The organism is Acinetobacter pittii ATCC 19004 = CIP 70.29, from assembly GCF_000369045.1.
Taxonomy (GTDB): domain Bacteria; phylum Pseudomonadota; class Gammaproteobacteria; order Pseudomonadales; family Moraxellaceae; genus Acinetobacter; species Acinetobacter pittii.
The window spans coordinates 414,760-463,701 of the sequence record NZ_KB849789.1; the positions used below are offsets into that span (position 1 = coordinate 414,760).

The following is a 48,942-nucleotide window of genomic DNA, read 5'->3' on the forward strand; positions in this document are numbered from 1 at the left end:
GTGTAATGGCTCTAATTGCTAACGTTTCTGTGGCGCTTATGCTTTATGCATTTCGTGATGGTGATGCCAACATGCGCTCTGTTTGGTTGTGCAGTAGAAATGACTCAATTGCTAATATTGCTGTAATTTTAGCGGCGGTTGGGGTATTTGGAACAGGCAGTGTATTTCCCGATTTATTTGTTGCCTTTGTCATTGCATACTTGGGTGTATCTTCTGGCTATGCTGTTATAAAACAGTCACAACAAGAAAGAAAACAGGCAAGAGTTATAGTTGCCAGTGAAGCGTAATACTAAAGAGTAATAAAAAAGGATCTTTTTATGATCCTTTTTTAATTTTAAGCCGTTAAAACAAGAGGGTTATAGCGATACTCCACATAACGCAACCAATAATGAAATCTAAAATTTTCCAAGCTTTAGGATTGGTAAATAGTGGCTTTAATAATCTTGCACCATAGCCCAGACTAAAAAAGAAAACCCAAGAGGCAAGAATGCTGCCCAAAGCAAAACTCACTTTATCTTCAAGCTGAGTTGCAACTGAACCAATCAGAACAATAGTGTCTAAATAGACATGAGGATTAAGCCAAGTAAAGGCAAGACAGGTCACTAATGCTTGAGTTAATGTTTGTTTTTGACTGCTATCAAGGTCCATACTTTGGGTAGTCTTAAATGCAGCATAAAATGCTTTGGCACCATAAACGAATAAAAACGTTGCCCCTAAATATTTAGCCACGGTAATTAAGATAGGTGATGCCGTCATGATTTCTGCAAAACCTAATACACCACATGCAATTAAAATTGAGTCGGACAGTGCGCAGATTAAACACAACCAGAATACATATTGCTGTTTAAGCCCTTGTTTGAGGACAAAAGCATTTTGAGCTCCAATTGCTACGATAAGCCCGCTACCAATACCGAAACCTTTAAAAAATATACTAAGAGAGAACATAACAATAAGGTGAAAAAATCAGATATGGGAATTATCTGACTTTTTATTAAAAAATAAGTAAAATTAAGAATATTTAGGTTTGGTTAAAAAAAATTTAGGTTTGATATGTTAGATAGCAAACAATGTGAAGCCTTTCTTGCAGTCGCAGAATTGGGAAGTTTTGATGCGGCAGGGGAGCATTTATATATTACACCCTCGGCAGTGTCCTTACGCGTACAGGCTTTAGAAAAATATTTAGGACAAATTCTAATTATAAGGGGGCGCCCGTGTGTGCTCACTCAAGCAGGGCAAACTTTATTACAACATTTACGGCATACGAGGTTAATGGAGCAAAATTTATTACAAGGTTTGATGGGAAAATCATCAGAATCTGAATTTTATAAAATTGCTCTAGCTTCAAATGCAGATTCATTAGCTACTTGGCTTTTACCAAATATTCAGCAAACACTTTTTAAAGAAAAAATAGTATTAGAACTAAAAATTGATGATCAATCTCACACGCACACTTTATTGGAGACAGGACAAGTCAATGCCTGTATTTCGGCAGAAGAGCAGGTCATGTCAGGTTGTTTAGCTCAACCACTAGGAAAAATGCGTTATAAAATGTTGGCCTCTGCTGAATTTGTAAATAAATGGTTTAGTGCCGGAGTGAATAGAGACGCATTAAGAAAAGCACCAGCAGTTATTTTTAATCATAAAGACTTAATGCATTCAGAGGTTTTACTAAAAGGATACGGTTTACCGATGCAAAGTTATCCTTATAGTTTTATTCCAGCAACAGATGCTTTCGTCAAAGCAATTCAATTAGGTTTAGGCTATGGTATGGTGCCCGAGTTGCAGGTTCAGCCACTACTCGAAAATGGAACACTTGTTGATATTATGCCTGAAGCCGAACTTGATGTTCCTTTATATTGGCACCACTGGAAAAGACAGTCACAGCAACTTGATGTATTAACTGAGACGATTGTTCAGTCAGCAAAAAAGATATTGAGATAAATTTAAGTCCGTGAGCGGGCATAAAAATTTGAAACATGCTGAATATAAAACTCTATATCTTGTGTTGAGTAACCTAAAAGTTGTCCGATTCTACGGTCAAGTTCTAAGCGATCTTCGAGTTGAGTCTCCTTTAGTGATTTTTCAATACATAACACAAGTTCATTTAAATCTGCTAAAGGAGCATTTTTATAGATCAGCATAATTGAAAATGGTAAAGGTAAAGAGGTTTCAATATCTTTACTCAGCATAGATAAAGTACCCTGCTCGAGATGCTCTAAAAACTCGGTAGGTAATAGATCATAAAACAAAGCGATGGGTTTCTCGCCTGAAAGTAGTAATTCTAGTTCACACTCTTCATGCGGTCCAAGTTTTCCAAGCTGTACATTCATGTAAATACTCTTATTTTTATCTTTAATATTATTATGCAAAATTCATGCACAGTGATGATGAAGGCTATTTATTGTTCATCACTGTGCTTAATCAAAAGATTAAGATTGTGTTAACTCAAGCGCACGTTGATAAGCGACTTTTTTCTTAACTCCTGTTAAATCAGCAGCCAGTTGAGATGCCGCTTTAACAGATAAATCTTGAAGTAAGCGCTTTAAAAGCTCATCTAATTTCTCTTGTTCCAGATCTGTCTTTTCTGGTGCACCGCCAACTACTAGAACAATTTCGCCTTTTTCTTGATTGTGATCATTTTCAATAAAACTGACCAAATCTTTTAAAGTCATTTTTTTGATGGTTTCAAAGGTTTTGGTAATTTCACGTGCGAAACCTACAGGACGATTTTCACCAAATACCTCAGCCATATTTTTTACACACTCTAAAATACGATGTGGTGCTTCATAAAAAATTAAGGTCTGAGTTTCATTTTTGAGTTTTTCTAATTGAGAAATACGTTGAGAAGCTTTTGATGGCAAAAATCCTTCAAAACTAAAACGATCACTCGGTAGGCCTACTGCACTTAAAGCGGCAATTGCAGCACATGCGCCAGGCACAGGAACAACCTTAATGCCATGTTCTTGAGCAGCTCGAACTAACTTAAAACCAGGGTCACTAATAAGTGGTGTACCAGCATCACTAATTAAAGCAATGTTATCGCCTGCAAGTAATTTTTGAACTAACTGCTCAATTTTATTACTTTCATTGTGGTCATGACATGCAGTAAGTTGAGTCGATATATTATAGTGCTTAAATAATTGTGCTGATTGACGTGTATCTTCGGCAGCTACAATAGAAACTGATTTTAAAATATCAATTGCACGGAAAGTCATATCATCTAAGTGCCCGATTGGGGTGGCTACAACGAATAACTGAGCACTCATTTGGTTTTACTCCGTACAGATAAACAATTTTAATGGGGTAGTTTACCCGAAATTATGATTTGGGCGTGAACAATGTCTGCCAACCTTTGCTTTTCCAAAATGATCTGATTTTCATTTGTTCAATTTAGATCAGAAAGTACGGGTATATTTAGCGAAATAATTTAAGCATCAAAATATGTGGTGCTACTTTTAATTTGGGGAAGATAAGAATGCTATTAGCGCAGCAGTTGGGGAAATGGGCAGAGCAAACAGCTTTAAACCTGTTGCAAAAGCAAAACTATGTATGGGTAACCAGTAATTACCATTCACGCCGTGGTGAAGTGGATTTGATTGTTAAAAGAGGGCAAGAGCTGGTTTTTGTTGAGGTAAAGGCACGTACTATAGGAAATTATGGACAGGCTTGCGAAATGGTGACAAGAACAAAGCAGAAGAAAATTATTAAAACCGCGATGCGTTTTTTACAGCGCTACCCATCTTATCAGGATTTTTATTGTCGTTTTGATGTGATTTGTTTTGATTTTCCACAGAAAATTGCAAAAACAGTACAGCAAGACTTTTCAAATTTCCATTATGATCTGCAATGGATCGAAAATGCATTTACTTTGGATTAAGAGTTCATTACTCTTTTGAGCAAATTAAAACCGATGTTTTATGATCAAGCCAAGAAGAGATTGATAGGAGTCTGGTGGAGTGTTGAAACGTATTGCTGTAACAGCGCTTTGTGTCGCAAGTTTGTCAGGTTGCGCAAGTTTTATTTCTGGTGGAACAGGTACAGCTCCAGTCGGAACAGATAGTGGTGTACGTAGCTTAGGTCAGGTATTCATTGATTCTTCAATTAAACGTACAGCGAATATTAACCTCTATAAGCTTGATCAGCGTTTTAAACAATCACGTATTAATATCGAAAGTTTCCATAGTACTGTTTTATTAACAGGACAAGTGCCAGACCCATACTTGAAACAATTGGCAGAAGACAACCTTAAAGCCATGAGTGATGTAAAAGCTGTACATAATTACATTACCGTGGGTAATAAGGTCAGCTATAACACGATCATGCAAGATGCTGGTGTAACTGCAAATACACGTGCTCTATTAATGAAAGCGCCAGTTGTATCGGACAGTAAAGTACTTGTCCATACTGAAGATGGTGTTTTATATGTGATGGGCCGTTTAAATACAGCTGAAATTAATGATTTAAATAATGTGCTTCAAAATGTTGGTAACGTGACCAAAATTGTGACACTCATTGATAACGTTGATTTAGCACCTGCGCCAGCGGCGAGTACTGCTAGTGCAACAACTACACCAATTATTAATAACGTCATTGCTCAACCAACAGTTCAAACTCCTGTTGCAATTGATCCTGACCAAACAGATCCAGCTTCGAATGCACAGTAATATATGAATCTGATTGAACAACTACAAAGTAAAATTGAACAGGCGCGAACTCTTTATAAAGAGTTCCGCCTTTATGATTTGGGGAGTTTTGCTTTAAACCGTTTTACTCCAAAAGATGGTTTTGAACAGGTCGCAAATGTACGTTATGGTCTAAAGCCGCGTCACCGTTTGGATATTTACCGATCTGTTAAAAAACTAGCACATCAGCCTCTTATTGTTTTTGTACATGGTGGTGCTTGGCAACATGGTAATAAGCGAGATTATCTTTTTATTGGTGAGACGTTTGCTAAAGAAGGCTATGACGTTGCAGTTATCAACTATCAATTAGCTCCTAAAAATATTTTTCCGAGTTTTGTTGATGACCTGACTCAGGCATTGAATTATTTACATCAAAACCAAGACAAACTAAAAATTTCTACAGAAAATGTTGTGCTTATGGGGCATTCAGCAGGGGCATTTAATGTAATGTCTGCTGTTTATCACCCAACGCCAAATCCTATTCAATGTTTAGGCAATATTAAGGCGATTTTCGGTTTAGCTGGACCTTATCATTTTGATTATAAGGGTGACCCACTAGCTGAAGATGCTTTTGATCAAAGCATTTCTTATCAAGAAGTGATGCCATACTATTTCGTCAATCAAAATAGTATTAAACATTACTTGCTCATGGCTGAAAATGATCAGCTTGTCGGCAAAGAAAATACGTTGGATTTGGATCGGGCTTTAAGACAGAGTGGAAATCACAGCCATATCGCTGTGATTCCTAAAACTGGACATATTACAATTTTGGCCAGTCTTTCTAGCTTTATTAGCCACTATTTCAGAACGAAAAGAACGATCTTACATTTTCTCGAAGAAGTGTTTTAAACGAGAGTCTCGTTTAAAACACGGCAGATTACCCAGCTTGGGTAATCTGCATAATCATTGAATGAGCAATACTTCCTTTAAACGGAATCTCAGGTAATTGATCAATTTTGAAGAATTGGGCATCTGCAATTTCTTCTTCTTGAAGCTTAATTTCACCCGACTCATATTCTGCCCGAAATGCCACCATAAGGTTACTTGGGAATGGCCAAGGCTGACTTGACATATACTGAATATTTTTAAGTTTTAAACCTACTTCTTCAAAGGCTTCACGTTGTACTGCTTCTTCAAGTGTTTCGCCCACCTCAACAAAACCTGCAATCAAACCATACATATTGGTTTTGTTGTGAACTGATTTAGCCAGCAAGATTTCATCATCACCACGAGTAATGACGGTAATAATGCAAGGGTTTACACGAGGATATTGATGGTAGCGACAAGAAGGGCATACCATTGCATATTCGGTTGGATGAACTTCTGTCGGATGTCCACAGTGGCTACAAAACTTATGGTTACGTCGCCATTCAAGTAATTGAACAGCACGGCTCGCTTGCAAAAACTGTTCTTTCGACCAGCTGGTAATAAGCTGGCGAATTGGGACAAGTTGTAAGCCTTCGGGGATAGGTTCCTCAGCAAGCAAGTCACGTGCAATGACTTGCTCATCATGAGTGAAAAGTAAATCACTTGCTAACTTTTCGACTTTGGGTAGTTGGAGATTCTGGTCAACCAGTAATTGTTGATGATGGAAAATATAAGCAAGTGATAATTCAGACATTAAGCTGCCTTTTTTTGAAGTTGTTGACTACTCGACAATGCTACATTAAACATGGATTGTAGAACAGGTTGTTTATTTTTTAAATTGTCAACTAACATGTCAATGCCTGCTAATACGTTAAAAATACAGTGAATTTGGTCTGTATTAAAAGGCTGGCTTTGTTCAAGTTGCTCTTGAACAAATTGGGCAGTTTGGAGTAAAGCATGTTGTTGAGTCGTGCTTCCTAAAAATTCAGCTGCACCCGCTAACTCTTTTAATGAACCTGCAATCGCTTCAATATTTTGTGTCTGATCATTGGCATACAAAGTAAGACTTTGGCAGATAAAATCAATTAAATTTTTTGTCTCAGTAAGCAAAGCTTGGTGAGCTTCATCAAGACGATCTAAAGAAATAGCCGTATTATTTACGCTAAGTTGTAGACGATTTGACGTGTAATTGCGTACCAAAATACCAATTGAGTTCATGGCAGATAAAATACTGTTCATTAGCTGCTGAGCATAGTTTTCGTCACTTAAAATGTTAAGTTGACTTAAACTGCTGGCTTGTTGAGAAAGAGCAGATGCGGCTTCAACAAGGTTTAGAAGTTTAAAGGTATATGCCAGTTGTAAAAGGCTCGCTTGTAGTTGTTGTGCTTTTTCAGGCGACATATTTTGATAGTTGTATTCAATATCATTCCGCACCTTATTCATTTCATCCAAGATTAATTGGCTGACTGTGTGCATCGTGTCAAAGTCCGGACCAAAAAGATGGCGACTTAAAACGAGTAATTGAGTATCAGTTGGTGTCTCATCACCAATATGAAGCTGGTTACGAATAAGGTAAGCAATCTCATCTTCTTGAGCGATGACAATACTTAAAATATCTGCGAATGCCGCTAAATTAGGTTCAAAACTTTCGGGTGCTGCCAAAAATAGAGCAATATGACTTTCAATATTAATCAGTACACGTAGGCGTGAATCATTTAAAAGTAAGTCATCAATATGGTTAAAAGCGTAATTGACGAGCTGCCAATATTTTTGGCTTGGCTGAGTGTTCGCCATGCTGACCAAATAGGTTGCAATAAGTTTAAAGGCTTGAAAATTCTGAGCTGAGGCTGTCTTTTTTAAAAATTGGTGTAGAGATAGTTTGTATAGTTGATGGATGAACTGAGTTTTTTCACTAATTAATATTTCAGGCAAGGGTAGTTCAAGCGAAGTATTTGCAAGTAAAGGAACAATAGCTTGTCCCGATGTAGTTAGAGGCTTATTTAAAGCCAATTCTAAATTATTTAAGGTTGTAAGAAGAAATTGTGGAACTTGTATTTCACGCAAACAGATAAATTCAATATAACGCTTTACCATGGTCGTGCCTTCACTTAGGGCAACCACATCATCCGTATTAATTTGGGTTGGATTCGCAATAATTTTTTGCATCAACTCAGTCGAATATTGAGTGATTTTTGCAAGATAAGGAACATCAATTAAGCGTAGAACTTGAGTGCATTGTTTAAATTGTTCTAATGCATCATCAATACCAAAAGGGAGAGCCTGTTCTTCAATTAAGGTACTTACTGCACCTTCAACCAGTTTTATTGAACGATCAATTTCATGTTTAATGATGAGTAAAGCTGTTGGATCGAAATGAATCGACGTATGCTCAGACATAAACGTTCCCCTTTGCAAAAAAATCAATTGTTATATTCGTAGTGCTCAATAATTTGAGCTAAAAATCTATGCGACTAATATAACTTAACTTACAAAGGGGAAAAGCTAAAAACACTAAAGAATCAAAAATTTATTTTGCAAAAAGGCAAGGTTCTCCGTGTTTTTCCTCATATTCTTTGACCCAAGTCTCATGTGTATTTAACTCTTCATCTGAAGGGTAAATTACAGGGAGGTCAATTTGAACTCTGCTTCTATTGGTTGTTTGCTGGCTATTTTCACTCTGAGATAAGGCATCTATATCAAAAGAAACCTGACCACCAGTCATTGCCAAGTAGACATCAGCAAGAATTTCAGCATCGAGTAATGCGCCGTGGAAAGTACGGTCACGTGCTGGAATTTCATAACGTCTTACAAGCGCATCAAGGGAGTTTTTTTGTCCCGGATGTTTGTTTTTCGCTAAAGCTAAAGTATCTGTTACCTCACATACTTCAGAAAGTGCAGGAAGTCCTACGCGTTTAAACTCCATATCAAGGAAGTTCATATCGAAGGTCGCGTTATGGGCAATAATCTCTGCACCTTTGAGATAGTCAAATAAGGTGTCAGCAATGTCCGCATAGAGCGGTTTATCTTTTAAGAAATCATCACTGATACCGTGGATGTTTTCTGAGTCTCCCACTGGTTTTTGTGGGTTGATATAAATATGAATCGAGCTACCCGTAAGCTTACGGTTAATCATCTCAATCGCGCCCACCTCAATAATGCGGTCGCCATCTTGGAAATAAAAACCAGTAGTTTCCGTATCGAGAATCAGTTGTCGAGGACCTTGTAATTTTAACTTGGCTTCGGTCACAACGATTTGAGGATGAATGTTATTGGTTGGCTGCTTACTTTCTTGTTCGGTAGTTTCAACTTCAATAATTTCTTCTTCCACAATAATCATCTCAACTTCTTCAGATGCTTCAAGATGAATATTTTCTTCTTCAGTTGCGTCAGCCAGATCAAATCCGAAAGGGTCATCTAGCAGCCAGTCCTGTTCAGGCTTTTTTATATCTTGCGATACAGTGGCAGACTGTGGTTGCTTGAGTTCTTTAGCAGTTTTGTCTGCACCTAAATTCGCCAACTGGTCTGCCATTTCATTGCCAGGGTGTCCTGCATGGCCTTTAATCCAGTTCCACTCAATATTTCTACCTGCACAGACAGCATCTAATTTCTGCCAAAGGTCAGGATTTTTTACATCTTTCCAGTTTTTCTTTTTCCAACCATGAATCCACTCAGTAATACCTTGCTTCACATAATTTGAATCTGTCCAGATAATCAAATGTGCATCGGTTGGGCAAAATGAAACACCTTCAATGGCAGCAGTGAGTTCCATACGGTTATTGGTCGTATCAGGCTCACCGCCAAATAATTTATGTTCACCCTGCTCGGTAATGACATATGCGCCCCAACCACCTAAACCCGGATTGCCACGACATGCACCATCAACATACAGTGTGATTGTTTGAGACATAAATCGAAACCTAAACTAAAAGAAAAAGAACTGAATATGGTGTATTGTATACGCAAAAAGTTCGGTTCCATCGTATCAAAGCAAGGTTTTTTTAATTTCTTGTAACATTTCCATGCAAATGACATTAAATTATTGCCTTGTCTATCTTGCACGCTTTACTACAATGGCATCGAAGACCTAGGGTTTGTGGGCAGACCCCAAAAAAATATTACGCGAGTTGTTTGGAAGTTTTTATGTATAAACCAACCACATTTGTGTGGCAGCCATCTGCAGCATCATTGTTTAAAATTACCGTACTTAGCTCTGCGTTAGCTGCGTTGGGTATTACAACAGGCTGTTCATCGACTCCGCAATCTGCAAAAACCTCAAAATCGAAACAGGTCAGTGGTGCAGGTTATTTAGATGCAAGTAGTCTTGATTCATTGGAAGACTTACTTTCAGCAACTGATATGCGTGCTGTAGAGGGTGACCGTCTGCTTATTTTAAAGCATGGTGATGTCTGGAAACGTATGTCTGTTGGTTTCAAAATGGATTTGAACCATTGGGATTCACGTATTGAAGCTCAGCGTAGTTGGTTTATTTCTCGTCAGCCTTATCTTGATCGTTTAAGTGCCCGTGCAAGTCGTTATTTGTACCATACAGTTAAAGAAGCTGAACGCCGTGGTTTGCCGACAGAACTTGCACTCTTACCTGTAATTGAAAGTTCATATGACCCAGCTGCAACAAGTAGCGCAGCCGCAGCAGGTTTATGGCAGTTTATTCCGAGTACTGGCCGTATTTATGGCTTAAAGCAAACAGGCATGTATGATGGCCGTCGAGATGTTGTTGAGTCGACTCGTGCTGCCTATGAGTTTTTAGGAAGCTTATATAATCAATTCGGTTCTTGGGAGCTTGCTTTAGCAGCCTATAATGCTGGACCGGGACGTATTCAACAAGCAATTAACCGAAATCAGGCAGCAGGTTTACCAACTGATTATTGGTCTTTAAAATTACCTCAAGAAACCATGAACTATGTTCCTCGTTTCTTGGCTGTTGCCCAAATTATTAAAAATCCAAAGGCTTACGGTATTTCTTTACCACCAATTGCAAATAGACCCCATTTCCGTGAAGTGACTTTATCTGCACCTTTATCTTTAAATGAAATTGCTTCTGTAGCTGGATTAAGTCGTTCGGAACTCTATGCATTAAACCCGGGATATCGTGGTGAAATGGTAGACCCTGCAAGTCCAATGCGTATCTTGATTCCAGCAGATTTAAGTCCTTCAATTGATAATAAATTAAAAGGTATGAAGTCTGGCGGTGGTTCAGGTTGGTGGGCAAATGTGACTTCACCATCTAAGCCAGATGTAAGTGCTTCAACATCTGTGACAATTAAAACCACGCCTGCAAATCAGGTGCAACCAGTTAAACCGTCAACACCTACTAAAACAACCAGTAGCTCTACCACGTTAAAAACTTCAACTCCTCGTGGGTCTGATGCTTTAGCCGCGTTTGCAGCTTCGGCTGATGTACCAAGTGCTCCACGTATTCCTGTTGCTGTGACACCTGCGGCAAATATTAAGCAAGTGAAGACAGAACCACCAATCTCGGCTGCAGAACGTGAAAAGATTTTAGCGGCAGTTCGAGCTGAAGGTGAGAAAGAAACAGTTCAACAAGCTTTAGAGCCACAACCAACGCAGGCTGAAAAAGATCAAGTAGTTGCCGAGTTGAAGGCTATTGCACCACAAGGAACAGAAATTGTTGATCCTTATGATGGCAAAATTAAGTTAACTGCGATTCAAACAAGCCAATCAGTTGCAGAGCAACAAGGTAAAGAAGTAAGTAAAGGTTTTGCATATCCAAAAACTTTAGCTGAAGACGTGACTGTAGCTAACTCTGAAGATGGGCAGCGCAATAAAGACAAGCCTTACATTAAAACTGATACAGATGTAGTGGTTGTACAGCCAAAAGGCAAACGTAGTACCTATACAGTTTTACCGGGTGATACTTTAGCCGTTATTGCGATGAAAAACGGCGTAAACTGGCGCGATGTTGCTAAGTGGAACCAGATTGATCCAGAAAAGACGTTATATGTTGGTTCAACGCTTTACCTTTATGATGCTAAGCCACAAGAAACTCAAACGACTTCAAAAAGCACAGCTAAACCAGATGTATATGTCGTTCAGGCTAACGATAGTTTAAGCGGCGTGGCTAACCAGTTTAATTTGTCAGTAAGACAATTGGCTGAATATAACGATTTATCAGTGACTGATGGCTTATTTGTTGGGCAAAAACTACAGTTAAAAGAACCAAAAAATAGTCGCTCAAGTGCTAAAGCAGAACCGAAAGCTGTTCAGGCAAGTGCAAAACGTATAGCAACTAAAAGCTATACTGTGAAGCGCGGTGAATACCTTAAATTGATTGCAGATCGTTATGCGCTCTCTAATCAGGAACTTGCTGAATTAACACCGGGATTAACTGCGGGCAGTAACTTAATGGTAGGCCAAAAAATTAATGTGCCTACACAAGATATTTCTGTAGATGAAGTTGCTGAAACTAAGGCTTCTAGTAAATCTGAGAAAGCATCAGCAAGTGTTTCTTATAAAACAGAAGGCTATAAAGTACAACGTGGTGATACTTTATCGAGTATTGCAACTAAATCAAAAATTAGCCTAGCTGAGTTAGCCGAGTTAAATAACTTAAAAGCAAATAGCCATGTGCAGCTTGGTCAAACTTTAAAAGTACCGGCAGGCTTAAGTGTTCCAGAACAATACGTTGTACAGTCTGGCGATAGCTTAAATGCGATTGCAAGTAAATATAATTTGCAAACAAGCTATTTGGCTGACCTAAACGGTTTGTCTCGTACTGCTGGTTTGCGTGCTGGTCAACGCTTAAAACTAACAGGTACGGTTGAAGAAGCGCCAACTAAATCTTCTAAAAACGCCAAAGAAGAAACACCAGAAACTTATACAGTTAAATCTGGTGATAGCTTAGGTAATATCGCTAATCGCTACCACTTACAGTTGGACTATCTTGCTTCATTAAATGGTCTTTCACGCAACAGTAGCGTTCGTGTGGGGCAGCGTTTAAAGCTAACGGGTGATGTGCCTACAGTTGAAACAGCTAAAGTAGATACTAAGTCTTCAACTAAAACAGTTGCTGCTGGTAAAAACACTGAAAGATATACGGTTAAATCTGGTGAGTCTTTAAATAGTATTGCGAGCCGTGCGGGTATTTCAGTGCGTGAACTGGCTGAAATGAATGCATTAAAAGCAAATGCTAACTTACAGCGCGGTCAGAATATTGTGATTCCAAAAACTGTCGTGGAATACAAAGTGAAGCGTGGTGATACCTTAATCGGTCTTGCGAGTAAATATGGTTTAGAAACCAATTTATTGGCTGAGCTGAATAATTTAACGCCTTCTACTCAGCTTCGCATTGGTGATGTGATTAAAGTGCCTAATTTGTAAAATAATTAGCCACTGATGCATAAATTAAATTTTCAACTGAGCCTGCTAGTCGGGCTCAGTGTCATTTCCCATAGTGTTTTTTCTGCACAGCAAACCACTTCATATATAGCGATTCATTCTAAGCCTAAGTATTTAGAAATGATGGCTATGCCATATGCAAACCCTAATGCACCTAAAGGTGGCCTATTAAGTCAGGCAGCTCAAGGAACTTTTGATAACCTCAATAGTATGAATGGGAAAGGGAATGCTACAGAAGGCGTTAATTATCTTTTTGATACTTTAATGACACAATCACTTGATGAGGTTGGAGTTTTATATCCGCTTTTGGCTCAGAAAGTGAGTTATGACCCAGAAAAAACGCAATCAGTGACTTTCTATTTAAACCCTAAAGCGCGTTTTAGTAATGGGCAGGCAGTCACTGCGGCAGATGTTAAATTTAGTTTTGATGCCTATCAGACTAAATCTAATTTAGGTTTGCAAATGTACCTTGCTGATTTAGCAAAAACAGAAGTAATAAATGCTCATCAAGTAAAGTTTAGTTTTAAGTCTACACATAACCCTAAAATGCCATTCATTTTGGCAACCCTACCCATTTATTCAAAAGTAGATTGGCAAAAAAGAGATTTTAGCCGAATTACCTTACAACCGATTATTGGTTCGGGGCCATATGTAGTTGAACGAGTTGATCCGGGTAGAAGCATCAGTTATAAAAGAAATCCAAATTATTGGGCAAAAGATTTACCTATTAATAAGGGGCGTTATAACTTTGACCGCTTGAGATATGTTTATTATCGAAATTGGGATATTGCTTTTGAAGGATTTAAATCTGGGCAATACACTTTGCATGAAGAAACTAATCCTAAAAAATGGGTAACTGATTACCGGTTTCCAGCCGTAAAAGCAGGGTTGGTTTCTCAATATAAGTTTCGTCACCATAATCCGATTGCCACTGAAAGCTATGTTTTTAATACGCGACGAAAACCTTTAAATGATATTCGTTTTAGACAAGCTTTAACCTATGCCTATGACTTTGAATGGCAGAATAAGGCTTTGTTTTATGGACAATATCAGCGCCTACAAAGTTATTTTGAAAATAGTGAATTAGCTGCAACAGGTCGACCTTCAAAAACTGAATTAGAGTTGTTAAAGCCGTTATTGCCTAAGTTATCTCCACTCATGCAGCAAGGTGTTTTAGCAAACTGGAAATACCCAGTGTCAGATGCAAGTGGATTTAACCGTCAGAATTTGTTGACTGCACGGCAATTACTGATACAAGCTGGTTATAAAGTTAAAGAAGGGCAGCTATTTACGCCTGAGGGAAAGAAAGTTCAGCTCGAATTTTTAATTCAGCAAGATGGTAAACAACGAACACTTCTACCTTTTATTCGTAACTTAAAAAAATTAGGTATTGCAGTTAATTTACGTCAGGTTGATGCTCCGCAATATTTAGAACGAACTCGCCGTTACGATTTTGATATGACCACAATGAATTTGCCGCAATCTCTCAATCCGGGAAATGAACAAACTCAGTTCTGGGGGAGTGTAGCTGCAGCTCAGGATGGAAATTACAATTATGCGGGAATTCGTAATCCAGTAATTGATCAAGTGATTGCAAAACTCGTTGCAAGTAAAAGCCGTGAACAACAGATTATTTATACTCGCATTCTCGATCGATTGCTTAGAGCTGGTTATTATCAAATCCCGACTTATGGTAAAGGTGAAAACTGGTATGCTTATTGGAATATGTATCAACAACCTAAAGTTAAACCAGCGCTTTCTTCTGGGATAGAATATTGGTGGAGTGATGCAAACAAAGCCAAAAAAGTTGCCAAATATTTACATCAACAATAAAAAGCACCTGCCATAAAGGAAATCCTGTTATATGGGTTCATATATTCTCAAGCGACTTCTTTTAATGATTCCCACATTGTTTGTCATTTTATTGATTAACTTTGTGGTTGTGCAAATTGCACCGGGTGGGCCAGTTGAGCAAGCAATACATCAGGCACAAAGCGATTTGGGAATTGGCCGTGCATTGAGTGCAGAAACTTATTATCAAGGTGCTCAAGGTTTAAGCCCTGAAATGGTTGAGCAAATTAAGGCTCAGTACGGCTTTGATCGTTCTGGCCCTGAACGATTTTTTCTAATGTTAAAAGGCTATTTAACTTTAGATTTTGGACAAAGTTTCTTTAAAGATAAACCTGTTGTGCAATTGTTGTGGGAAAAAATGCCTGTTTCCATTTCACTTGGGCTGGTGAGTACTTTACTCATTTATCTCATTTCTATTCCGCTGGGAATTAAAAAGGCAAAACAGCAGGGCTCTTGGTTTGATCGATCAACTTCTTTAGTGCTTGTGGTGGGGTATGCTGTACCAAGTTTTGTATTTGCGATTTTGTTAGTTGTTTTTTTTGCAGGTGGGTCTTATTTCCAATGGTTTCCACTACAAAACTTAGTCTCAGATAACTTTCATCAACTCAGTCTCTGGGGCAAAGTTACCGATTATTTATGGCATATGACTTTGCCACTGATTACGATGGTATTAGGCGGTTTTGCCAGTTTAACCTATTTAACTAAATACTCATTTTTAGAAGAACTCAATAAACCCTATGTTTTGGCAGCCTATGCAAAAGGGTTGAATAGCCAACAGGTCTTATATAAGCATGTCTTTCGTAATGCCATTTTAGTTGTGCTCGCAGGATTGCCAGAAGCGTTAGCAGGTATTTTCTTTGTAGGTAATCTATTTGTAGAAATTATCTTTCACCTAGATGGGGTGGGTTTGTTGGGCTTTGAAGCTATTGTCCAACGTGATTATCCTGTTATTTTTGGTGTTTTATTTTTCTTTACTTTATTTAGCCTAATTTTACGTCTCATTTGTGATGTGTTGTACCAATGGATTGATCCAAGAATTCACTTTGACGCACAAGGAGGCAAATAATGTCTTTAATTGTGCGCACACGATTACAGCGTTTTAGACAGCATAAATTGGGTTGGGCCAGCTTTATTCTATTTAGTCTGATTTTGATTTTGTCCTTAGCTGCGGAGTTAATTGCTAACGATAAACCGCTTTTAGTGAAGTATGAAGATTCTTACTATTCACCCGTGTTAAAAACTTATCCTGAAACTGCGTTTGGTGGGGTGTTTGAAACAGAAGCTGACTATAAAGACCCCGCCGTACAAGCGCTTATTGAAGCTAAAGGATGGGCAGTTTGGCCCCTCATTCAATTTTCATATCAAACTCCCAATTTAGATTTGGCAGTTCCTGTGCCATCACCACCTTCCAAGCAAAACTGGTTGGGAACAGATGATCAAGGAAGGGACGTTTTTGCGCGTATTCTTTATGGCTTAAGAGTATCGTTACTTTTTGGCTTGGCCTTAACATTTTGTTCTGCTTTATTTGGAATTACGGTAGGCGCTATTCAAGGTTACTATGGTGGCTGGGTCGATTTATTGGGGCAACGTTTAGTGGAAGTCTGGAATGGCTTACCCATGCTTTTTATGGTCATGATTTTAGTCAGTATGTTTGTTCCAAATGTATATTGGCTATTTTTCATTATGTTGTTTTTCGGCTGGACTGTTTTGGTAGGCATCGTTAGAGCAGAATTTTTGAAAGCTCGCCAGCTAGATTATGTTCGTGCAGCCCAAGTTTTGGGAGTGACTGATCACGCAATTATTTTTAGGCATATTTTGCCAAATGCGATCAGTTCGAGTTTGTCTCAGTTACCTTTTATTTTAACAACTAACATTAGCGCTTTAACTGCTCTTGATTTTTTAGGATATGGTCTACCGCCAGATGCGGCCTCTTTAGGTGAATTATTACTACAAGGTAAAAATAATTTAGATGCGCCATGGCTAGCAATTTCAGGCTTTTTTAGTCTGGCGATTGTTCTTTCACTTTTAATTTATATTGGGGAGGCGGCTCGTGATGCTTTTGACCCAAGAAAATAATTTAAATCCCGCTTTAGCATTATTAAAAGTAGAGCAACTTTCGGTTCAGACCAAAGACCGAAAGGTGTTATTAGAAGATCTAAATTTTTACTTAAGTGAAGGTGAGACACTCGCTATTGTGGGCGAAAGTGGTTCAGGTAAATCGATGAGCTGCTTAGCAATAATGGGCTTGCTACAAGATAAATTAGAAATAGCGGGGCAGGTCTGGATTGGACCGCAAAATATGCTTGAGCTAGATGAAAGAGCTCAATCAAATTTACGTGGTCGACAAATCGCTATGATTTTTCAAGAACCTGCTAGTGCTTTAAATCCGCTCCATTGGGTTGAAAAAATTATAGGGGAAAATCTTCTTTTATCTGGTTTTTCAAAACAAGAAGTTCGACAGCAAATAGTCGAATTACTAAAAGATGTGGGAATTGTTGAACCAGAACAAATTTTAAAACGTTATCCACATGATCTTTCTGGTGGGCAAAGACAACGTGTCATGATCGCGATGACATTGGCACTTCAGCCTAAAATTTTGATTGCTGATGAACCTACTACTGCGTTGGATGTGGTTTTACAGATACAGATTTTAGAGCTATTAAAATCTTTGCAAAGCAAATATGGGATGGCACTTATTTTAATTAGCCATGACCTCAATTTAGTACATCGCTATGCTGAGAAACTTATTGTATTGCAAAGTGGGCGTGTCGTGGAGCAAGGTGAACTGAGCCAAATCTTTGTAAATCCTAAAACTAGTTATACAGCACAATTATTAGATCATGATTTTGGAAGTGTAGAGTCTAGACCCGCTCAACAGAATGTTTTATCAGTTCGACAGCTCAGCGTGCAGTTTCCTATAAGAAAAGGAATTTTAAATCGCATTCAAGGATATTTCACCGCAATAGAAGATTTGAGTTTTGACCTTGCTCAAGGTGAAGCACTTGGGGTAGTTGGTGAAAGTGGTGCGGGTAAGTCATCTTTAGCCCTCGCTTTGGTTCAGCTTATTCAGAGCAAAGGACAGATTGTTTTCTTAGGTCAAGATTTAAATCAGTTACAGCCAAAAGCCTTGCGTTTGATGAGATCTGATTTTCAACTTGTATTCCAAGACCCATTTGGAAGTTTAAACCCGCGTATGACAGTAGGGCAGATTATTGCTGAAGGATTGAAAGTGAAAGCAGTAGCTGATAACGAGATCAAACAGCAAGTTGAATCTGTATTGGTAAAAGTTGAATTGGCTGAAGATTTTCAACACCGTTATCCTCATGAACTTTCAGGTGGACAGCGTCAACGTGTCGCCTTAGCCAGAGCTTTGGTAGTGCAACCGAAACTTTTAATTTTGGATGAACCTACCTCTGCCTTAGATCGGACCACGCAAAAAGCCATGATCAAGTTGTTGAGACAATTACAGCAAACTGAGCAGTTAAGTTATATTTTCATTAGTCATGATCTCAATATAGTAAAAGCACTTTGCCACAAAGTGATGGTATTACGTCATGCCAAAGTTGTTGAATATCAGGAAACTGAACTCTTATTTTCTAAGCCTCAGGCTGAGTATACGAAACAGTTAATTAAAGCATCCTTTTAAAGATATTTTTATAATTTATTGTTTTATATAAATAAATTTTAGTTAAACTTCTAATGCAAAAAGTTGCATATTTTTATTTTTTTTAAAATTGACATGTGCTATTGTCAGTTATCGATTATGACTTGACATGCCCAATAACTCATTTAAATTAGAGTAATTGCTCTAAAACTCAAAGAACAGAGGTTAACCATGAACCAGATTGCTCAACCCATCACAATTCGCAATACCACCTTTAAAAACCGAATTATTAAAGGTGCAATGAGTGAGGCACTTGCAAATTATGAAGGCCAACCAAATGACTTACATTTGGGTTTATATGGTGCATGGGCAAAAGGTGAGCTTGGCTGTGCGATTACTGGTAATGTCATGGTAAATGCCGGCGCAAAAAATGAACCGGGTGTTGTTGTTATTGAAACTGAACGTGATCTAGAGCGCTTAAAAGAATGGGCGGAATTAGGTAAAAAATATGGCATGGTGCAGTTGATTCAATTGTCACACCCAGGTCGTCAGTGTCCAAAAGGCTTAAATAAAGAAACCGTAGCGCCATCAGCGGTACCTTTTAGTCCAGCTTTAGCAACCATGTTTGGAACGCCACGTGAATTAACTCATGATGAAATTCTAGATATTATTAAACGTTTTGCGACTGCAGCTCAAATCTGTGAAAAGGCAGGTTTTGAAGGAGTGCAATTACATGGTGCACATGGTTATTTAATTAGTCAGTTTTTATCGCCATTAACCAATAAGCGCACAGATCAATGGGGCGGTTCAGTTGAAAATCGTACTCGTTTTTTACTAGAAGTTTATAAAGCGGTACGTGAGGCGACTTCAGATAATTTTATCATTTCAGTGAAGCTTAACTCGGCTGACTTCCAGCGTGGCGGTATTAGCGAAGAAGATGTAATTTCAGTATTTAAAGCAGTGGATGAAGCTGGTATCGATTTAATTGAAATTTCAGGCGGTACTTACGAGGCACCAGCAATGGCTGGGGCTAAGGCCGACAAACGTAAAGCAAGCACGATTGCTCGTGAAGCATACTTTTTAGATTTTGCTGAAAAAATCCGTCAGCATGTTAAGTGTAAGCTTATGGTGACAGGCGGTTTCCGTACCGTAGAGGGCATGAACGCTGCGCTTGAAAGTGGTGCATGTGACTTTATTGGTATTGCTCGTCCATTTGCAGTAGAAACTGATTTAACAGAGCGTTTAATTGCAGGGCAAGATGTTCGCTATGCAGTAAAACCAATTAAAACAGGCTTACCATTTGTCGATAAAATGGCAATTATGGAAATTATTTGGTATGCCGCTCAATTTAAAACCATTGGCAAGGGTAAAAAACCAAATCCAAAACTTTCACCACTAGTGGTATTTTTAAATTATGCCAAAGGCAATATTAAAGCGGTGATTCAAGGACAAGTAAATTCACGTAAGTCTGCATAATTTCATTACCATGCAGTCGTCCAGTAAGCGTTAAATATAGAAGCAGACCATTGGCCTTTAATTAAAGCATTGTTAAAGGCAGGTCTGTTTTCTATTTGGGCAAGATAACGGTGTATATGTTTAAACTGGCTGTAATTTTGTGAGCAAGCCAGTAATGGAAACCACATCAAAATATCAGCAGTAGTAAACTGATCTCCAGCAAACCATAAATAATGCTCTAAATGTTCATCAATCATTTTCATTTGTCGTTGTAATGATTGATTGAGATAGCCTTGATCGAATCCATATTTTAAAAGTTTAGGAATGAAACGGATTGGAAAAGGTGTACGCTTTACAATTTGGTGAAAGATTTGTTTCAGTACCAAATCGGGAATGAATGTCGCCTCGCAATAATTTTTCCAATAATAAAAATTTTGAAGCTGTTGGCTTGATAGGTTGTTCGGTCCCAATTGTGGGTGTAAATGAGATAGGTAATCTAGGATTGCTGAGGTTTCCGCCAAAATTGAAATTTGTTCCTGTTCAATAATTTCGATAGTTGGAAATTTTGATAATTGATGAGGTGAGTTTTTATCTTTGTCTATGCCTGAATGATCTTTAATAATGAGTTCATAGTTGAGTCCTAATTCTTCTAAAAACCAAATAATGCGTTGAGAGCGAGAGTTTTTTAAGTGAAATAATCGAATTTGCATGTCATCCTCAAATTATAGTTTTGATCTATGTTTAGTATAGAACATCATTTACTTCTAAAAAATATTAATAAATCAATAAATTATATTTTTATATAAGAGCAACTGAATAAAAAGCCACTACCTTAAAATGCAGTGGCTTTTAAGTGTTTGATAGCCCTAGCCAGATTCTAACTTAGGTTATCACTGTGAAATGGCTTTCTAGCAGGTGTATTTATAGTTTAGAACGTATAGCTCATACCCAATTGAACAGTACGTGATTCACCTGGATACGCATATAGATTGAAAGCGCTTTCATCATATACTTTGTCAAAAAGATTTTTCAGATCTAAGTTAAGACGAAGTTTTGGCGTTGCCTGATAATAAGAAACTAAATCTGTAACTGCGTAACCTTTCATGGTGTAAGTACTATTGGCTGTTTGTCCTGCACGCTTATCAATATATTTTTGATTAATTCCTAGACCTAAGCCTTGTAAAGGGCCATCTTGAAATTCATAGATATTTAAAAGATTAAAACTGTTCTTTGGAATATTGGCTAAAGCCGTTCCTTTTTTTAGAGTGTTGTCTTTGCTGACTTCTGCATCTGTATAAGCATATCCGCCAATAATTTTCCAAGCTGGAGTAATTTGTCCTGCGATGTTTAGCTCAATGCCTTGGCTGCGAACTTCACCAGCAGCAACTTTATAGGCTGAATCTACAGGATCTAGGGTTAAGACATTTTCTTTTTTTGCGTAAAAAATAGCAGAGTCAACCGACAACATATTGTCGAGTGCTTGCCATTTAAAGCCTAACTCGTAAGCCATGCCTTCTTCTGGGTCAAAACCTTCTCCATTACGGCTAGCACCAGTGTTAGGTTTAAAAGATTTCGCAGCATTGCTATAGATTGAAAGGTTATCACGCGCTTTAAAAACTAAACCTAAACGTGGAATAAATGCGTCATGACTGGTATTCCAGTTTGCAGTATTTGGTAATAGGTTTTTGTAATCATGTTCGTAGTGCTCAAAACGCAAGCCCAGCAGTGCACTTAAACGCTCATTTAAATCGATTTGATCTTGTACAAAAAGAGCAGTTGTTTTTAAATTTTCACGGTCATGGGTCGTAATGTTTTTAAGCTCAGGTAGAGGTTGACCTAAAACTGGATCATAAATATTGATCGGGTAGTTATTTGACTTAGCATCTGAACGAATAATATATGATTTATAATCATAGTTTTCATATTCAAGCCCAGTCACTAAAGTATGAGCTAGACCTAAAAGCTGGAAATTGCCTGTAAGGTTAATTTGGGCATCGGTATCTTGCCATTTTAATTCGCGGTAGTTGTAATTTCGGTTTAAAGTTTCTCCGTCATCTTGAATGCCATTTGCCTCTACCGCATAGCCATGCAATTTGCCATTTAAATATTGCACACCAGCATTTAGCTTCCAGTCATTCCCAAGGTCGTGCTCGACTCGTAATTGAGTCATATTGTTATCATTGTAGAGTCGGTTGTTGTATTTACCTGTTTCCCACAAATAGGTTTCGGGTGAACTATTAAAAGACTTCTGGCCTGCATAACGTGTTTGGCCACGATCAAGTGGATGTTGATTTCGTAAAATATCCGCTTCAAAAGTAACTTTTGTTGCGTCAGAAGCTTGCCATTGAATGACTGGTGCAATTCCATATCGTTTGGACTCGACATGATCGCGATAACTATCACCGCCTTCTGCAATCACATTTAGGCGATAACCAATATTTTCTGTATTAGGGATAGTACCTGTGGTATCTACCGTAGTGCGATATAAACCTTCACTACTGAGCTGAGCACCTAAAGTGGTTTGTTGCTCAGACTTCGGTGTTTTAGAAATTAAGTTAAACGTACCACCTGGGTCACCACGGCCATATAAGCTAGAAGAGGGTCCACGTAAAACGTCTACACGTTCAATAGTGTTGCTATCTGGAGCATTTGGATAGCCACGGTTAATCGGAAATCCATTGCGATAAAACTCACCGCTAGTGAAACCACGAAGATTAAAGCCTGTTAAGCCTTGGCCGCCAAAGTTATTAGCGCGAGTCACACCGCCAGCTAAATCAAGCGCTTCGATTAAACGTGTCGCGCCAATATCTTCGATTACTTTTTGAGTCACTACACTGACAGATTGTGGCGTATCTTTTAATGCGACTTCACTACGTGTTGCGCTAGTTGAGCTATCGACTTTATAAGCTTGGTCGGCAGCTTGTTGGGCTTTAATCTTAATGGTAGCGAGTGTTGTTGAGGAATTATGGGTTTCTGCAAAAGTAGTTGATATACAGCACAGTTGAGCAATGGTCAGGGAGAGGAGGCGAAGCTTAAGATCCATTTAAAACCTTGTTGATAATAAATATCAGTATAGAAATAAGAATTATTATATTGTAAATCTATGTAAAGGAAATACTGGATCGGTGATATATATGTACAAGTGTATTTTATTGGGAAATACAGAAAATTAGAAATATAAAAATAAAATAGAAAGAAATTTTATAAGAAGAGAATATGGCGTCCCTACGGGGATTCGAACCCCGGTTACCGCCGTGAAAGGGCGATGTCCTAGGCCTCTAGACGATAGGGACGTTGAGGATGGCGGTATCTTAAGAAGCCGCCACCAAACTGTCAAGGAGGTAAGGTGACAGTTTGTTCAAAATATAGCAAAACAGTTCAGCAGTCTTCTGAGTATCGTACAAAGCAGAGTGTGCTTCTTTGCCATCGAACTCAATTCCAGCTTGAATACAGGCTTTAGCAAGCACAGTTTGTCCAAACATAACAGCACTTAAAGTAACCGTATCCATCACTGAAAAGCTATGAAATGGGTTTTGGTTTTTTGTGCTTGTACGCGCAATTGCTGCTTGTACAAAACCAAGGTCAAAATGCGCATTGTGGCCTACTAAGACTGCATGGGTACAATGTTGCTGTTTACGGACTTCATTCACCGATTTAAAAATACGGCGTAATGCAGTGCGCTCATCTTCAGCCATTGCAATACGCATTGGATTGAATGGATCAATACCAATAAAGTCTAGCGAACGACGATCGAGATTAGCCCCTTCAAACGGGTTAATATGTGCATGAAATGCTGGACCAGGGACAAATTGTCCCTGAGCATCATATACAATTGGAATGCACGCAATTTCTAGCAATGCATCTGTCTGGGCATTAAAACCTGCCGTTTCAACGTCAACAACAACAGGTAAGAAGCCACGAAAACGTTGGCCAATGACCGGGACAGAGGTTTCTTGTGTCACACTTTTCTCCATTGCAGCGTTTTCCCGGCATGCAGCGGGATAATTTTTTGATCATCTAAATAATCAAAAGATTCTGGAACGAGGTTATCTTCTTTTACCAAAGTAATGGTAGAAGTATTACGTGGTAGGCCGTAGAAGTCTGCGCCAAAGTGGCTAGCAAAACCTTCTAAACGTTCTAGTTTACCTACTTGATCAAATGCTTGAGCATAAAGTTCAATTGCATTAGGCGCACTATAACAGCCTGCACAACCACACGCATTTTCTTTTGCATTTTGCGAGTGAGGAGCACTATCTGTACCCAAGAAAAATTTAGGGTTACCGCTCGTTGCAACTTCAAGCAAAGTGGTCTGGTGAGTTTGACGCTTTAAAATTGGTAAGCAATAGAAATGCGGTTTAATGCCACCAACCAACATATCATTACGATTAAATAATAAATGCTGAGGTGTAATCGTTGCAGCCACATTGCGGTCTTGTTCTAAAACAAAGTGTGCAGCATCGCTTGTTGTGATGTGCTCAAGTACAACTTTAAGTTTTGGAAACTGTTTTAATAACGGTGATAAAACTTCATCTAAGAAGCGTTTTTCACGGTCAAAAATATCAACGTGGTTATGAGTCACTTCACCATGAAGTAATAACGGAACTTGATGCTCTTCTAGTTGCTCAATGACTGCATAAACTTTACGGATGTCACTTACTCCGTTATCAGAGTTGGTGGTCGCACCTGCTGGGTAAAGTTTAATAGCATTTACATGTCCAGATTCTTTAATTTTACGAACTTCGTCTGGTGAGGTGAAATCAGTAAAATAAAGCACCATACGCGGGTCAAAGTTAAGACCCTCTGGAACATGAGCAAGAATACGTTCACGGTAAGCCAATGCTTCTTCCACAGTTTTTACAGGTGGAACAAGGTTTGGCATACAGATCGCACGAGCAAATTGTTTGGCCAAATCAGGTACAGTACGTTTTAATGCTAAACCATCACGTAAATGTGCATGCCAGTCATCTGGCTGGAGCAAGGTAATAGAGTCCAAGGCAGTTCAAACTTCGAAATAAAACAAATGATAATCGATAAAGTGTGAAAATGGTAACGAGAATTACGGACAAATGGCAAAATAAAGCGTCAGAGGCCTTAAAAAATAATGTTATATTTTGTTAATGTGTGAGAGGCAGGAATCAAGTAGTGGCAAATAGGGGAAATGTACATGAATTACTCAAAGCAAAAGAAGAAATAGAATATTTAGTAACTCTACATACCCATCGTTATGCCAATATACCTCTGCCACATCAATTAGAAAAAAAATTCTGGTGTCTAAATCTTGAGCGAACTAAACAGAATATCTCAAAATTTTTAGCAAGTGGCGTTTTAACCTATCTCATTTTCATATTGCTGGCTCTACCTACAGACTATTTGGTCATAGGCGTGCCTTATATTACTTGGGATTTTATTTACTGTTTACTTAGTGCAATTAATATTGCTTGTGCACTGCTTTTATTTTGGGTTTTTGCAAAGTTTAAAAAACTCACTGAATATTTTTATATCGCTGCATGTGGCATTGTATTTTTGACCATCATTATCAATGCAATGTTGCTCCTTAGTGTAGGAAATGTCGCTCTTAAAAACCAGTCGATGTTACTACTTTCCTTCTTATATATGCTGGGGTTTATTTTAAGCGGAATAAAGCCTCTACATATGCTTTATGTAGGTTTAACAGCAGCCTTTTGTGTTTTTTCCCTACTGATTTTATGGCAAGCGAATTGTGATTTTATTGCTTTGGGAAGAGCGCTGTTTGGAAGTTGTATTTTAGGTTTTTCAATTAGTACGATGCTTACCTCAAGAGAAAGAAGCCTTTTTTTAAATAATCAGCTTGCTGAGCTTAACGAACAGATTTTACGTATTGAGGCATCTGAATTGCTTCATTTAAGCCAGCAGGATGCACTGACGAATATCTCAAATCGACGTACTTTTGATGAGATGTTCGACTTTTTTTACTATCGTGCAAAGCAAGAAAAGCGTCCATTGGCTGTTTTGTTTATTGATATCGATTTTTTTAAAAATTATAACGATTTTTATGGACACCAAATGGGGGATAAAGTCATCTCATCTATTGCCGCTGCAATTAAAAATTCGATTCGGCATGTTGATTTTGTTGCCCGTTATGGTGGAGAAGAGTTTGTCGTGCTGTTACCGAAAACACCTGCTCAAGGCGCCTATGCCGTTGCTGCAAATATTTATAAAGCGATTGAGCGACAAGCGATTCCTCATGCAGCATCTTTAGTCTCTAAGCATGTCACGATTAGTTTAGGTTTTACTGTTTATACAGAAGGTTTTAAAGTAAATCAGGAAAAATTAATTCACGCTGCGGATCAAGCTTTATATCGGGCTAAGCAGCTTGGACGTAACCAGATTTATTATCAACCTTTGGAAGTAGCAGAACTTGTTTGAGCACAAATATTTGAAATAAAAAAGCCACCTGTGTCGGTGGCCTTTTTATTAAGTAAGAAAATTATTTTTTCTTGCTATCGAGTTGTGGCACAGCAGAACCTTGACCGATTGAAAGCAAACCAGCATCTGTATAGATACCAAGTTTTGCACGTGTATCGGTAATGTCGAGGTTACGCATAGTCAACTGACCAATACGGTCCATTGGCGTAAACATTGAATCGCCTTTTTCCATTGTTAAACGTTCAGCTTCGTACGTTAAGTTTGGAGATTCAGTGTTCATGATGGTGTAGTCATTACCACGACGAAGCTCAAGAGTTACTTCACCAGTAATCGCTTTAGCAACCCAACGCTGTGCAGTTTCACGCAACATAAGTGCTTGAGAATCGAACCAGCGGCCTTGGTAAAGTAAACGACCTAAACGTAAACCGTTAATGCGGTATTGTTCGATCGTATCTTCGTTATGAATACCCGTAACCAAACGCTCATAAGCAATATGAAGAAGGGCCATCCCCGGTGCTTCATAAATACCACGAGATTTCGCTTCGATAATACGGTTTTCGATTTGGTCAGACATACCTAAACCATGACGACCACCAATACGGTTTGCTTCAAGAATAAGCTCAACCGGATTGTCAAAAGTTTGACCGTTTAATGCAACAGGTACACCTTCTTCAAAACGTACAGTCACTTCTTCTGGAGTAATTTCAACTTCATCTTTCCAGAAAGCAACGCCCATAATTGGGTCAACGATTTTGATACCAGCATTTAGGTATTCAAGATCTTTTGCTTCGTGAGTCGCACCCAACATATTTGAGTCAGTCGAGTACGCTTTTTCTTTTGACATTTTGTAGTCAAAACCGTTGTCGATCAGGAACTGTGACATTTCTGCACGGCCACCGAGCTCATCGATGAAGTTTTGATCTAACCAAGGCTTATAAATTTTAAGATTCGGGTTAGTCAACAAACCATAACGATAAAAACGTTCAATATCGTTACCTTTATAAGTTGAACCGTCACCCCAGATGTTTACGTCATCTTCTTTCATTGCGGTAACTAGCATTGTACCTGTTACTGCACGACCGAGTGGAGTCGTATTGAAATAAGGAACACCACCTGTACTGATATGGAATGCACCACACTGAATCGCAGCAATACCTTCAAGCGCAAGTTGTAAGCGGCAGTCAATTAAGCGAGCTTTTACAGCGCCGTATTGTTCTGCTTTCTTTGGAATTGCATCGTAGTCATCTTCATCAGGCTGACCTAAGTTTGCAGTATATGCATAAGGTTCTGCGCCTTTTTGTTTCATCCACAATAAGGCAGCTGAAGTGTCTAGGCCTCCGGAGAAGGCAATCCCAACTTTTTTGCCTACTGGTACATGCTGCAAGATAGTTGCATTATCAGTCATTGCTAATCCTAACATTTATGAAAAAGACCCCATATAGGCGGTCTTGAGAATTCTGAATGGCGGCTATTGTAGCACTATTCATGGTGCTTTTTTTCGCAAAAAAAGCATTAATTCACTTGTTCTGATTCGAAGTTTTAATTTGATAAAAAATATAAGGCTATTTATAGAATAAGAAGAAGTGAATGAAGTATTGTTCTTAAATAAATGGATTGACCATAAGCTCCGATAAATTTCTTTGTGTGGTCATCCAAAATTATCAAAAAAGTATTAAAGTACTATGCAACAAGTTGCAAAAAATTATTGGGACGCAGCATGACAAGTTACGCCAATTTATTAAAACCATTACATTTAGGCTTTACCACCATTAAAAACCGTGTGGTGATGGGATCCATGCATACGGGGCTTGAAGATCGTTTTTACAATTATCCAAAACTGGCAGCTTATTTTGAAGAGCGTGCAAAAGGTGGGGTTGGCCTGATTGTGACTGGGGGGATTTCTCCAAACCGTCAAGGTTGGCTACTACCCATGGGTGGAACCATGAATGGTTTAACCGATATTCCACAGCACCGTCTGGTTACACATGCTGTGCATAAGCATGGTTCAAAAATTTTAATGCAAATTTTGCATGCTGGCCGTTATGGTTATCAACCTTTTGCAGTGTCTTCTAGTCCGATCAAATCGCCAATTTCACCATTTAAACCGCGTCAGCTTTCTGAAAAAAATATTTTAAGTACGATTGATGACTATGCACATTGTGCTGACATTGCCAAAAAAGCGGGCTATGACGGCGTTGAAATTATGGGCTCTGAAGGTTATCTCATTAACCAGTTTTTAAGTCGCCACGTGAACCAGCGTACTGACCGTTGGGGGGGTGAAATTGAAAACCGTATGCGCTTTCCAGTCGAGATTGTTAAAGCGATTCGTGCCAAAGTCGGTGAGAAATTTATTATCTGTTTCCGCTTGTCTTTACTCGATTTAGTCCATGACGGTAACACCATGCAAGAGGTGGTGACTGTAGCCAAAGCTTTAGAAAAAGCAGGGGTGACTTTATTAAATACCGGCATTGGCTGGCATGAAGCTCGTGTGCCGACCATTGTAACATCTGTGCCTCGTGCAGCTTTTGTCGACTACACTGCTCATGTAAAACAACATATTTCTATTCCGATTATTGCGTCAAACCGTATTAACATGCCTGAAACTGCCGAAGAAATTTTGGCAACTGGCAAAGCAGATATGGTTCAAATGGCACGTCCTTTATTGGCCGATGCATTTTGGGTAAATAAAACTGCGACTAACCGCGTTGATGAAATTAATACCTGTATTGCATGTAACCAAGCCTGTTTAGACCATGCTTTTAAAAATAAGCGTGTATCTTGTTTGGTTAACCCTCGTGCAGGCCATGAAACTGAACTGGTCTATTTAAAGACTAAACAGCCTAAGCGCATAGCAGTTGTGGGTGGTGGTGTAGCGGGAATGTCGGCGGCAACTGTTGCGGCAAGCCGTGGCCATGCAGTGACGCTGTTTGAGGCAACTTCGGATGTAGGTGGTCAATTTAACTTTGCCAAAGTTGTACCAGGCAAAGAAGAATTTCACGAGACGATCCGCTACTTTAAAGTCCAACTCGAAAAAACAGGGGTGGACATACGTTTAAATACTCGCGTAAATCGTGAACAACTTGAACGTGAAGGTTTTGATGAAGTAATTGTTGCAACTGGTGTAATCCCTCGCGCATTAAAAATTGAAGGAAGTGACGCACCACAAGTCCTTTCGTATGCTCAAGTTTTGAAAGGGGCAGAAGTCGGGCAAAAAGTTGCAGTGATTGGTGCGGGTGGTATTGGTTTTGACGTGTCAGAATTTTTACTTAAACCGCCACATCAACCACAGCCTCAACCTTTGGCAGATTGGCAACGTGAATGGGGTGTAGACCCAGATCCGAATTATGTTTCTGAAGGTGGTATGCAGCCGCCAGAAGTTGAACCGGCAATTCGTGAAATTTATTTACTACAACGTAAAACAACACCACTTGGTATTGGTCTTGGCAAGACTTCGGGTTGGGTACACCGTGCACAGCTTAAAAAGCATGGTGTGCGTATGCTGCGTGGTGTGCAATATAAAGCAGTCACTGATGAAGGACTTTGGATTGAGCACAATGGTCAAGACCAACTTTTACGTGTAGACACAGTTGTAGTGTGTGCAGGTCAAGAGTCGGTAAAAGACTTGATGCCAAAAGAAGGTGAGTCGACTATAGCGAACTACCATATTATTGGTGGTGCAAAGCTCGCAGCAGAGCTAGATGCGAAGCGTGCGATCAAAGAAGGAGCAGAATTGGCTGCGCAACTGTAAAATTGATGAAACAATATGCACTTGAACACAAAGCGATGATATTTTTCTTGAATAAAATGAATAAGCTTTGTATTCTTACGCACATGGAAGCGTGGCAGAGCGGTTTAATGCACCGGTCTTGAAAACCGACGAGGGTGTGAGTCCTCCGTGAGTTCGAATCTCACCGCTTCCGCCAAATTCGAAAAGCCCCTGTTAATAGCAGGGGCTTTTTTTATATCTATTATTTTATCCCTCATCTTACCCTCCATAAAAATTTGGATTGTGTTAGACAGATTTTGATTTCAGTTTAATTTTATATTGTGTAGTTAATCGCACCCTCATAATGGTCAATATCTTGTAATTGTTTGATGAATTCTTTCGGGGCAACTATTGCTGCTATATGTATAATTATGGGTAGAATAGCTCCTTATAATACTAATCCCTTTGCATCACTAACTTGCAAAGTAAAATTGACTGATATGTACCAAATTTAAATTAAGAGATATGGATAATTCATGAATTTAATAAATCACAGTAGTAAGTTCTTTTTTGCAATTTTTCTTATGATGAATCTTTCAAATACATATGCAGCAAAAATACAGGCTGTAGATGCTGAAGTACAAGAGAGTGCTGTAGATGTAATGGAAGCTGCTGGAGCAGAAGCTGTAGGTGGGCAAGAGGATATATGCCGTGCTGACGAGGCATGTGATGTTGCATCTGCTGTTTCTGAGGATGAAATTTATGGTGGCATTCAACAGGAATATGTCGTAAAAGGCTGCAAGGTAACAATCTACAATGATGGGCCTGTGAAAATGGTCAATGTAAAGACGGATCAACCATGTGATGCTCCACTTCCTAAAGACCATAAATTTTCTAGATAGACTTTGTGAGCCTATAAATTATTTTGTGCGCCTTTCTGTTTTTTCTCAAAATCATGAACCATTCGAATACGCTCTTCGGTTGCAGGATGAGAGGATAAAGTATCAAGAACAGCTGTAGATAATTTATTAGCTGAAGATTCTTCTTGAGAAGTTGCTGGGTTGGCCTGATTCTTTTTATCGATACCTTCTTCTGTTGTATCGCTTAAACGTTGTAAGAAATTTGCAAAGTGTGAGACTTCGATATGCTTCCTATCCATCAGCTGTAAAGCATATAGATCGGCTTCGGACTCAAATTTACGTGAGTAATTTGCACCAATCATAGCGGCAGGTAAGGACGTAAATAAGTCTGAATTATCTCCTGTCATTGCAATGTATAATATACTTAGGCCTAAACTCGTTAACCCTTGTTGCAAACTATGGCGATAAACCAAATGACCTTGTTCATGGGCTAATACGCCTAAGATTTCCTGATTCGTATGTGCCAATTTGATCAGTTCATCTGTGACGATAATCGTATTATTGGGTAGCGCTACAGCATTTGCCCCTAACTGATCGCCTTTACGGAAGACTAATTTAGCTGGTTTGTTTTCAGCAACAGTATTCAAATACTGTTTAGTAATTTGGTCTTTTTGAGTTTGTGCTAATTGGCTGGGTGCAGTCCAATTATTTAATACATAATTCTCGGCTTCATCACCTAGTTTCTTTAAAGTATTCTCAGGTAATTGAAAAGCAAGATAATGGGACGTTGCTGGAACACCCCATTTGACTAGACTGATCGCAAAAGTAATCACAAAAATTACACTAAAAAGAATAAGACCCGGAGAGCGTTCAAATTTCCAGATCGAATGTTGAACCTTTTTAGTTGTGTAATTAAACCATTCTGGTAATGCGCTATGAAACTCAATTCGTGCATCATCAGATAATTCAATTACTGGGTGTAACTGTCCCAGCGCACCAATCAATTTCATATCAGTATATTGATAATGACGCTGAAGTTCTAATTGTTCACCATACCGAATTAGAACCTCAGATTCAGATTGAGCTGAAATCTGAGCAGGGTATGGTTTAGACACTAGGCCATCATAGAAAGTGATATCTACTGCGTGGGACATAAATTATTAAACTCAAATTATTATAAAGAGATGTCGATATCAAAAATATCACTGATTTCTTCAGCTAAAGCACTTTGCTCTTGTTGAGCTAGATTCATCATTTGATTTGGATCATCTAATAAAATTAAACTCATCGATTCAATCTGATATTTGTGAATACGAACTGCAGCCCAAGCAGACATTAAGCCTATGGTTAAGATTTTTACTATCCAGTTCGATGCTACAATCCATGCAAAACGCCATTGGTTACAGTCTGTTTTAAATTGACTGTTCCCAATTGTAGTATTGTTCCATGTCGTAATAAAAATACGAGCAGCAATTAATGGATAAATAAATAATCCAATAAATGCATATACCGTAAATATTCCGAAGAATATAGCGTTCGGTGAGAACCCAGAAACTGTTCCTGCCATAGCAAAGTAAATGATTGAAAAAATAGCAATTATACCAATTGCAATAAAAACTGGTATATAAACTGCAGCCATATATGCAGACCATTTCGCGTTTAATTTAAAATTTAATTGTCCAGCATATAAGTTGTTAAGATAATATTTTTTATATAGCCAAATAGCTACAGGTGTAAAGATTCCTAATGTGAAAATATATACCAATATACTTAAAAGAAAGACTTTATAAGATTCTTTTATCGTTCCACCAAAATAAAAACGTGCGTTGCCGAACTTACTATTTCTTGCCGTAAAACGTAAAGTAGCGCGAATTAGCCAAGGTACTGCTGCATATAATGCAACTAGTCCAACCACAGTCGCAATCATTGAATACTGTGATGAAATTGCAAATACGACGTAAATTCCTAATGCAATTAAACGTCCAATCAAAATCTTGGTTGGAATGCCTGTAAAATCAAAGCGACGTTCAAAAAATTCTGTATTGCCATAGAAATAGCGTAAGCGACGAACTTTAGCCCAAGGCGCATAGAAACTTAAAGTAATAATAGTCAAAAGAATATTAACGATCCATATTCCAAAATATTCTGAGGCATTCCCATGAAACTTAAAATGATGAATTCCTGAGTGTGAAATTGGTGGAGTTGTAATATTTTGATCCTCATTTACATCTTGAGGAAGAGAGGTTAAAGCTTGGTCTTGCATTTTATTCTCTTTATTGAAAATATATGATCTTGATTGAATGTAATAGATAATTAGAAAACTATTGAGAATATTATATGTTTTTTATAAATTGAAATAAATAGAATGAAAAGCAAACAACTATTTTTACCATTATATTCTTATTGAGTTGTTTCGAGCAGAAAGCTTATCGCGAGAAGTATAAATAATAGGTTTAAAGGCATCGGTGACTTATTGTGATTGTAAATTTAGTAGTAATTCTAAGAAAAACTTTCTACATCATTAATTTCATCATTTACCATTTTTATATTCTCATCTTACCTGTTAAAACTAATATATCTATATAAATTTCAATCCCGTTATAAACCCCAATTTAACAATAACTCATTCATTATTTATCCTTACTTTTTAATGATCTAATTTAAAACAAATGTCGTTTTGTGTGCTTGACTGCAATAGGGTAGAGCACTATCCTTTGCCTGCTGGCCACATTGCCAGCCGGCTTTGACAGGCCGCGCTCAAGAACATTGAAAAAACTCGTTTTTTTGATGTAGACCCGTTCGTCTCCCTTTTTGTAGCGGTAGGACGGAAGGGGGACACCTTCGGGTGTGCTGGGTCTTGAGCCAGTCTGTCAACCCTCTTTCGTTCTGCCACCATAATTTCTATTAATGTCTGGCAGAACTCCCAAAATCAGGAGTTGGCTATGCACATCCATTATTTCTTGGTACTCAGTGCCAAAAGCTATAACGACACCACTTAAAAATTTACAGCAGCTTGAATGCCATAAGGTTTTTCAGGCTTTAGTCATTTTTACTTAAAACTTAGCAAAACAAAACTTGAGATGTGCCAAGCACCGTCTTACGGCTTTGCTGTGCCTTTTTTTCTCCCAAAAAGGGCACAGGCTTTTTATCTCATTTAGACACAACAAGAATTTATAACGGTAAAACTATGCCAACTTTAGAAATATCTTCCAAAAAATTACAGGTTGTTCAAACCGCTATCCAACTTTTTACCACGCATGGATTTCATAATGCAGGCGTAGACCTGATTATTAAAAAATCCAAAATTCAAAAAGCGACGTTTTATAACTACTTTCACTCGAAAGAACGCCTTGTTGAAATGTGCCTAATCTTTCAAAAAAGCCGACTCAAAGAAGAAGTACTGGCAATTGTCTACTCACACCGCTACCCAACCGCAGCCGATAAACTCAAAGAAATTGTCCGTTTACATGTCGATTTAAACAGTTTTTACTTTTTGCTATTTAAGGCCATTTTTGAATTAAAACTGCTTTACCCAAGGGCTTACCGCATGGCGATTGAATATAGAAAATGGCTACTTAAAGAACTTTTTGATTTGATATTTAGTCTAGAAAGTCGTGGCTTAAAAGCTGATGCAAACATGATTTTATTTATGATTGATGGCGCAATCATCCAACTTTTAGATCCTAATAAAGCGGAGAAAAGGGAGAAGTTGTTGGATTACTTTTTAAATGTTTTGAGATAATTGAGTGAGGGGATGGGTAAGGAAAAATACCCTAAGTGCGTACTTTCCTTACTTTAAAAATAAATTAAACCTGAAGTTAAGTTTTATTCAGATTATTTAAGTAATTTTCTTAGAGTGTAAGAGGTTAAATGTAGTTTAATAAACTTTGTTTTCTCATGGCGTTATAGTGCTATTTCTTAAATAAGTTGGCACTTACTAGAAGTTTATCCAATCTTACGCTTAAATAAAATATACAATCTTAATGATTTATTTTATGAAATTTAATAACTATAATTTAAAAAATTTGTTTAATAGCAATGATATCATTATGTCAAAATTAGAAGTAAAAGCTGAAAACCATAAAATATTTGTTTTTAAGAAAATATTTGAATTTGATTCAGCAAAGCAACAAGCTGAAAAGAAGAAGGTTAATGCTTTTGGAATGTTAGCAAAATTTAACTTTTTAAAACGTCCTACGGAAGAAACAGTACATTTAAAAAATCATATATTACGTTATGAACCATTTTGGTTTGTCTCAAGCGAGCGTAACCTTAATTACGATTGTGTTGTGACTTATTCTATTCCTGTACATAATTCACATGCGAAGCAAATTCAGGTTTATGAAGATCCTGAACAAAAAAATTATCCTGTTACACGTCAACAGGATAAAGGCAAAATAGAATTGCAAATGAAAGAAGTTTGTAGCAGAAAAATAGAATTTTCAAATTACTTTGATGGCTTGCAACGTGAGCTTAAATCATCTCATTTAGCGGAATATATTAGAAAGTTTGAACTTTCTGAGGTAGATAAAGTCGAAGTTGATAATGTACTTCAACCATTACTATCTCTTGACTCTATTACTAGCATTGTCAGATCGGAACTACAAAATCAAAAAGTTCATGCAACTAATATTATTGAAGATTCAGAGGAAATAACTCAACTGTACCTATATTTTCGTCCAGTTTATGCATTTGAATATATTTGGTCTAATGCAGATAAAGTTGGCGTTATTGAGGTTGATGGACTTACAGGAGAAGTTATTGAACAAGGAAGTTGGTTCCGAAATACTTTTGATCAAGCTTTTACGAAAGAGAATTTAGTAGAACTTTCGGCAGAGTTAGCTAGTACGGTTGTTCCGGGTGGAGGAACTTTGGTAAAAGTCGCATCAAAGGCGATTCCTCTTTAATATAGCTTATAGCTGTTCGATTCTTCTAGCCAAACTTACTAGTTTGGCTTTTTATTTTTAGAATTTAACTTCGATTTATTGGGATTCATCTAAATCGCGTTCGCGGCATGATAATTCATAGTAATTACCTTTGGGTAATGAACGGATTTTAAATCCATAGTAATCACTGTCTTTTTCTATAGGAGAGATTTTGCATTGATTAGTTTTTGCAAAATGTTCAATTAATTTCAAATTAGAGATTTGTTTAAATACCGCGCCCCAACCTTCACTAACGCAACAGCCCACATATTCAGACATATATTCATCTGAGATTAATACAACATTTTGTCCCATAAATTGATAACGCTTTTTCAGTTTGTATATATCATTATAATCTGCCCTTGAAATAGTTGCTTTCTTTGCTATAAAGCCTTGTTTTTTGAGTATTTCAAACTTTAAAAAATCTTTAGTACCAGTACCTAGTCCGCGGTAAATTGAACTATTGTCTTCAGCAAAAGTATATGAGCTAAGAACACTTACTAAACTTAAAAATAATATTTTTTTCATTTTAACTTTCAGAAGTTGTATTAGGGCATAATTGTTTTATATCTTCTTTAAAGCGTAAAGTAAGTAGCTGATTTTTATATCATAGATAGATTTTTCTATACCACGGCAAACCATAATTAATTTACTAATAATAGGTTTCATATAATTAACTATCTATAGAATAAATTTTTTGCTTCTTTAAAAATTATTTAAACGAATTAAGTAAATTTTTTATTAGAGTCCTAATTTATTCGCTTATTTGATAGTCTTTTTGTATATAATATGTATTCTTTGTATTTATTTATCTTTATAGAGTAAACATGAAAAAAATATTAATCATTACTACTTTGAGTTCTTTCGGTTTAATTGCTTGTTCAACTACTGAAACTTCAAGAACGATACAAAGTCCACAAGTCACTGCTGCTACTGCTACAACAAAATATACCGGAGTAAAAACTCCTATTTCTATTGGTAAGTTTGATAATCGCTCTAGTTATATGAGAGGCGTTTTCTCTGATAATGTTGATCGTTTAGGTGGGCAAGCGAAAACTATTCTTGAAACACATTTACAGCAAACTGGCTATTTTTCAGTTTTAAACCGTGACAATCTATCAGAAATTAAACAAGAAGTAGGTTATAGCAATACTGCTCAATCTATTAAAGGTGCTCGTTATGTCATCACAGGTGACGTATCTGAGTTTGGTCGCAAAGAAGTAGGTGATCAACAGTTATTTGGTATTTTAGGACGTGGTAAACAACAAGTTGCTTATGCCAAAGTTAATTTAAATATTGTTGATGTAAAAACATCTGAAGTCGTGCATTCGGTACAAGGTGCTGGTGAATATGCATTAGGCGCACGTGAAGTTTTAGGCTTTGGTACTACAGCTTCTTACGATTCTACGTTAAATGGTAAAGTACTCGACTTAGCTGTTCGTGAAGCAGTTAATAATCTTGTAACAGATATTCAAAATAACCGTTGGTCAATTCAATAATTTTGGATATGTGTTAAATGAAAAAAATTCTTTTAAGCAGTTTTCTTGCTATGGGATTGGTTGGGTGTGCAGCTGGTCCTCAACCTTTATATAATTGGGGAACTTATACTCATCAAACCTATTTGATGTATAACTCACCTGAGAAAGCGACACCAAGTACGCAAATCACAAAATTAGAAGCTGAAATTGAGAAAACTAAAGGCAAGGGCTTAGCCGTTCCGCCAGGTTTATATGCGCATTTAGGATTATTGTATTTACAAGAAAATAATTCTCAAAAAGCAATTGAGTATTTCCAGCTTGAACGACAAGTATATCCAGAATCTACAGTTTTAATGGATCGCTTATTGCAAAAAATGAATGCTAATGGTGGGAATGCAAAATCATGATGAAGAAATTTCTAATTGCCGGTTTGGTTTTCTCTAGCCTTGCATTTACTGGATGTGCCGTTACTCCACCACCTAATAAAGATATTACAGCTTATAAAGCTCATATGCCAAAATCGATTTTGGTATTGCCTCCAGTCAATGATTCGCCTGATGTAAAAGCGACTTATAGTTATTGGCCTACTGTGGTGGCACCTGTGGCAGAAGCTGGTTATTACGTTTTCCCAATCTCTGTCGTAGACAATATGTTTAAAGAGAATGGGGTTACTAATGGCAGTGATGCTCAGTCTATTGCACCCCAGAAATTACAAGAGATTTTTGGTGCAGACGCAGCTTTATATATTCGAATTAAAGAATATGGTTCTAAATACCAAGTGATTCAGAGTGTCGCGACAGTAAGTGCTGATGCAAAGCTTGTTGATTTAAAAACTGGAGATGTGATTTGGACAGGTGAGAAAAAACTTGTTCAAGCAAGTAATGATGGTAATGCTGGTTTAATCGGAATGGTCGTCGGTGCTTTAGTTGAACAGATTGCTGGCAGCTTTACTGATCGGGCTTATCCATTAGCGAGTATGGTAAATACTCAACTTTTTACCCCGACGACTTATAATCCGGGTATGGGGTTGTTATATGGTCCACGTTCACCAAAGTATCAACAAGATGGTGTAGTAGCTAAGTAAATTAAAGTTTTACTTTAAAAATAGGCTGCTATCTAGATTAATTATATGAAATGCTAGATAAAAATTTATTATTCCAGATGGTTTATAAATTTTTTGATTAGGTAGGAGAGCTAGAGCAACTAGTTCTCCTATTTAATTTAAATTACTTCTTTTGCTTAAAACGGTATTTACATTTTAAACAGCGATAATCTTGAAAAATATTCTTGTCGATTATTACGCCAGCTTTCTTACCAAAAATATTACCAACTACACCACCAGTAATTCCTGCACTAATGGCACCAACAAAAGTCCCTACAGTTCCGCCAACAATTACACCTAAAGGACCAGCAACAGTACCAATAGCTGCTCCAACAGTAGCACCAGTTGCAGCACCACCTACAGTGCCTGCCGTTGTACCAGCAGCTGTGAGTAAAACACCGCCAGTTGTTCTAAGTAATTTGTCATGGTCACGTGCTTCAATTTCTGTAGAACCACACTTAGGACATTGCAGAGCTTTTTCCATAAAATTTCCTGTCTTTCATCATTGAGTGACACAGTTGAGGGCTAAATCAGTAAAGTGGGTAAAGAACCTGTCTTGCGATGCAGTATCTTTTGCCTATTGAGTGATCGTAACGATAAACTGGTCTGTTTTGATTTTAGCTGAACATTGACACAAATATTTATAGATCATGTAAACACTTGTACTTTAATAATTATCTCATTAAATACCAATGTTTAGAATGACTAAGGTTTACATATTCATGTGTCTAGCAGAGAGAAATTCAATAATGATGAATAGAATGTGAAGGGTTTTTCTGAAGTTACTTAGGGTGACAAGCTGGTAAATGATAAAAGGCTTATCCTATTTGAATAAGCCTTCTTTGAATATTAGAGAGCTTTTTTCCAACTCAAAAATTTATATAATCCAAACATGAAAGTAATCCAGATTGGAATTAAAATCACCGATTTTTCAAATCCTTGAGTCCACATGATGTATAAAATCATGCCAATAAAAATTAAAACAATATAGTTACTCAAGGGTGAAAATAGAGCAGGGAATTTGGCAACTTTATTTTCAAGCTTCATGGCGTGTTTAAACTTTAAATGAGTAAAGCTAATAATTGCCCAGTTTAAAACCAGTGCAGCTACAGCCATGTACATGAGATAGCTTAAAGCTTCTTCTGGGATAAAATAGTTCAGTAATACACAACCAAAAATCAGAATAGAAGAAAAGATAACAGCAGGTGTTGGAACCCCTTGTTTGCTGACTTTTGTAAAAATTTTGGATGCGTGGCCCTGTACTGCTAGGCCATATAACATACGGCTGTTTGCATACATACCGCTGTTATAAACTGATAAGGCAGCCGTCAAGATAATAAAGTTAAGCAAATGTGCTGCCCAGCCAATCCCAAGTTGGCTAAAAATCATCACAAATGGACTTTTATCTAAACCACCGAGGTCAAGCTGATTCCACGGAATGAGTGACATGATGATAGCAAGCGAAGCTACATAGAAGATCAAGATTCGAAAGATGACTTGGTTAATGGCTTGTGGAATGCTTTTTTCTGGATTTTCGGCTTCAGCGGCAGTCATCCCAATCAGTTCAATACCGCCAAATGCAAACATTAAAAAGGCAAGCATATAAAATAGGCCTGAGAACCCATGCGGGAAAAATCCGCCATGCTGCCATAAGTTTGCAAAGCTAGCGATAGAGTCACTACCCGCGGTAAGCAATAAATATAAGCCAAACACGATCATGGCAATGACCGCCGCAACTTTAATAATAGCTAACCAAAACTCAGATTCGCCATAAAATTTAACGTTGCCTAAGTTCAAACATGTGACCAAAACAAAGAAAAATAAGGCTGATATCCAAGCAGGAATGTGGGGCCACCAGTAATGCACATATTTAGCAACGGCTGTCAGTTCGGTCATCGCGACCAGAATATAAACAACCCAATAGTTCCAGCCCGATAAAAAACCGGGGAATTTCCCCCAATATTTTTGTGCAAAGTAACTAAAGGAACCAACCACAGGTTCTTCTACGATCATTTCACCCATTTGGCGCATAATTAAAAATGCGACCAAACCGACAATGGCATAACCTAAAATAATAGAAGGACCAGCAGACTGGATGACTTGTGCAGAGCCTAAAAATAAACCTGTCCCGACAGCACCACCCATAGCGATCAACTGGATATGGCGATTTTTAAGTCCGCGTTTTAATTGGGAAGATGAATTGCTCAAAATATATGCGCTGAATAAAAAAGCTGGCGCTATTGTAATAGATTGGTTAGGGATAACCTAGTTTGAAAAAGATTTTACTCGGCTAAATAAAAAGGATCCGTACAAAGCTATACGGATCCCTTTTTGAAATCGGTTATTTTATAAATTAGAAAGATACCATTTTGCCCGGATTAATCATTGCACCGATGCCATACATGCTTTTAGCGAGTGGAATAACAACGGGAGCAAGGGTACGACCAAAAATAATATTTTGATGATCAATTTTAGATAACATTTCGAAGTCGTTAGATTGCCCAACAAAGTCATTTGCAATGGCTTTACCAATGCGTACCGTCTGAGCAACGCCGTGACCACTCCAACCATGAACAGCATAAATCGGGAACTTATTACCAAACTTACGGCTATCGACTGCACCATTTACGGTTAAATCAGTTGTTCCACTCCAGACAAAATCCATCTCTAGATTTTTAATTTGAGGGAAAACTGTATGAATTCGATGCTCTAGATAATTTAATGTTTTCTCTGGTCCCCAGCATGTTCCTGTGCCTTGGCCACCAAACAATAAGCGGTTATTAAACACAGGGCGGTAGTAATCAATCTGGAACTGAGTGTCATAAACAGGATGCCCAAACGGTAAAATCTCTTTCGTATCAAACTCGAGCGGGGCAGTCGTCGCAACATAGGTATAAAACGGAATAGTAGTATTGTTTTGCTCTGATAAAAGTTTAAACGAAGCATGGTGTACTGCTAACACTACAGATTTTTTAGCTTTTACGACAGCATTTGCTGTTTGAACATAAATACCATCTGCTTTTTCTTCTATTGAAATAACTTCTGTTTGTTCATAGACAGTACCGCCATTTTGGCAAAAGCCATAAATTAAGCCACGGTTCAAAGCTAAAGGATGGATTTGTCCACCTAACTCATCAATTAAACCACCCGTATAGTAGTCTGATTTAATATAGTCCATGAGTTCATGTTTACCCACAATGCGGGTATGGTCTTCACCTAAATATTTTCGTGCATCGGCGCCTTGTGTTAAACCGACTAAATGTCCTTCATGAACGGCAGCAGTAATATGACCGTATTTTCGGTCAAAGTTAAGCTGGTATTTTTCCGAAATGTCATCAATCAGTTGCATCGCTTCTGTAGAGGTAAAATGCCAAAGTTTTTTGGCATCTTCGTAGCTCAAGCGATCGGCCATTTCTTGGGCTTCCCAGCGAGCTAAACCAGGGGTGAGTTGTCCGCCATTGCGTCCAGAAGCTGCGCTACCTACACGGTTTTTTTCTAATAAAACAGTCTCTACACCTTGTTCAGCTAAATGTAAGGCCGTAGATGAACCTAATAAACCACCACCAATAACAACCACATCACACTCAATATCAGCTTTTAAGCTGTCAAAGGTATGCCAATCAGAAAGTGAGCTTTCATAGTAGTTGGCTGGATTATCTACCGAAGTGCTATTAACCGTGGATGTATCAAATTTTGCATGTTTTGGATTTAACCAGCTCCACTCTTTGCCTACCTGTAGAGATTTACTTGGTTTATATTCCACGTCTTTTAAAAGTTGAGGTTTAGAAATAATTTTCATAATAAAGTTCCTTAAAAATTAATAAGCATTACTAATAGCAATACTTTGTTTTTTAATCGTTTTATAGATAAATAGGAGAACACCCAAAGCTAACCAGAAACAACCAAACATGAGTGAAGATGAATCGAGATTAAGCCAGAGGCAAATAATGCTAAAGACTGATATAAGCGGTAAAAACAGGTTTAGAAATTTGTTTTTAAACCCTGAACGCTGTTTATCTTTAATATAAAACTTCATAAAAACTGAGAAATTTACGGCTGTAAAAGCGACTAGAGCACCAAAGCTGATTAGGCTGACGACTTGGGCTAAATCTAGAAAAACCGCAGACATTGAAATAAGACCAACAAACAAAACCGAGAAAAACGGTGTACCTAATGAAATATGAATTGTCCCAAAATACTTTTTAGGGAAAATATTATCGGTACCCATTATATACAGTAAACGCGAAGCGCTGGCATGTGAGGCAAGGCCAGAGGCGACTGTGTTCATAATTTGCCCGCATAAGAATACCGATTGGAAAAAAGCACCACCAACGTAAAGCACAATTTCAGGCAACGCTTCTGAAGGATGTTGAAAACGAAGATTGTTTGGAAAATAAAGCTGAATAAACCAAGCGGCCGTGAAGAAAATCAGTCCGCCCGCAAGAGTTGTTAACATAACTGCGCGGGGAATATTTTTAGTGGGTTGTTTGGTTTCATTAGAAAGTGTGGTAACCGCATCAAAACCTAAAAACGAAAAGCACAAAACTGAGGCACCCGCAACGAGGGGGAGTAAAGATTGGTGCTCATGCCAGAGTGGCGCCAATGTAAGCACATGCTCATAACCTTGGGTCGAGCCAATACCCTTAATCACTAAATAAACAAAAATGACCATGAGTATGATCGGTGCAAACACAAACAACAGGCTTAAATTGGCGAGTAACCGAATGCGGAAACAGTTTACTAAAGTGACTAGGCTTGCCGATACAAGCACCCAGAACCAGTAAGGCAGACTTGGGATAAGGGCTGTGAGATAAATCGCAGCTAGCAAAACATTAATGAGAGGTAATAACAAATAGTCGAGTAGGGAACACCAACCGACAAAAAAGCCACTTTTAGGTCCTAAACTTTCAGCTGTATAGCTATATGCCGAGCCTGATTTTTCTGAATTTTTACTAAATCTTGCATAGCTCCAAGCAGTGAGTAGCATGGCGCCAAGTGCGAGTAAATAGGCCAGTGGTACGTGTCCATTGGTAATGCCAGAGACAATACCGAAAGTGTCAAACACCGTCATAGGGGTCATGTAGGCAATACCAATAATCGTGACTTGCCAAAGTGACAGTTTTTTTAAGGAAGACGTTTTATTTTCCATGTCATTTCAACCTCAAATTCGTTGTTTTGCTTTTCATCCGGAAAAGCGATGCTATTTTTGAGCCAAAACTTTCCCTAGACCTGAATAAACACGTCTATTTGAAGAAAGTTTGTACAAAAGTGGGTGGCTGTTTTGCCTTGGTGATGCCCTAAAGCAAAGTCAAATATTTATATTTTTCGACGTCACTCTAAATCACGACCAGTTGAAAAGATTGACACGGTCGTGCCAGAAACTGCTCGGGGCTTTGGCCTTTAAATAATGTGCCTGTTCTGATGGTGATATCATTTGAAGTAATCACTCGAGAAGAGTCGTTAATCACAATTGCTTTTTGTTTAATGTTTTTAAGCTTCGGCATAAGAATTTTTTCCAGTGCGGAAACTAAAATATCGGTAGCAATCACACCGATAAATTGATCACGAATCATGACTGGATGAGCAAGGGTGATGGTGTATGCACCATTGCAAATATAGTCGACATAAGGCCCATGGATGCACGGACTCTTATTTTGAGCAGGTTTATGGAACCATTCAAAAGAGCGAAAATCTAAAAATCGCTGAGCATTTTGATAGTTTTCAAGCTTTGCTTGCTGTAACTGATCTTCTTTTTTATACCACCATTCGAGTGTCCAATAATCTTGCTCTTCTTGCGTTGCAGGGCTATAACTTGCAAAACCAATACCTTGACTGTAATGGCTTTCCTGTAAGGCCTTTTTAATTTCTTTTTGCAAAGCTGTGCGTTCTGAACCTGAAAGCTTAACGTCTTTTGTTTTTTCAGGTTCATGTTTTGAAAGAATTTTGCTCGCTTTAGTTGCCAGCTTTTCTGTAATGGCTGTCGTTTCTTCAACCACCGTCTTTAACAAATTTTGAAGCTCTTCTATATCTAAATGTTGGGTCATTCCTATAACTCCTAAAATTCCGTATTTCTCACTCGATATTTTATAAGTGCTCTACTTTATTGTTTTTATTCGATAGATAACTTATATCGAAGCATTTGGTCTGTTAGCATCGAAATGATTTTTCGCGCTTGAATAACAGCATCATCTTCATTGCCTTGAACAAAAGATGATAAAAGTTGGTGGTATTGAGCGACGACCAATTGATGAAATTGATCATCTTGATAAAGCACAGCAATGAGCGGTGCCCATTCGGCTTGTATGGTTAACTCTTGATTTGCCAGTCGAGCTGATTGAGCAAAAGAGGTAAGTGTTAACAAACAACGTAAATCAAGTTGGGCACGTATGTCTGGTTCAACTGCTTGTTCAAATTGATCAATAAGCTCTTTGATTTTACCCAGTTCATATTCAGTAGTTCTTTGTGCTGCCAAATATGCACCATGGCTTAAAATTGCACTATGAAACTCGCCTAAATCAGCTAAATATTCATTGGAAGCCTGACGCAGAGGGTGCTTGTTTAAGAGTAAATCGGAAGGCAACTCGCAAACAAAGCTTCCGCCGTTTCGCCCGCGTCGTGTATCAATCAGACCTTTTACGCGTAAAGTATTTAAAGCTTCACGGACTGTAATGGGTGACACCCCCATTAAGCGAGCTAGATCCGCCTCGTTAGGAAGCTGTTCATTGCTTTTGAGCAATCCAGAGATAATTGCATTTTCCAAGCGTTCTACAACTTGTTCCGATCGAGTTGCCTGAGCGATAGGTGCAAAAATTATCGTATATGCTGACATGGCGAATTCTCTAAAAGCTAAGTCAGAGACTTAGCTTAATGAAACGGATAAATGATTAAAACACGCCATATTGATGGACGGCCTGTTCATCTTCAGGCACAGCTGGTATTGCATCCCAAAGTTCAACAATTTTGCCATTATCTACACGCCATAATTCAAAATAGGCATGCCGATTTCCGGCAATACTTCCTTCGGAATGTGTCAAGACAAATTGACCATCAGCAATGGAGCGATGCGTTTTGGAGTATACCAAACCTTGTCCTTCATTACGGATATTGTTCAAAAAATCAATGACTGCTTTAACACCATCGCCAATGTCTGGACTATGTTGAATGAACTGATCGTCGTGAGTGTATTCTTTAAATGCTTCGTAATTGCCATCAATTAATGACTTCTTAAAGAAAGAGGTCACAATCTCACGATTTTTCTCCGAATCATGATGAGTTACGATTTCGGTCGGACCATCTAATTGGGTTCTGCCACTCACATTCGGCGCTGCTTCTGCTACAAGACCATCCCAATGTTCCACAATTTTGCCATCTTTCACTCGGTAAATATCAAAACCAACTAAAGGGTTTTCATCTAATCCCTGAAAGCGGCCATGAATTGCAACCAAGTCGCCATCTGCCAATACACGCACAGCTTCATGTTGCATATCTGGGCAGTCTTCTACCAGTTGGCGAAGGCCTGAAAGACCATTTGCAACGAGTGGTGAGTGCTCTATAAAGTCTTCAGAAAAATAACGATCCAGAGCAGTGGTGTCGTGTAAATTAAATAACTCATGATGAGCTTTAGTCACCAAGTCTTTCATTTCTTGTTTATTCATTTTGATCTCCTTTCAAAGTCCATTTTTATTATTCGTTTGAACTCATCACATGTTTAACGCGCGTATATTCTTCAAAACCGTAGCCAGATAAATCTTTACCATATCCTGACTTTTTGAAACCGCCGTGTGGCATTTCTGCGGTTAAAGGAATATGGGTATTAATCCAAACTGTACCGAAATCAAGTTCACGAGAAAGACGAGTGGCGCGGGCATGGTCTTTAGTCCAAACACTTGAAGCTAGGCCATATTCAACATCGTTGGCTTTTTCAATCGCATCATTTTCATCTGTAAATTTTTGAACGGTAATCACTGGTCCAAAAATTTCATTTTGAATGGCCTCATCGTGTTGTTTTAAGCCACTAATAACAGTGGGTTCAAAATAGAAGCCTGGACGGTCTGCCTGTTTTCCACCTGTTTCAACTTTGGCGTGAGCAGGTAAGTTGTCGATAAACGCTTTAACGTTTTTCAATTGGTTAGCATTGTTAAGTGGGCCATAAAGCGCGTCTTGATCATCGGGTTCACCAAAACGGGTATTTTTTGCAGCTTCAACTAACTTACTTAAAAATTCATCATGAACAGATTCAGCCACAATTACACGCGTTGCTGCAGTACAGTCTTGCCCTGCGTTGAAATAGCCTGTTAAAGCAATCATTTCAACTGCTTTGTCTAGGTCAGCATCTTCAAAAACCACTACAGGTGCTTTACCACCAAGCTCAAGATGCGCTTTCGCTAGATTTGCTGCGGCAGAAGCTGCAACTTGTAATCCCGCACGAACTGAGCCTGTAATAGAAACGAGTGCAGGGGTCTTATGTGATACAACTTTTGAACCCACCTGAGCTTGGCCTAACACTACGTTAAATGCACCTTTAGGGAAAAATGGTGCAGCAATTTCAGCAAGTAAAAGCGTACTTTCCGGCGTTGTATCACTTGGTTTAAGTACCACGGTATTACCTGCGGCTAAAGCTGGAGCAATTTTCCAAACAGCCATCATGAGTGGATAGTTCCAAGGTGTAACTTGCCCAACTACACCGACAGGTTCACGGCGAATAGAAGAGGTTAAACCTTCTAAATATTCACCTGAAGCTGTGCCATTGAGTAAACGGGCAGCACCTGCAAAGAAACGAACCTGATCTGCTGATGCACCCACTTCTTCAGATGCAATTAAGTGTTTTAACTGACCCGTATTACGACTTTGTGCTTCAATTAAACGATCAGCATTTGCTTCAATAGCATCTGCCAAGTTAAGTAATGCTTTTTGACGAGTCGAAGGTGTACTACGTCCCCAAATTTTAAACGCTTCTTTTGCAGCAGCATAAGCTGCATCAACTTCTGCCTCGGTCGCATTCGGTGATTGCGCATAAACTTCACCAGTGACTGGGCTTACCAAATCGAAGTAATCATTTCCTTTGCTAGCAACATATTCGCCGTTAATAAAGTGTTGTAGTTGAGTTTTAGCCATTTTTTATACCTTGTCCTTAGGTTTTAACATATAACATATAATAATATATGTATTATGTTTTAAATTTTCTGTCAAATGCTTTGATGAGAGGAGTGAGTGAAAAAAGTGAAAATTTAAATCAAATTGGATTTTAAGTTTTTGATTTGATTGTTTAAAAAATATTAAAAATTTATTGAAGATTTTTAGGAGAGGTTGATTGTCGTACTAGTTCAGTAGATTTGATGAAAGATAATTGAATAATTTTCTAATGGAGAGCAGCTTGAGGAGCCAAGATTTAACTTAGCTCATCAATTTCGAGTTCTTATTTATTGAAATTAAATTGAATGATTAGGTCTTATGACTCGCAAGCAGAATGCTAGTTTCACTGTTATAAATACCTGAAATATTCCTGATTCTTTCTAAAACTTTGTCGAAGTTTTCTAAAGTATCAGAACGTAGCTCGACCAAAATGTCCCATTTGCCATTCGTTTTATGTAAACATTCCACGGCACTTTCTAGGCGTAGTTCTTTAATCACAGACTGCGCTTTGGTGCCTTCGACCATAATGCTCATCCATGCACGGATGACGTTGCGTTCAGCATTCGGTTTAAACCGTACCGTATATCCGGTAATAATGCCCGAAGACTCCAGATACTCCATTCTCTTCTTGATAGTTGCTCTTGAAACGTGAACTTTTTCGGCTAACTCGGTAACAGACATCCGTGCGTTATCTTTAAGTAAACCTAAAATAATTTGATCAATGTTATCCATATTGTAATTGTCAATTATCAAATTGGTAAAAATTAATTCATTTTTGACTGAATTACAAATTTTGTGAATCAATTTGATTTTGAATAATAGGGGCATCGGTTAAGCCTAATAATTCAATTTAATGGACTAGATAAGATGAATAATTTTGCAGTTTCTCGTAATGACTTTAACGAGTGGATGGTTCCAGTTTTTGCACCGGCAAATTTCATTCCGGTACGTGGTGAAGGTTCACGTATTTGGGATCAAGAAAATAAAGAATATATCGATTTTGCAGGCGGGATTGCAGTAAACGCATTAGGTCATGCGCATCCAGTGGCAGTAAATGCTTTAACAGAACAAGCAACAAAACTTTGGCACGTAGGCAACGGTTATACAAATGAACCCGTTCTACGCCTTGCAAAACAACTCACTGAAAATACATTTGCAGATAAAGTATTCTTCTGTAACTCAGGTGCAGAAGCTAATGAAGCTGCATTAAAACTAGCTCGTAAAGTTGGACTCGACAGTGGTGTTGCTGGCAAAAGTGGTATTGTGGCATTTAACAATGCGTTCCACGGCCGTACCTTATTTACCGTTTCGGCGGGTGGTCAACCTAAATATTCACAAGACTTTGCACCACTTCCAAATGGTATCAACCATGTTGCCTTTAATGATTTAGAAGCTGCAAAAGCGGTCATTAATGAACAAACATGTGCCGTGATTGTTGAGCCGATCCAAGGAGAAGGCGGCGTTATTCCAGCTGACATCGAATTTTTAAAAGGTTTGCGTG

Annotated in this window: 43 protein-coding genes and 2 tRNA genes (1 of these 45 only partly in view); 21 read left to right on the plus strand and 24 right to left on the minus strand. The window is 38.1% G+C overall.

All coding sequences use genetic code 11. The features are described 5' to 3' along the window. On the plus strand, positions 1 to 287 hold the end of the coding sequence (locus F928_RS12390) for a cation efflux transmembrane domain-containing protein (RefSeq protein ID WP_005075543.1). 355 nt of this gene lie to the left of the window's left edge; only the last 287 of its 642 coding nucleotides appear in the window; its start codon lies beyond the left edge, outside the window; it ends in the stop codon at positions 285 to 287. A gap of 55 nt (positions 288 to 342) precedes the next feature. On the opposite strand, the gene F928_RS12395 is transcribed toward F928_RS12390, so the two are convergent. Next, a complete protein-coding gene (locus F928_RS12395; protein WP_005075544.1) occupies positions 343 to 945 on the minus strand; it encodes a LysE/ArgO family amino acid transporter in 603 nt (200 codons plus the stop codon). Positions 946 to 1,050: 105 nt separating this feature from the next. Here F928_RS12395 and iciA point away from each other — a divergent pair, with 105 nt between their 5' ends. Continuing rightward, on the plus strand, positions 1,051 to 1,941 hold the full coding sequence (gene iciA, locus F928_RS12400; protein WP_005075547.1) for a LysR family transcriptional regulator ArgP: 891 nt from the start codon (positions 1,051 to 1,053) through the stop codon (positions 1,939 to 1,941). 2 nt (positions 1,942 to 1,943) lie between these two features. Here iciA and F928_RS12405 read toward each other — a convergent pair whose 3' ends face one another. Together F928_RS12405 and rsmI are read right to left on the minus strand one after the other, a co-directional pair. Then, entirely contained in the window at positions 1,944 to 2,330 is a 387-nt protein-coding gene (locus tag F928_RS12405) for a hypothetical protein (protein ID WP_005075550.1), read from the minus strand. A 99-nt stretch (positions 2,331 to 2,429) separates the two neighbouring features. Beyond that, on the minus strand, positions 2,430 to 3,266 hold the full coding sequence (gene rsmI / locus F928_RS12410) for a 16S rRNA (cytidine(1402)-2'-O)-methyltransferase (protein WP_005075551.1): 837 nt from the start codon (positions 3,264 to 3,266) through the stop codon (positions 2,430 to 2,432). 209 nt (positions 3,267 to 3,475) lie between these two features. Here rsmI and F928_RS12415 point away from each other — a divergent pair, with 209 nt between their 5' ends. From F928_RS12415 to afmiD, 3 genes are all read left to right on the plus strand, one after another. Beyond that, entirely contained in the window at positions 3,476 to 3,877 is a 402-nt protein-coding gene (locus F928_RS12415; protein WP_005070523.1) for a YraN family protein, read from the plus strand. A gap of 79 nt (positions 3,878 to 3,956) precedes the next feature. Continuing rightward, on the plus strand, positions 3,957 to 4,664 hold the full coding sequence (locus F928_RS12420; RefSeq protein ID WP_002117601.1) for a BON domain-containing protein: 708 nt from the start codon (positions 3,957 to 3,959) through the stop codon (positions 4,662 to 4,664). 3 nt (positions 4,665 to 4,667) lie between these two features. Beyond that, entirely contained in the window at positions 4,668 to 5,531 is an 864-nt protein-coding gene (afmiD, locus tag F928_RS12425; RefSeq protein ID WP_005075554.1) for an alpha/beta hydrolase, read from the plus strand. Positions 5,532 to 5,559: 28 nt separating this feature from the next. Here the strand turns inward: afmiD and nudC are convergent, their stop codons facing one another. The 3 genes from nudC to dnaQ all read right to left on the minus strand — a co-directional run bounded on the left by nudC (position 5,560) and on the right by dnaQ (position 9,456). Next, positions 5,560 to 6,303 (minus strand): NAD(+) diphosphatase, encoded by a 744-nt coding sequence (gene nudC / locus F928_RS12430; protein WP_005070517.1) that lies wholly within the window; start codon positions 6,301 to 6,303, stop codon positions 5,560 to 5,562. Next, entirely contained in the window at positions 6,303 to 7,946 is a 1,644-nt protein-coding gene (locus F928_RS12435; protein WP_005075556.1) for a hypothetical protein, read from the minus strand. Before F928_RS12435 ends, nudC begins: the two co-directional genes overlap by 1 nt. Positions 7,947 to 8,076: 130 nt before the next feature. After that, positions 8,077 to 9,456: a DNA polymerase III subunit epsilon gene (gene dnaQ / locus F928_RS12440; protein ID WP_005075558.1), complete on the minus strand. Its 1,380-nt coding sequence runs from the start codon at positions 9,454 to 9,456 to the stop codon at positions 8,077 to 8,079. A 233-nt stretch (positions 9,457 to 9,689) separates the two neighbouring features. On the opposite strand from dnaQ, the gene mltD reads away from it, so the two are divergent. The 6 genes from mltD (at position 9,690) to noxB (ending at position 19,854) form a co-directional block, all read left to right on the plus strand. Beyond that, on the plus strand, positions 9,690 to 12,905 hold the full coding sequence (mltD, locus tag F928_RS12445) for a lytic transglycosylase (protein WP_005075562.1): 3,216 nt from the start codon (positions 9,690 to 9,692) through the stop codon (positions 12,903 to 12,905). A gap of 15 nt (positions 12,906 to 12,920) precedes the next feature. Beyond that, the gene (locus F928_RS12450; protein WP_005075564.1) at positions 12,921 to 14,756 is read left to right on the plus strand and encodes an extracellular solute-binding protein; all 1,836 of its coding nucleotides are present in this window, start codon (positions 12,921 to 12,923) and stop codon (positions 14,754 to 14,756) included. A 31-nt stretch (positions 14,757 to 14,787) separates the two neighbouring features. After that, on the plus strand, positions 14,788 to 15,840 hold the full coding sequence (gene yejB, locus F928_RS12455; protein WP_005075570.1) for a microcin C ABC transporter permease YejB: 1,053 nt from the start codon (positions 14,788 to 14,790) through the stop codon (positions 15,838 to 15,840). Further along, positions 15,840 to 16,850, plus strand: coding sequence for an ABC transporter permease (gene yejE, locus F928_RS12460; RefSeq protein WP_005075572.1), 1,011 nt, complete (start codon positions 15,840 to 15,842; stop codon positions 16,848 to 16,850). The genes yejB and yejE overlap by 1 nt, the downstream gene beginning before the upstream one ends. Continuing rightward, complete coding sequence (gene yejF, locus F928_RS12465) at positions 16,825 to 18,420, plus strand: ABC transporter ATP-binding protein (RefSeq protein ID WP_119030171.1); 1,596 nt, start codon at positions 16,825 to 16,827, stop codon at positions 18,418 to 18,420. Before yejE ends, yejF begins: the two co-directional genes overlap by 26 nt. Before the next feature lie 189 nt (positions 18,421 to 18,609). Continuing rightward, positions 18,610 to 19,854, plus strand: a complete 1,245-nt coding sequence (gene noxB / locus F928_RS12470) for an NADH:flavin oxidoreductase/NADH oxidase family protein (RefSeq protein WP_005075575.1) — start codon at positions 18,610 to 18,612, stop codon at positions 19,852 to 19,854. A 5-nt stretch (positions 19,855 to 19,859) separates the two neighbouring features. Here noxB and F928_RS12475 read toward each other — a convergent pair whose 3' ends face one another. From F928_RS12475 to pyrC, 5 genes are all read right to left on the minus strand, one after another. Next, entirely contained in the window at positions 19,860 to 20,543 is a 684-nt protein-coding gene (locus tag F928_RS12475; protein ID WP_005075577.1) for a glutathione binding-like protein, read from the minus strand. 218 nt (positions 20,544 to 20,761) lie between these two features. Continuing rightward, positions 20,762 to 22,876: a TonB-dependent siderophore receptor gene (fhuA, locus tag F928_RS12480; RefSeq protein ID WP_005075579.1), complete on the minus strand. Its 2,115-nt coding sequence runs from the start codon at positions 22,874 to 22,876 to the stop codon at positions 20,762 to 20,764. A gap of 174 nt (positions 22,877 to 23,050) precedes the next feature. Further along, a tRNA-Glu gene (locus tag F928_RS12485) sits at positions 23,051 to 23,126 on the minus strand. Between the two features lie 18 nt (positions 23,127 to 23,144). Then, positions 23,145 to 23,807, minus strand: a complete 663-nt coding sequence (gene rnt, locus F928_RS12490; protein ID WP_002117536.1) for a ribonuclease T — start codon at positions 23,805 to 23,807, stop codon at positions 23,145 to 23,147. Next, positions 23,792 to 24,826, minus strand: a complete 1,035-nt coding sequence (gene pyrC, locus F928_RS12495) for a dihydroorotase (RefSeq protein ID WP_005070491.1) — start codon at positions 24,824 to 24,826, stop codon at positions 23,792 to 23,794. Before pyrC ends, rnt begins: the two co-directional genes overlap by 16 nt. Positions 24,827 to 24,975: 149 nt before the next feature. On the opposite strand from pyrC, the gene F928_RS12500 reads away from it, so the two are divergent. After that, positions 24,976 to 26,238: a GGDEF domain-containing protein gene (locus tag F928_RS12500; protein ID WP_005075583.1), complete on the plus strand. Its 1,263-nt coding sequence runs from the start codon at positions 24,976 to 24,978 to the stop codon at positions 26,236 to 26,238. A 61-nt stretch (positions 26,239 to 26,299) separates the two neighbouring features. Here the strand turns inward: F928_RS12500 and argG are convergent, their stop codons facing one another. Continuing rightward, positions 26,300 to 27,658 carry an argininosuccinate synthase gene (argG, locus tag F928_RS12505; RefSeq protein ID WP_014206117.1) on the minus strand — a complete coding sequence of 453 codons (1,359 nt, stop codon included), beginning with the start codon at positions 27,656 to 27,658 and terminating at the stop codon, positions 26,300 to 26,302. A 297-nt stretch (positions 27,659 to 27,955) separates the two neighbouring features. Here argG and F928_RS12510 point away from each other — a divergent pair, with 297 nt between their 5' ends. From F928_RS12510 to F928_RS12520, 3 genes are all read left to right on the plus strand, one after another. Then, on the plus strand, positions 27,956 to 29,986 hold the full coding sequence (locus F928_RS12510) for an NADPH-dependent 2,4-dienoyl-CoA reductase (protein ID WP_005075586.1): 2,031 nt from the start codon (positions 27,956 to 27,958) through the stop codon (positions 29,984 to 29,986). Positions 29,987 to 30,071: 85 nt separating this feature from the next. Continuing rightward, positions 30,072 to 30,161: transfer RNA gene (locus tag F928_RS12515), tRNA-Ser, on the plus strand. 367 nt (positions 30,162 to 30,528) lie between these two features. Beyond that, complete coding sequence (locus F928_RS12520; protein WP_080632703.1) at positions 30,529 to 30,846, plus strand: hypothetical protein; 318 nt, start codon at positions 30,529 to 30,531, stop codon at positions 30,844 to 30,846. An 11-nt stretch (positions 30,847 to 30,857) separates the two neighbouring features. Here F928_RS12520 and F928_RS12525 read toward each other — a convergent pair whose 3' ends face one another. Then, positions 30,858 to 31,958 carry a M48 family metallopeptidase gene (locus F928_RS12525; protein WP_005075591.1) on the minus strand — a complete coding sequence of 367 codons (1,101 nt, stop codon included), beginning with the start codon at positions 31,956 to 31,958 and terminating at the stop codon, positions 30,858 to 30,860. A 20-nt stretch (positions 31,959 to 31,978) separates the two neighbouring features. Further along, positions 31,979 to 33,067, minus strand: coding sequence for a YjgN family protein (locus tag F928_RS12530; RefSeq protein WP_005075593.1), 1,089 nt, complete (start codon positions 33,065 to 33,067; stop codon positions 31,979 to 31,981). Between the two features lie 924 nt (positions 33,068 to 33,991). Here F928_RS12530 and F928_RS12535 point away from each other — a divergent pair. Together F928_RS12535 and F928_RS12540 are read left to right on the plus strand one after the other, a co-directional pair. Then, positions 33,992 to 34,546 carry a TetR/AcrR family transcriptional regulator gene (locus F928_RS12535; RefSeq protein ID WP_005075596.1) on the plus strand — a complete coding sequence of 185 codons (555 nt, stop codon included), beginning with the start codon at positions 33,992 to 33,994 and terminating at the stop codon, positions 34,544 to 34,546. 241 nt (positions 34,547 to 34,787) lie between these two features. Then, positions 34,788 to 35,711 carry a hypothetical protein gene (locus F928_RS12540; RefSeq protein ID WP_005075600.1) on the plus strand — a complete coding sequence of 308 codons (924 nt, stop codon included), beginning with the start codon at positions 34,788 to 34,790 and terminating at the stop codon, positions 35,709 to 35,711. 75 nt (positions 35,712 to 35,786) lie between these two features. Here F928_RS12540 and F928_RS12545 read toward each other — a convergent pair whose 3' ends face one another. Continuing rightward, complete coding sequence (locus tag F928_RS12545; protein WP_005075602.1) at positions 35,787 to 36,257, minus strand: hypothetical protein; 471 nt, start codon at positions 36,255 to 36,257, stop codon at positions 35,787 to 35,789. Positions 36,258 to 36,556: 299 nt separating this feature from the next. Between F928_RS12545 and F928_RS12550 the strand changes: the two genes are divergently transcribed. Genes F928_RS12550 through F928_RS12560 form a run of 3 tightly spaced genes read left to right on the plus strand, consistent with a single transcriptional unit; the run spans position 36,557 to position 38,291 of the window. Then, positions 36,557 to 37,228, plus strand: a complete 672-nt coding sequence (locus tag F928_RS12550) for a CsgG/HfaB family protein (protein WP_005075604.1) — start codon at positions 36,557 to 36,559, stop codon at positions 37,226 to 37,228. 17 nt (positions 37,229 to 37,245) lie between these two features. Continuing rightward, on the plus strand, positions 37,246 to 37,614 hold the full coding sequence (locus F928_RS12555; RefSeq protein ID WP_005070471.1) for a DUF4810 domain-containing protein: 369 nt from the start codon (positions 37,246 to 37,248) through the stop codon (positions 37,612 to 37,614). Continuing rightward, positions 37,611 to 38,291 (plus strand): DUF799 domain-containing protein, encoded by a 681-nt coding sequence (locus F928_RS12560; protein WP_005075606.1) that lies wholly within the window; start codon positions 37,611 to 37,613, stop codon positions 38,289 to 38,291. Before F928_RS12555 ends, F928_RS12560 begins: the two co-directional genes overlap by 4 nt. A gap of 142 nt (positions 38,292 to 38,433) precedes the next feature. Here the strand turns inward: F928_RS12560 and F928_RS12565 are convergent, their stop codons facing one another. The 9 genes from F928_RS12565 to F928_RS12605 all read right to left on the minus strand — a co-directional run bounded on the left by F928_RS12565 (position 38,434) and on the right by F928_RS12605 (position 48,173). After that, on the minus strand, positions 38,434 to 38,793 hold the full coding sequence (locus F928_RS12565) for a hypothetical protein (RefSeq protein ID WP_002120526.1): 360 nt from the start codon (positions 38,791 to 38,793) through the stop codon (positions 38,434 to 38,436). A gap of 365 nt (positions 38,794 to 39,158) precedes the next feature. Next, positions 39,159 to 40,517, minus strand: coding sequence for an amino acid permease (locus F928_RS12570; protein WP_080632687.1), 1,359 nt, complete (start codon positions 40,515 to 40,517; stop codon positions 39,159 to 39,161). Positions 40,518 to 40,662: 145 nt separating this feature from the next. After that, a complete protein-coding gene (gene puuB, locus F928_RS12575) occupies positions 40,663 to 42,108 on the minus strand; it encodes an NAD(P)/FAD-dependent oxidoreductase (RefSeq protein ID WP_005075612.1) in 1,446 nt (481 codons plus the stop codon). 18 nt (positions 42,109 to 42,126) lie between these two features. Continuing rightward, positions 42,127 to 43,458 (minus strand): APC family permease, encoded by a 1,332-nt coding sequence (gene puuP, locus F928_RS12580; protein WP_005075615.1) that lies wholly within the window; start codon positions 43,456 to 43,458, stop codon positions 42,127 to 42,129. Between the two features lie 187 nt (positions 43,459 to 43,645). Further along, on the minus strand, positions 43,646 to 44,353 hold the full coding sequence (locus F928_RS12585) for a cache domain-containing protein (RefSeq protein WP_005075618.1): 708 nt from the start codon (positions 44,351 to 44,353) through the stop codon (positions 43,646 to 43,648). Between the two features lie 65 nt (positions 44,354 to 44,418). Continuing rightward, positions 44,419 to 45,138 (minus strand): FadR/GntR family transcriptional regulator, encoded by a 720-nt coding sequence (gene rmpR, locus F928_RS12590; RefSeq protein WP_005075620.1) that lies wholly within the window; start codon positions 45,136 to 45,138, stop codon positions 44,419 to 44,421. 55 nt (positions 45,139 to 45,193) lie between these two features. Continuing rightward, a complete protein-coding gene (locus F928_RS12595; RefSeq protein ID WP_005075622.1) occupies positions 45,194 to 45,964 on the minus strand; it encodes a nuclear transport factor 2 family protein in 771 nt (256 codons plus the stop codon). A 28-nt stretch (positions 45,965 to 45,992) separates the two neighbouring features. Further along, positions 45,993 to 47,423 carry a gamma-aminobutyraldehyde dehydrogenase gene (locus F928_RS12600; protein WP_002120548.1) on the minus strand — a complete coding sequence of 477 codons (1,431 nt, stop codon included), beginning with the start codon at positions 47,421 to 47,423 and terminating at the stop codon, positions 45,993 to 45,995. Positions 47,424 to 47,750: 327 nt separating this feature from the next. After that, the gene (locus tag F928_RS12605) at positions 47,751 to 48,173 is read right to left on the minus strand and encodes an Lrp/AsnC family transcriptional regulator (protein WP_002001056.1); all 423 of its coding nucleotides are present in this window, start codon (positions 48,171 to 48,173) and stop codon (positions 47,751 to 47,753) included. Between the two features lie 135 nt (positions 48,174 to 48,308). On the opposite strand from F928_RS12605, the gene F928_RS12610 reads away from it, so the two are divergent. Further along, positions 48,309 to 48,942, plus strand: a 634-nt coding sequence (locus F928_RS12610) for an aminotransferase class III-fold pyridoxal phosphate-dependent enzyme (RefSeq protein ID WP_005075624.1), incomplete at its 3' end; no start/stop codon positions are given.

Excerpts from the sequence above, each read along its gene's own strand:
- F928_RS12395 (WP_005075544.1), bottom strand. The coding sequence starts at position 945 with ATGTTCTCTCTTAGTATATTTTTTAAAGGTTTCGGTATTGGTAGCGGG.
- iciA (WP_005075547.1), top strand. The coding sequence starts at position 1,051 with ATGTTAGATAGCAAACAATGTGAAGCCTTTCTTGCAGTCGCAGAATTG.
- F928_RS12405 (WP_005075550.1), bottom strand. The coding sequence starts at position 2,330 with ATGAATGTACAGCTTGGAAAACTTGGACCGCATGAAGAGTGTGAACTA.
- rsmI (WP_005075551.1), bottom strand. The coding sequence starts at position 3,266 with ATGAGTGCTCAGTTATTCGTTGTAGCCACCCCAATCGGGCACTTAGAT.
- F928_RS12415 (WP_005070523.1), top strand. The coding sequence starts at position 3,476 with ATGCTATTAGCGCAGCAGTTGGGGAAATGGGCAGAGCAAACAGCTTTA.
- afmiD (WP_005075554.1), top strand. The coding sequence starts at position 4,668 with ATGAATCTGATTGAACAACTACAAAGTAAAATTGAACAGGCGCGAACT.
- nudC (WP_005070517.1), bottom strand. The coding sequence starts at position 6,303 with ATGTCTGAATTATCACTTGCTTATATTTTCCATCATCAACAATTACTG.
- F928_RS12435 (WP_005075556.1), bottom strand. The coding sequence starts at position 7,946 with ATGTCTGAGCATACGTCGATTCATTTCGATCCAACAGCTTTACTCATC.
- dnaQ (WP_005075558.1), bottom strand. The coding sequence starts at position 9,456 with ATGTCTCAAACAATCACACTGTATGTTGATGGTGCATGTCGTGGCAAT.
- mltD (WP_005075562.1), top strand. The coding sequence starts at position 9,690 with ATGTATAAACCAACCACATTTGTGTGGCAGCCATCTGCAGCATCATTG.
- F928_RS12450 (WP_005075564.1), top strand. The coding sequence starts at position 12,921 with ATGCATAAATTAAATTTTCAACTGAGCCTGCTAGTCGGGCTCAGTGTC.
- yejB (WP_005075570.1), top strand. The coding sequence starts at position 14,788 with ATGGGTTCATATATTCTCAAGCGACTTCTTTTAATGATTCCCACATTG.
- yejE (WP_005075572.1), top strand. The coding sequence starts at position 15,840 with ATGTCTTTAATTGTGCGCACACGATTACAGCGTTTTAGACAGCATAAA.
- noxB (WP_005075575.1), top strand. The coding sequence starts at position 18,610 with ATGAACCAGATTGCTCAACCCATCACAATTCGCAATACCACCTTTAAA.
- F928_RS12475 (WP_005075577.1), bottom strand. The coding sequence starts at position 20,543 with ATGCAAATTCGATTATTTCACTTAAAAAACTCTCGCTCTCAACGCATT.
- fhuA (WP_005075579.1), bottom strand. The coding sequence starts at position 22,876 with ATGGATCTTAAGCTTCGCCTCCTCTCCCTGACCATTGCTCAACTGTGC.
- rnt (WP_002117536.1), bottom strand. The coding sequence starts at position 23,807 with ATGGAGAAAAGTGTGACACAAGAAACCTCTGTCCCGGTCATTGGCCAA.
- argG (WP_014206117.1), bottom strand. The coding sequence starts at position 27,658 with ATGTTAGGATTAGCAATGACTGATAATGCAACTATCTTGCAGCATGTA.
- F928_RS12510 (WP_005075586.1), top strand. The coding sequence starts at position 27,956 with ATGACAAGTTACGCCAATTTATTAAAACCATTACATTTAGGCTTTACC.
- F928_RS12520 (WP_080632703.1), top strand. The coding sequence starts at position 30,529 with ATGATGAATCTTTCAAATACATATGCAGCAAAAATACAGGCTGTAGAT.
- F928_RS12525 (WP_005075591.1), bottom strand. The coding sequence starts at position 31,958 with ATGTCCCACGCAGTAGATATCACTTTCTATGATGGCCTAGTGTCTAAA.
- F928_RS12530 (WP_005075593.1), bottom strand. The coding sequence starts at position 33,067 with ATGCAAGACCAAGCTTTAACCTCTCTTCCTCAAGATGTAAATGAGGAT.
- F928_RS12535 (WP_005075596.1), top strand. The coding sequence starts at position 33,992 with ATGCCAACTTTAGAAATATCTTCCAAAAAATTACAGGTTGTTCAAACC.
- F928_RS12540 (WP_005075600.1), top strand. The coding sequence starts at position 34,788 with ATGATTTATTTTATGAAATTTAATAACTATAATTTAAAAAATTTGTTT.
- F928_RS12545 (WP_005075602.1), bottom strand. The coding sequence starts at position 36,257 with ATGAAAAAAATATTATTTTTAAGTTTAGTAAGTGTTCTTAGCTCATAT.
- F928_RS12550 (WP_005075604.1), top strand. The coding sequence starts at position 36,557 with ATGAAAAAAATATTAATCATTACTACTTTGAGTTCTTTCGGTTTAATT.
- F928_RS12555 (WP_005070471.1), top strand. The coding sequence starts at position 37,246 with ATGAAAAAAATTCTTTTAAGCAGTTTTCTTGCTATGGGATTGGTTGGG.
- F928_RS12560 (WP_005075606.1), top strand. The coding sequence starts at position 37,611 with ATGATGAAGAAATTTCTAATTGCCGGTTTGGTTTTCTCTAGCCTTGCA.
- F928_RS12565 (WP_002120526.1), bottom strand. The coding sequence starts at position 38,793 with ATGGAAAAAGCTCTGCAATGTCCTAAGTGTGGTTCTACAGAAATTGAA.
- puuB (WP_005075612.1), bottom strand. The coding sequence starts at position 42,108 with ATGAAAATTATTTCTAAACCTCAACTTTTAAAAGACGTGGAATATAAA.
- puuP (WP_005075615.1), bottom strand. The coding sequence starts at position 43,458 with ATGGAAAATAAAACGTCTTCCTTAAAAAAACTGTCACTTTGGCAAGTC.
- F928_RS12585 (WP_005075618.1), bottom strand. The coding sequence starts at position 44,353 with ATGACCCAACATTTAGATATAGAAGAGCTTCAAAATTTGTTAAAGACG.
- rmpR (WP_005075620.1), bottom strand. The coding sequence starts at position 45,138 with ATGTCAGCATATACGATAATTTTTGCACCTATCGCTCAGGCAACTCGA.
- F928_RS12595 (WP_005075622.1), bottom strand. The coding sequence starts at position 45,964 with ATGAATAAACAAGAAATGAAAGACTTGGTGACTAAAGCTCATCATGAG.
- F928_RS12600 (WP_002120548.1), bottom strand. The coding sequence starts at position 47,423 with ATGGCTAAAACTCAACTACAACACTTTATTAACGGCGAATATGTTGCT.
- F928_RS12605 (WP_002001056.1), bottom strand. The coding sequence starts at position 48,173 with ATGGATAACATTGATCAAATTATTTTAGGTTTACTTAAAGATAACGCA.